The following is a 57,501-nucleotide window of genomic DNA, read 5'->3' as shown; positions in this document are numbered from 1 at the left end:
GGACCAGGACTGGCTCAAGCGCACCCAGCCGCTGGCGCTGGTCGCCGACACCGCGCTGCTCGCCGTCCCCAATGAATTCGCCAAGGGCGTGCTCGAGGGCCGGCTGGCGCCACTGATCGGGGAGGCCCTCAGCCATGAGTGCGGCCGCCCGATCCGGATCGCGATCACCGTGGACGACTCCTCCGAGGAGCCCGCGGCCCCGTCCGCGCCCGCCGCCCCCCAGCAGCACCAGCCGCCTCAGCAGCAGTCCCCGCACGCTCAGCAGTCGCACCAGCAGTCGCGTCAGTCGCCACAGCATGAGCAGTACGACAGCTACGAGCCCCGGCACGACAGTCGGCAGGGTTACGGGCACCAGGGCGACGATCTGCCGGGCGTCCGGCCCGCCTATCCGGACTACCAGCAGCACCGGCACGAGCCCGGCGGCTGGCCGCAGCACTCCCCCATGGCCGGCGGCCCCGGCCCGCGCGACGACTACGGCTGGCAGCAGCACCTGGGCGGCTACCCCGACCGCGATCCGTACGCCTCCCCGTCGTCCCATGTAGCGCAGCACCAGCAGCGGCAGAACGACTACCGCGGGCAGACGCCCGACCGCGGCGGGCCGTCACAGCACTCCGACGATCCACGCTCCCGCTACGAACAGCCGCGCCGCGATCTTTCCGAGCACCAGCCCGGCGGGCACAGCGGCCGCTCGGGCATTCCCGGCTCCGGCCCCGGCGCCGTCCTTCCGGCGCCCAGCGGCGCGCCCAGCCCGCTCGCGGCGCAGCCCGCGCCGGCGACCGGCCCCGGTGAGCCGACCGCGCGGCTGAACCCGAAGTACCTCTTCGACACCTTCGTCATCGGCGCCTCGAACCGCTTTGCGCACGCCGCCGCGGTCGCCGTCGCCGAGGCGCCGGCCAAGGCCTACAACCCCCTGTTCATCTACGGGGAGTCGGGGCTGGGCAAGACCCACCTGCTGCATGCGATCGGGCACTATGCACGGAGTCTGTATCCGGGCACCCGGGTGCGGTACGTGAGCTCGGAGGAGTTCACCAACGAGTTCATCAACTCCATCCGCGACGGCAAGGCGGACGCGTTCCGCAAGCGCTACCGCGACATGGACATCCTGCTGGTCGACGACATCCAGTTCCTGGCGAGCAAGGAGTCGACGCAGGAGGAGTTCTTCCACACCTTCAATACGCTGCACAACGCGAACAAGCAGATCGTGCTCTCCAGTGACCGGCCGCCCAAGCAGCTGGTCACCCTGGAGGACCGGCTGCGCAACCGCTTCGAGTGGGGTCTGATCACCGACGTCCAGCCGCCCGAGCTGGAGACCCGGATCGCGATCCTCCGCAAGAAGGCGGTGCAGGAGCAGCTGAATGCGCCGCCGGAGGTGCTGGAGTTCATCGCGTCCCGGATCTCGCGCAACATCCGTGAGCTGGAGGGCGCGCTGATCCGGGTCACCGCGTTCGCCTCGCTCAACCGGCAGCCGGTGGACCTGGGGCTGACCGAGATCGTGCTGAAGGATCTGATCCCCGGGGGCGAGGACGCCGCGCCGGAGATCACCGCGACCGCGATCATGGCCTCGACGGCCGACTACTTCGGGCTGACCATCGACGATCTGTGCGGCTCCTCGCGCAGTCGGGTGCTGGTGACCGCCCGCCAGATCGCCATGTATCTGTGCCGCGAGCTGACCGATCTCTCGCTGCCGAAGATCGGCGCGCAGTTCGGCGGCCGGGACCATACGACCGTGATGCACGCCGACCGCAAGATCCGCGCGCTGATGGCCGAGCGGCGCTCGATCTACAACCAGGTCACCGAGCTGACCAACCGCATCAAGAACGGCTGAGGCCGGCCCCACGGCCCGGCACTGGCCACCACAGGCCACCACGGGACGCCCAGGGCGCTCCGGGACCCGCTCCCGGAGCGCCCTTCGTCGTACCCGCCCTCCCGAGCCCGCCGCGAGCCGGTTCGGAGCCCGTTCCGAGCCGCTTCAGGGGTGCTTCAGGGGTGCTTCCGCCGCGGATCGATCCGCCCCGCCGCCGTCCCAAACCTGTGGAGCGCGCCGGCCGTGTTCGAATCCCGGCCCGGTCACGGCCTCTCTCCACAGATTGGGCAACAAATTTCCTTCCACATCCTGGGGAGGGGAAAGTTATCCCTGTGGGATCCACAGGACGATGAGCTGACGGAGCATCGGGGGAGGTCAGCCGCGTGTGGATTTGTGGCCAACCGCCCTCCACAGGATGTGGACAGAGAATTCGTCCACAGGGGAGGTACGGTCTTGTCCACCGGCCGCCCACAGGCAAGCCGCTGTTGTCCCCAGCTTCTCCACACCCCTGTCCACTGTTCGGCAACGCAACACCCGCTCTCACCGGGCCGAGTGAAAGCCGTCACACCAAGTTGGCTGGTTGGGCTGTGGGGAACCGGGGTAAAGCTGGGGATGGCACTGGGGAGAAGTAGCCGTCTCCTGTGCATCGGGTGTGCAGAACTTCTCGCGGTCCACAGCATCGCCGGCTTATCCACGGCCGCCGCCCACAGGAGCAGTGGACAAAAAATCCGTGTTGACCTGCGCAAAAGCAGTTGTCCACGGTTTCCACAGCCCCTACTACTACGACCACGGATATCTACCGGGGAACTCGTTCGGAAACGGGGCCTGTGCACAAGTTGGCCGCCGGGCGTCCGGCATCGGTCGATCCGACTTGACCCCGAGCCGCACCGACTGTCGGTGGCGTGCGTCAGACTGGTCTCCGGCAACTCAGCCGACGACGAAGGCCAGCAGGGCGAGAGCCAGCAACAGCAGGAGGCGGTTCCGGTGAAGATCCGGGTGGAGCGCGATGTACTCGCGGAGGCAGTGGCCTGGGCGGCCAAGAGCCTCCCGGCCCGTCCGCCGGTGCCCGTCCTCGCGGGCCTGCTGCTGAAGGCGGAGGACGGCGCGCTGAGCCTCTCCGGCTTCGACTACGAGGTCTCCGCACGGGTCTCGGTGGAGGCAGAGGTGGAGGAGGAGGGCACGGTCCTCGTCTCCGGCCGGCTGCTCGCCGACATCTGCCGCGCCCTCCCCAACCGCCCGGTGGAGATTTCCACCGACGGTGTACGGGTGACCGTCGTCTGCGGCTCCTCGCGGTTCACCCTCCACACCCTTCCGGTGGAGGAGTACCCGGCGCTGCCGGCCATGCCCACCGCCACCGGCACCGTCCCCGGTGAGGTCTTCGCCGCGGCTGCCGCCCAGGTCGCCATCGCCGCCGGCCGTGACGACACCCTCCCGGTGCTCACCGGCGTACGGATCGAGATCGAGGGCGACACGGTCACCCTGGCCTCCACCGACCGCTACCGCTTCGCCGTGCGTGAGTTCCTGTGGAAGCCGGAGAGCCCGGACGCCTCCGCGGTCGCGCTGGTCCCCGCCAAGACCCTGCTGGACACCGCCAAGTCGCTGAGCAGCGGCGACACGGTCACGCTCGCGCTGTCCGGCTCCGGGCAGGGCGAGGGCCTGATCGGTTTCGAGGGCGCCGGACGGCGGACGACGACGCGTCTGCTGGAAGGCGACCTGCCGAAGTACCGCACCCTCTTCCCGACCGAGTTCAACTCCGTCGCGGTGATCGAGACCGCCCCGTTCGTCGAGGCCGTCAAGCGTGTGGCGCTGGTGGCCGAGCGGAACACCCCGGTCCGGCTGAGCTTCGAGCAGGGTGTGCTGATCCTGGAGGCCGGCTCCAGCGATGATGCACAGGCTGTGGAGCGGGTGGACGCGGATCTGGACGGCGACGACATCTCGATCGCCTTCAACCCCGGCTTCCTCCTGGAGGGCCTGTCGGCCATCGACTCCCCGGTGGCGCAGCTGTCCTTCACGACCTCGACCAAGCCCGCGCTGCTGAGCGGCCGGCCGGCCAAGGACGCCGAGGCGGACGACGCGTACAAGTACCTGATCATGCCGGTGCGGCTGTCGGGCTGACGGCCGTGCGTGCGACCCGCGGCGCACAGCCGCCGTGGGTCGCGGTGCCCCTGGCCCCGCCCCGTGTGGCGACCGGCTGAAGGGCCCCTGATGAGCGGCTGAGCCCACAGGTGTGCACGGACCTGCGGGCGTAGGCTCGGACTCGGGTACGACAGCAACGACTACGTGCAAAGAGGGTCTCTGATGGAGCTCGGTCTCGTCGGTCTCGGCAAGATGGGCGGCAATATGCGCGAGCGCATTCGCCGCGCCGGCCACACCGTCATCGGATACGACCGCAACCCACACCTGGCGGATGTCAACAGCCTGCAGGGGCTTGTGGACAAGCTCAAGGGTCCGCGGGTGGTCTGGGTGATGGTGCCGGCCGGTGCCGCCACCCAGTCCACGATCGACGAGCTGGCCGAGCTGCTGTCGCCGGGCGACATCGTCGTCGACGGCGGCAACTCCCGCTGGACCGACGACGAGAAGCACGCCGAGGAGCTGAAGGCCAAGGGCATCGGCTTCGTCGACTGCGGTGTCTCCGGCGGCGTCTGGGGCCTGGAGAACGGCTATGCGCTGATGTACGGCGGCGAGAAGGACGATGTCGCCAAGGTGCAGCCGATCTTCGACGCCCTCAAGCCCGAGGGCGACTTCGGTGCGGTGCACGCGGGCAAGGTCGGCGCCGGCCACTTCGCCAAGATGGTCCACAACGGCATCGAGTACGCCATGATGCAGGCCTTCGCCGAGGGCTGGGAGCTGCTGGAGAAGGTCGACTCCGTCACGGACGTCCGCGAGATCTTCCGCTCGTGGCAGGAGGGCACTGTCATCCGTTCCTGGCTGCTCGACCTTGCCGTCAACGCCCTCGACGACGACGAGCACCTCGAGAAGCTGCGCGGCTTCGCCGCCGACTCCGGCGAGGGCCGCTGGACGGTCGAGGCCGCGATCGACAACGCCGTGCCGCTGCCCGCGATCACGGCCTCGCTCTTCGCCCGCTTCGGGTCCCGTCAGGACGACTCCCCGCAGATGAAGATGATCGCCGCGCTGCGCAACCAGTTCGGCGGCCACGCGGTCGAGAGCAAGAAGTAGCACCCAGCAGCAAGAAGCAGTACGAAACCGCAGCAACAGCCGGGGGAGGTCGGCGCTCAGTCATGCATGTCACGCATCTGTCCCTCGCCGACTTCCGCTCGTACGCCCGGGTCGAAGTTCCGCTCGAACCGGGCGTCACGGCTTTCGTGGGGCCCAACGGCCAGGGCAAGACCAATCTGGTCGAAGCGGTCGGCTATCTCGCCACGCTCGGCAGCCACCGGGTCTCCTCGGACGCGCCGCTGGTGCGGATGGGCGCCGAGCGAGCGGTCGTCCGGGCCGCGGTCGTCCAGGGTGAGCGGCAGCAGCTGATCGAGCTGGAGCTCAATCCGGGCAAGGCGAACCGCGCCAGGATCAACAGGTCCTCGCAGGTCAAGCCGCGGGACGTGCTGGGGATCTTGCGCACGGTGCTGTTCGCGCCGGAGGACCTGGCGCTGGTCAAGGGCGATCCGGGGGAGCGGCGGCGCTTCCTGGACGAGCTGATCACCGCGCGTTCGCCGCGGATGGGCGGGGTGCGGGCGGACTACGACCGTGTCCTCAAGCAGCGCAACACCCTGCTGAAGACCGCCGCGCTGGCCCGCCGGCACGGCGGCCGGCAGATGGACCTGTCGACGTTGGACGTCTGGGACCAGCATCTGGCGCGGGCCGGTGCCGAGCTGCTGGCGCAGCGGCTCGATCTGATCGCCGCGCTGCAGCCGCTCGCGGACAAGGCCTACGAACAGCTGGCGCCGGGCGGCGGACCGCTGGCGCTGGAGTACCGCGGTTCCGCGGGCGAGGCGATGGCCGCCGCCGGGACCCGCGAGGAGCTGTACGGCGTGCTGCTGGCCGCGCTCGGCGAGGCCCGTAAGCAGGAGATCGAGCGCGGGGTGACGCTGGTCGGCCCGCACCGCGACGACCTGGTGCTCAAGCTGGGCCAGCTGCCGGCGAAGGGCTACGCCAGCCACGGCGAGTCCTGGTCGTATGCGCTGGCGCTGCGGCTGGCGTCGTACGACCTGCTGCGCGCCGAGGGCAATGAGCCGGTCCTGGTCCTCGACGATGTCTTCGCCGAATTGGACGCGCGGCGCCGTGAGCGGCTGGCGGAGCTGGTGGCGCCGGGCGAGCAGGTGCTGGTGACGGCGGCGGTGGACGACGATGTGCCGGGGGTGCTGGCCGGGGCGCGCTACGCGGTGTCCGACGGCGCCGTGGAGAAGGTGACCCCGTGAGCGAGGAGCAGCCCGAGCGGCCCAAGGCCCCGGAGCTCTCCGGTGTGGATCTGGCCCGTCAGGCGCTGGTGGCCGCCAAGGAGCAGGCGCGGGCGCGGGGCGCGGCCGCGCAGCAGAAGAAGCAGGCCAGGCGCGGTGGGCTGCGGTCGGGCGCGCGGGCGGACGGCCGCGACCCGCTGCCGCTCGGTGCGGCGATCAACCGGCTGATCACGGAGCGCGGCTGGGAGACCCCGGCGGCGGTCGGCGGGGTGATGGGGCGCTGGCCGCAGCTGGTCGGGCCCGAGGTGGCGCAGCACTGCGAGCCGCAGAAGTACGACGAGGACGCCCGGGTGCTGACCGTGCAGTGCGATTCGACGGCGTGGGCGACGCAGCTGCGGCTGCTGGCCCCGACGCTGGTGGCACGCCTCAACGAGGACCTGGGCCACGGCACCGTAAAGGTGATCAAGGTGCTGGGCCCCGGCGGTCCCGCCCGGCGCTACGGAGCGCTGCGGGCACCGGGAAGCAAGGGCCCCGGCGACACCTACGGCTGAGCCCCGTGCCCCGTGGGTGACGTGCGACGGAACCCCTGCATACGGGTGAGGCGGGTGAGACTCCGCTCACGGTAGCCGCCGGTTGACAGCCGGAAGCGCTGAGTGCCCGTGTGAGCGTCCTGAGGCCCCTTCTCGGATATGGGGAGTCGGCGGACGCCAGTTCAGGGCGGCACATGACGACTCAGGTGCCTGCAAACCCCCATGAGTGTCGGCGCTACCGGTAGACTGGTGCCAATCCCGCCCACTCGCGGAACATGTCGAACGACGCAGCCGCTCCCGCCTGTCTTTCCTGGGGTGATCCCCACAGGCGCGGAAGGGCTCGTGCTGTGCCAGAAAGGGCGCTTCGTGGCCGACTCCGGCGACCTCAACGAGAACAACACGGCTTCTACAGAAGAGGGGGTTCCTGCCGGCGCCCTGGGCGACTCCTCGGTGGAGAAGTCGTACGACGCCAGTGCGATCACCGTCCTCGAAGGCCTGGACGCGGTCCGCAAGCGCCCCGGCATGTACATCGGCTCGACGGGCGAGCGCGGTCTGCACCACCTCGTGCAAGAGGTCGTCGACAACTCCGTCGACGAGGCGATGGCCGGCCATGCGGACACCATCGACGTGACGATCCTGCCGGACGGCGGCGTCCGCGTGGTCGACAACGGCCGCGGTATCCCCGTCGGCATCGTGCCGTCGGAGAACAAGCCGGCCGTCGAGGTCGTGATGACGGTGCTGCACGCGGGCGGCAAGTTCGGCGGCGGCGGCTACGCGGTCTCCGGTGGTCTGCACGGCGTGGGTGTGTCCGTCGTGAACGCGCTGTCGCAGCGGGTGGCGGTCGAGGTCCGCACGGACGGCTACCGCTGGACGCAGGAGTACAAGCTCGGCGTGCCGACCGCGCCGCTGGCCAAGCACGAGGCCACCGAGGACTCCGGCACGTCGGTGACGTTCTGGGCCGACGGCGACATCTTCGAGACCACCGAGTACAGCTTCGAGACGCTGTCCCGGCGCTTCCAGGAGATGGCGTTCCTCAACAAGGGTCTGACGATCGCGCTGACGGACGAGCGCCCGGACCATGTGGACGAGGAGGGCAAGCCCCTCGCGGTCCGCTACCACTACGAGGGCGGCATCGTCGACTTCGTGAAGTACCTGAACTCCCGCAAGGGTGAGCTGGTGCACCCCACGGTCATCGACGTGGAGGCCGAGGACAAGGAGCGGTTGCTCTCGGTCGAGCTGGCGATGCAGTGGAACACCCAGTACAGCGAGGGCGTCTACAGCTTCGCGAACACCATCCACACGCATGAGGGCGGTACGCACGAGGAGGGCTTCCGTGCGGCGCTGACGGGTCTGATCAACCGTTACGCACGCGACAAGAAGCTGCTGCGCGAGAAGGACGACAACCTCACCGGTGAGGACATCCGCGAGGGTCTGACGGCGATCATCTCGGTCAAGCTCGGCGAGCCGCAGTTCGAGGGCCAGACCAAGACGAAGCTGGGCAACACCGAGGCGAAGACCTTTGTGCAGAAGGTCGTCCACGAGCACCTCACGGACTGGCTGGACCGCAACCCCAACGAGGCCGCGGACATCGTCCGCAAGGGCATCCAGGCGGCGACGGCCCGGGTCGCGGCCCGTAAGGCGCGCGATCTGACCCGTCGTAAGGGACTGCTGGAGACCGCGTCGCTGCCGGGCAAGCTGAGCGACTGCCAGTCCAACGACCCGACCAAGTGCGAGATCTTCATCGTCGAGGGTGACTCCGCCGGCGGCTCGGCCAAGTCCGGCCGTAACCCGGAGTACCAGGCGATCCTGCCGATCCGAGGCAAGATCCTCAACGTCGAGAAGGCCCGGGTCGACAAGATCCTGCAGAACAACGAGGTCCAGGCGCTGATCTCGGCCTTCGGCACCGGAGTCCACGAGGACTTCGACATCGAGAAGCTCCGCTATCACAAGATCATCCTGATGGCGGACGCCGACGTCGACGGTCAGCACATCAACACCCTGCTGCTGACCTTCCTCTTCCGCTTCATGCGGCCGCTGGTCGAGGCCGGGCACGTCTACCTCTCCCGGCCGCCGCTCTACAAGATCAAGTGGGGCCGGGACGACTTCGAGTACGCCTACTCCGACCCGGAGCGGGACGCGCTGATCGAGCTCGGCAAGCGGAGCGGCAAGCGCATCAAGGACGACTCGGTCCAGCGCTTCAAGGGTCTCGGTGAGATGAACGCCGAGGAGCTGCGCATCACGACCATGGACACCGACCACCGTGTCCTGGGTCAGGTCTCGCTGGACGACGCGGCCCGCGCGGACGACCTGTTCTCGGTGCTGATGGGTGAGGACGTCGAGGCACGCCGCTCGTTCATCCAGCGCAACGCCAAGGACGTCCGCTTCCTCGACATCTGAGCCCTGTCGGCCCGTAACAGCCGCAGCTCGAAAGGACTTTGAACCACCATGGCCGACGAGAACACCCCCGTGACCCCGGACGGCGTGACCGCCGAGGGCACGCCCGCCGCCATCGAAGGCGTGGGCATGCGCGTCGAGCCCGTCGGGCTCGAGACGGAGATGCAGCGCTCCTACCTCGACTACGCGATGTCCGTCATCGTCTCGCGTGCGCTGCCCGACGTGCGCGACGGCCTCAAGCCGGTGCACCGCCGGGTGCTGTACGCGATGTACGACGGCGGCTACCGCCCCGAGAAGGGCTTCTACAAGTGCGCCCGCGTCGTCGGCGACGTCATGGGTACGTACCACCCGCACGGCGACTCCTCGATCTACGACGCCCTGGTCCGCCTGGCGCAGCCGTGGTCGATGCGGATGCCGCTGGTCGACTCCAACGGCAACTTCGGCTCCCCGGGCAACGACCCGGCGGCGGCCATGCGGTACACCGAGTGCAAGATGAAGTCGCTGTCCATGGAGATGCTCCGGGACATCGACGAGGAGACCGTCGACTTCCAGGACAACTACGACGGCCGTAACCAGGAGCCGACGGTCCTGCCGGCGCGCTTCCCCAACCTGCTGATCAACGGCTCGGCCGGTATCGCGGTCGGTATGGCCACCAACATCCCGCCGCACAACCTCCGCGAGGTCGCCGCCGGTGCCCAGTGGGCGCTGGAGCACCCCGAGGCCTCCCATGAGGAGCTGCTGGAGGCGCTGATCGAGCGGATCAAGGGCCCCGACTTCCCCACCGGCGCCCTGGTGGTCGGCCGCAAGGGCATCGAGGAGGCCTACCGCACCGGCCGCGGCTCGATCACGATGCGCGCGGTCGTGGCGGTCGAGGAGATCCAGAACCGCCAGTGCCTGGTGGTCACCGAGCTGCCCTACCAGGTCAACCCGGACAACCTCGCGCAGAAGATCGCCGACCTGGTCAAGGACGGCAAGGTCGGCGGCATCGCGGACGTCCGTGACGAGACCTCCTCGCGTACCGGCCAGCGCCTGGTCATCGTCCTCAAGCGGGACGCGGTCGCCAAGGTCGTCCTCAACAACCTCTACAAGCACACCGATCTGCAGACCAACTTCGGCGCCAACATGCTCGCGCTGGTCGACGGGGTGCCGCGCACGCTCTCGCTGGACGCGTTCATCCGCAACTGGGTCACGCACCAGGTCGAGGTCATCGTCCGCCGGACGAAGTTCCGGCTGCGCAAGGCCGAGGAGCGGGCGCACATCCTGCGCGGTCTGCTCAAGGCGCTGGACGCCATCGACGAGGTCATCGCGCTGATCCGGCGCAGTGAGACCGTCGAGGTGGCGCGCGAGGGCCTGATGGGCCTGCTGGAGATCGACGAGATCCAGGCGAACGCGATCCTGGAGATGCAGCTGCGCCGGCTGGCCGCCCTGGAGCGCCAGAAGATCACCGCCGAGCACGACGAGCTGCAGCGCAAGATCAGCGAGTACAACGCGATCCTGGCCTCCCCGGAGCGGCAGCGCCAGATCATCAGCGAGGAACTCGCCGCGATCGTCGAGAAGTTCGGCGACGACCGGCGCTCCAAGCTGGTGCCCTTCGAGGGCGACATGTCCATCGAGGACCTGATCGCCGAGGAGGACATCGTCGTCACGATCACCCGTGGCGGCTATGTGAAGCGCACCAAGACCGACGACTACCGCTCGCAGAAGCGCGGCGGCAAGGGCGTCCGGGGCACGAAGCTCAAGGAAGACGACATCGTCGACCACTTCTTCGTCTCCACGACCCACCACTGGCTGCTGTTCTTCACGAACAAGGGCCGGGTCTACCGCGCCAAGGCGTATGAGCTCCCCGACGCGGGGCGCGATGCCCGGGGTCAGCATGTGGCCAACCTCCTCGCCTTCCAGCCGGACGAGCAGATCGCGCAGATCCTGGCGATCCGCGACTACGAGGCCGCGCCGTATCTGGTGCTCGCCACCAAGGCCGGCCTGGTGAAGAAGACGCCGCTCAAGGACTACGACTCGCCCCGTTCCGGCGGTGTGATCGCGATCAACCTGCGCGAGCAGGAGGACGGCACGGACGACGAGCTGATCGGCGCCGAGCTGGTCTCGGACACCGACGATCTGCTGCTGATCAGCAAGAAGGCGCAGTCGATCCGGTTCACCGCGACCGACGACGCGCTGCGCCCGATGGGCCGGGCCACCTCCGGTGTGAAGGGCATGAGCTTCCGCGAGGGCGATGAACTGCTCTCGATGAACGTGGTCCGGGCCGGTACCTACGTCTTCACCGCGACGGACGGCGGCTACGCCAAGCGCACTCCGGTCGACGAGTACCGTGTCCAGGGCCGTGGCGGTCTGGGCATCAAGGCCGCCAAGATCGTGGAGGACCGGGGTTCCCTGGTCGGCGCGCTGGTCGTCGAGGGCACCGATGAGATCCTCGCGATCACGCTCGGCGGTGGCGTGATCCGTACGCGGGTCAACGGAGTGCGGGAGACCGGCCGTGACACCATGGGCGTCCAACTGATCAACCTGGGCAAGCGGGATGCCGTCGTCGGCATCGCACGGAACGCAGAGGCCGGCCGTGAGGCCGAAGAGGTCGACGGGGTCGAGGCGCCCGAGGAGACCGACGCGGCCGAGGGGATCGAGCCCACAGTGGCCGAGGGCGAGCAGCCCGCGGCGGAGTAGTACGAGGAGTAGGTCGTGAGTGGAGCCACGGGCGCTGCAGCGGGTGGATCGGGAGCCGGCAAGGACTCCTCGTCCGGACCCGTGACCGTGACGGACGACAGCGCCCGTGGCTCCGCCGTTTCTGACACCGGCCCCCGAGACGAGGGCTCTCACCAGGGGGGACCCGTGACCGATACCCGTCAGCCGCAACCGCAGCCCCAAGGGCGGCCGGAGAGCGGCTCCGCACAGCCGTACGAGCCTCCGCAGGCGTATGCCACCGGCGGCGGCCAGCAGGGCGGGCCCGCGGTGCGCCTGCCGCGTACAGGCGCCCGTACAGCCCCGCGGACCCGCAAGGCCCGGCTGCGGGTGGCCCGCGCCGATCCGTGGTCGGTGATGAAGGTCAGCTTCCTGCTCTCCATCGCGCTGGGCATCTGCACGGTCGTGGCCGTCGCGGTGCTGTGGATGGTCATGAACGCCATGGGCGTCTTCACCACGGTCGGCGGGACGATCAGTGACGCGACCGGCTCCGGCGACGGTTCCGGCTTCGATCTGCAGTCTTTCCTGTCGCTGCCGCGGGTGCTGCTGTTCACCTCGATCATCGCGGTGATCGATGTGGTGCTGGCGACCGCGCTGGCCACGCTCGGCGCCTTCATCTACAACCTGTCGGCGGGCTTCGTCGGCGGTGTCGAGCTCACCCTCGCCGAGGACGAGTGAGCCCGCGCGGACGGGTGTGCGGAAGGCTCCCGGATCCGATTTTGGGAACGCCTCTGAAGTGCGCTAATCTTTCGGTGCAGCGAACGCGCGGCTATAGCTCAGACGGTTAGAGCGCTTCCCTGATAAGGAAGAGGCCCCAGGTTCAAGTCCTGGTAGCCGCACTGCACAGTCGGCCCGGCCGGAGAATTCTCCGGCCGGGCCGACTCGTTGTACGCGGACGGAAGTTGGCTCGCGGCAGGCGCCGCGGGCGAGGTGTTGCCGACTGTGGGCTAGGTAACCGATCGGTATCAACCGGTGTGTATCATCGGCCGACATAGGTCCCCTACGTCAACGAAAGACGAGGTCGCGCGGTGAAGAAGCTTCTCCTGGTCGCACTGGCCGCCATCGGCGGGCTCCTCGTGTACCGCCAGATCCAGGCGGATCGCGCCGAGCAGGATCTGTGGACGGAGGCGACCGACTCCGTGCCCGCAGGTTCGGGTGTCTGAGACCCCACACGCACAGCACATTCGTACGGACCCCGACTGCCTCTGGGTGGTCGGGGTTTCGTGCATCCGGGGGCGGGCGGAGCGGTCTCCGGGGGCGGGGCCGACGGTGGCGCCGGGGCGGCCGAGGGTCGTTGCGGGACCGTGACGGCGACCCCCCCTTGGGTTTGCTAAAGCACACCATTAGCTTGCATAAGCAAAGATTCTGTCGGTGAAGTGACCAGCAGGGCGCAAGGGGGAGCAGGGCATGGCGCGACGATCACGCAGGGGGGTGCCGGCGTTGCTCGGGGGGCTGCTGCTGGCCCTGACCGCCGGGCCGCTGCAGGCCGGCGCGGCCGCACCGGCCAGGGGGCCGGCCGCCGAGGGCACCGGGATGGTGATGGTGCTCGACGCCTCCGGCTCGATGGCCGGCACGGACGGCTCCGGCGGCACCCGGATCGACGCCGCCCGTAAGGCCGTCGGTACGGTCGTCGACGCGATGCCCGACGGCTACCCCACCGGCCTGCGGGTCTACGGTGCCGACAAGCCCAAGGGGTGTGACGACACCCGGCTCGCCCGGCCGGTCGCCGCGCTTGACCGGGCGGGCCTCAAGAAGGCCGTGGCGGGCGTCCGGCCCCAGGGCGACACCCCTATCGGGCTCTCCCTGCGCAAGGCGGCCGCGGACCTTCCCCGGCCCGCCGCCGGCTCGCTCGGTACGCGCACGATCCTGCTGATATCCGACGGCGAGGACACCTGCCGGACGCCGCAGCCCTGCAAGGTCGCCGCCCAACTCGCCGCATCCGGCGTCGATCTGCACATCGACACCGTCGGCTTCCAGGTGGCGGGCAGGGCTCGTACACAGCTGGAGTGCATCGCCAAGGCGGGCAACGGTCAGTACTACGACGCCCCGGATGCCAAGGCGCTCGCCCGTCAGCTCCAGCGGGCCGGCCAACTCTCCGCGGACGGCTACCGTTTCAAGGGGAAGCAGGTCCGCGGCACGGCGACCCGGGGCGGGGCACCGGTCCTCGCCCCCGGCCAGTATCTGGATTCCCTCGGGCCCAACGAGGAGCGCTACTACGCCACCGACCTGGATGCCGCCTCGGCGGCCGATTTCTCGGCGACCGTGGTGCCCCCGTCCGGCGCGGCCGTCGGCCTGCTCGATTCGCTGCACACCCGGGTCGCGTACGGCAGCGACGGCGTCTGCGACTCCACCACCGCGCTGTTCGCCCAGCGGGAGGGCGCGGCACCGCTGACGTCGGGCGTCAGCCGGATTCCCACGCAGAGCGGCACCGGCAGCTGTGACAAGGCCGGGCGGTACTGGCTGGTCGTCGAGCGCAAGGCCGCCCGGGGCTCGGACGCCGCACGGTGGCCGCTGGAGCTGACGTTTCACGTGGAACATCCGCTGAAGAAGGGCGTCACGCCCGCACAGTCCGCACCGGAGTACGGCGCGGGCGGCAAGGGCGCCACGCTGCCCGCCACCGCCCCTGAGGACGTCACCGGCGGCACCGGCTTCAATGACGCCCGCACGCTGCACCAGGGCGTCTGGCGGGACAAGATCCTGCCGGCGCAGACCCTTTGGTACAAGGTGCGGGTCGGCTGGGGCCAGCAGCTGCGCTATGACGTGGAGTTCGCCAATGAGCCCAGGAGCAAGGGCTACCGCGCCGCTCCGTCCTACGGCGCCACCCAGGTCTACACACCGTTCCGTACACCGGTCGGCAACGGCACCGGTGAATTCAGCCCCCATGTGCCCTACAACGGCCGGCCTGCGTCGCTCAGCATGGGGACGGTCCCGGTCGCCTGGACCAACCGCTACGAGGCACACCCCAACGTCCGTCCCGTGCACCTCAACGGTGACTTCTACCTCGCGGTGACGCTGGGCGCCAGGGCCTCCCAGATCGCGGAGAATCCGCAGATCGGCGTGGTGCTGCGGCTCGCCGTGCTGGGCAAGGAGAGGGACGGTCCGCAGACCGGGGCGTCCGTGTCCGAGGCCTCCCGGAGGGAATCCGGGCCCTCGGCGGACGCCGCGCAGGACAGCGGTGGAGGATGGTCCACAGGACGTGTGGTGGCGGTCGCCGTCGGCGGGGTGGGCGTACTGCTGCTGGCCGGCCTGGCGCTGGCCTACGTACGGCCCCGCCGTCGGCCGGCCGCCGCCGACGGGGATGCGGATCCGAGGAGGGGTGGCTCGTGGTGACGGCGCGTACGACGCACAGGGGCATCGCCGTGCTGGCGACGCTCGCCGCGGCGGCGGTGCTGCCGGGGACGGTGGGCGTGGCCTCGGCCGACGCGGTCCCCGGCTACCGCACCGCGGACGGCGCCACGCAGATCGGGGGCACCCCCAGCAACGTCGACGCACCGCAGCTGAAGCCCGGACTGCACACCGACGCCATCAAGCGCGGCGAGCAGAAGTACTACGCCGTCACCCTCGACGACCGGACGAACGCGTACTTCTCGGCCGTCGCGGCGCCCCGGCCCGGCACCAAGGTCGAGGACTACGGCGACAAGCTCACCATCAACGTCCAGGACAGCAACGGCAATACCTGTGACACGGGAGCCAGTCCGTTCTTCCGCGGCGGTGGCATGGCCTATCCGATCGCCGACTACGCCACCCGCCGCATCGGCGCCGACCGCCCGGACTGCCAGAAGGCCGGCCCGTACTACCTGGTGCTCAAGAGGGAGGGCTCGGCGACCTCCGGGCCCGACACCTGGCCGATCGAGCTGGACTACCTCGAAGAGCCCCCGCTCAAGGGCAGCACGCCCGCCCGGCCCGGCCAGGGCACCTGGAGCACCGCGACGCCCGCACCGCGCACCGACCCCACCAAGCGCGCCGCCAAGGGAGGCACCGGCTTCAACGATGCCGGCTCGGTGGCCACGGGAGTCTGGACGGACCGGATCAGGCCCGGCGAGACCCGCTTCTACCGCGTCCCGGTGGACTGGGGCCAGCGCCTCAACCTCAGCGCGGAGCTGCCGAACGCCACCGGCAAAACCACCGGATTCGTCGGCAACGCCCTGGGGCTGGGCGTCTACAACCCGGCCCGCGGCGCGGTCGGCACCGCCACCTTCGTCCCCTACAGCGGCAAGCCCGCCGCCGCCAAGCAGTTCACCGCGCCGGTCGACTACGGCAACCGCTTCAACCCGGTCGATGCGGTCAGCGCGATGCGGTTCGCGGGCTGGTACTACCTCGCGGTCTCCCTGCACCCCGATGCCGCGCAGTACTTCCCCAAGGGCACGGACCTCACGCTCCGGGTGGACGTCCGGCTCCACCCCAAGGCCGGGCCCGGTTACACCAAGCCGGCCGGCACTTTCTCCGTCACGCCCGAGGACCGGGAGACGGCGCGCAAGGGGGAGACCGCGCAGGAGGCGGCGACGAGCGGCACGCTGATGACGGTGGCCTACGCCGGGATCGGCACCGGGGTGGTGCTGCTGGCGGGACTCGGGACGTGGACGCTGGTGGCCCGGCGGCAGGCGCCGCGTGCGGCCGGCGTGGCGGGGGCGTCCGGCGAGCCGCCGGCACGGCCCGCGCTTCCGGGGCAGTCGACCCGGACCACGCAACAGGGGCAGCGGGGCGCGCAGTTCGGGCCGCCACGGGGCTGGTAGCGGACGGACGGCCGGACCCGCACCGGCCCGTGGCGGTGTGTCAGGCGGTCAGCAGCGCCCAGACGCCGACCGCGATGCACAGCAGGGCCACGATCAGCACCGGGACCGCGACCTTCGCGGGTGGCCCCGGTCTCCGGTACGGGGCGGGGGGCGCCGCGGCCGGCGCGGCGACGGCTGCCCCGACCGGGGGCCGGCCGGGGACCGGCTGCGGACCCGCCGTATAGGGGCGGGTCGCGGAGTGCTCTGGGTGGACGGCGGCCGTCGGCTCGTACGCGGGGGCCGGCGGCGGCAGGGGCATGCCGGACGAGGCGCCCGCCCCGACGGGTCCCGCCGGGGCGGCCGGGACGCCATGGCCGGTGGACGCACCGCCGTGGCCGGTCGGCGTACCCACGTGTCCCGTGGCGGGGCCCACCTGTCCCGTGGAGGGACCCACCTGTCCCGTGGCGGGGCCCACCTGGCCCGTCGGCATGCTGCCGTGGCCCGTGGACGTCGCTCCGTGGCCCGTGGGCGCCGTGCCCGGCGGCGACGGCGGCACCGGCGTGGGAGCGGGCGCAGGAGTGGGCGTGGGCGAGGTGCTCGGCTCCGGCGGTGCCAGCTGGAAGCTGCCGGTGTCCGACATGGAGACGTGCCCGGTGGACGCGGTGCCTGTGGTGGCGCCGGCGGTCGCGGGTCCCTGGGCGCCCCCGGCGCCTCTCAGCGGCCCGTCCGGCCCGAAGCCGGCCGGCAGCGGGCCTATGTGGTCGAAGACCTCGACGATCTCGTCCTCGATCGTGAGGTCCGGCAGCAGCTCGACGGCCGAGAGGATGGCCTTGCGCGCCCCTGTGGCCGTCCTGAACCGGGCCTCCGGGTCGGGGTGCACCAGGGACGCCAGCACCTGCCACAGCGGCTCCGGCACGCCCTCGGGCGCGTTCGGGATGCCGCGCTCGGCGAAGACCTCGATCAGCGCCTCGGCGTCCGGCTTGACGCCGGTGATCAGATAGAGCGCGACCAGGCCGACCGCGAACAGGTCGGCGGGGAAGTCCGGTTCGGCGCCCAGCATTTGCTCCGGCGCGAAGTAACCGGGCGTGCCCACCACGTAGTTGGCCTCGGTGAGCCGTGGCTCGCCCTTGCGCATCGCGATACCGAAGTCCGACAGCCGCAGATGCGGACGGCCGGTACCGGTGGCCTCCAGCAGGATGTTCGCCGGCTTGATGTCACGGTGCACCACACCCTCCGCATGCACCGCGGTCAGCCCGGCCAGCAGCTGGTCCAGCAGGACGCACACGAACCGCGGCGGCAGCGGGCCGTAATCCCCGATCAGATGCGCCAGCGAGCCGCCGTTCACCAGATCCATGGTGAACAGCACCTTGTCGTCGTCCGCGGCCCAGCTCGCCGGGGCGAGCACATGCGGATGATCGATCCGCAGTGCCTGCTCGCGGACGAAGCGCAGCAGCGTGTGCGCATCGCTCTGTTGCAGCACCTTGGCGGCAACGTAACGGCGGCGCCGGGCGTCCCAGGCGCGCCAGACCGCGCCCACCCCGCCCCGACCGATCGGGTCGATCAGTTCGTACCGGCCGGCGAAGATCTCACCCATGGCGCCCCGTCCGCTTTCTGAACTCGCAAGGTCCCCTGTGGCTAACTCTGGTGCGCCTCGTAGTGAGCGACCGCGTCCGCGGTACGACCGGCGCCGTAAACCCGGAGAAACTCTGCCAGTTCGGGGTGAGCGGGGGCGAGGGTGTTCGCCGCATCGATGATGTCCCCGGCGTCGGAGACGGACCGCAGCAGCGACTGGATCTCGCGCACCACGCGCCGCACCGTGGTCGCCCCGGTCGAAGACGTCTGCTGCGCGGTGTTGTTCAGCACCGAGCCCCCCGCCGTCTTCTTGATCTCCTCCATGCGGTCGGTCGCCTCGGCGGCGCTGACGCTGCCGTCGGCGACCTGGCCGGCCAGATCCTGCAGCGCCTGTACCCGCTGGACCACGGCCGGGTTGCCTATCTTTGCGCGCTGCCCGCTCATCAGCTGGGACAGCATCGGGGCGGACAGACCGAGCACCGAGGCAAGCCGGGCCTGGTTGAGACCGAGATCGTCGATGAGACGGCGGAACAGCGCGCCCAGAGGTTCCCCGTACCAACTGCGCTGCAGCTCCCGGGCCCGCGCGGTGGCTTCCTGCTGTGCTGCGTCCATACCGTCTCCCCTGTTCTCCCCGGTCGCTTCGCTGCCGCGAATCTCGCGAAGCATCCTACGGAGAGCGACGGTGCGCGGCGATACCCGGTCGGGAAAGGGCCCGGACACCGGGTACCCTGGTGCGCGAAGGGGCCTTAGCTCAGTTGGTAGAGCGCTGTCTTTGCATGGCAGATGTCAGGGGTTCGACTCCCCTAGGCTCCACATATAAATGCCCTCTGAACTGCGGAAACGCGGTTTCGGAGGGCATTTTGGTGTGGATGGGGGCGTACGTGTGCACAGGCCGCGCCGGGGATCGTGGCCGCGGGGCGTGCTCAGTGGTCTTCCCCGGCCCGACCGCTGACGGCCGGTGGCACCGGCCGGCGCTCTCTGTGGCGTGCACCACGCCTTCCTCGCCGTACAGGGGCGTTCGTTTCACCGGGGCGGCAAGGACGTTCCGTCGAGGGCCTGTCCGGCAAGACGGGCGGCGCTCTTCAGGTGCTGGAGCATGAGCCGCACCGCGGGCACGGATTCGTAGGCGGGCAGGGTCAGGGCGACCACCTCCCGCTGGATGGTGGGCACGATCGGCACCAGGCGGACCGTCCCGGACGGCAGGGAGCTCAGCGCCAGCTCCGGTAGTACGGAGACGCCCATGCCCGCGCCGACCAGGCCGATCACTGTGGGGTAGTCATCGGTGGTCAGGTCCATCCGGGGGGTGAACCCGGTGCTCTCGCAGACCTTCACCACATGGCGGCGGCAGCTTGCGCAGCCGAGGATCCAGGTTTCGCCGGCCAGATCGGCGAGCTCCAGTTTCCCCGCGCCGGCGAGGTGATGGCCCTCGGGGAGCAGGCCGACAAGCCGGTCGGTCAGCAGGGGATGCGCGGCCAGACCGTCCCAGTCGGCGTCTTCCTCTCCCTCCGTGCCGGGGTCCTGCGGATGCGTGCCCGGGGCACCCGGAGCCGCGCCGGGGAGCTCCGGATACCGGAAGGCCAGCGCGATGTCGCAGTCGCCGTTGCGCAGCATGGCGATGGCGCGCGGCGGCGTGGCCTCGCTGAGCGTGACCTCCACCTCCGGTCGCTCGGCACGCAGGGCGGCCAGGGCGGGCGGGATCACCGTGGAGGTGCCGCTGAGGAAGGAGACGAGCCGTACGCAGCCCGCGTGCAGGCCAGCGATGGCGGCTATCTCCTCCTCGGCCGCGGACAGTCTGGCGAGAATGGAGGTGGCGTGCCGGGCGAGTACCTCGCCGGCTTCCGTGAGATGTGCGTCCCGCCCTGAACGGGCCAGAAGCGGCGTCCCCACGGATTTCTCAAGGGCTTTTATCTGCTGGCTGACTGCCGGTTGCGTGCATCTCAGCTCACGTGCTGCGGCGGTGAATGAACCGGCCTTCATCACGGCATGCAGTACACGAAGGTGGCGGGGCTCGATCACGCGGCGAGCATACGGAATTGCTGTGTTTCCGATCAACCCCCTCAGTCGCCCGGGGAAAGAGCGGAGGCGGCCCGGGAAGCCTTCCGCTCGGCGCCGGGCAGAACCGGATCATTCAAGTCCAGGCAAAGAGATGGGTGCGGAGAAATGGAGCAGGGAAATCCGGATGGGGTCGGCGGCCGTATGAAGTGGGGCAAGTCGGGCGAGGAATCGGCGACTTGTCCGTCGCGAAGGGGTTGAATGGGGCAGAGTGGACACAGTTTTCCGGCCTCCAAAATATCTTTTATGGATACCTAAAGGGCACCTTGGATTGCGGCTCCGATCATGGCCGTATAGAACTGCCCGCATGCCTGCCGAGATCGTCACAACGGTCCATGGCACTTTCGGAGAAATTCTCCAGGGGTATACCTTTGGTGCGCATGGGTTCGAGCATTTTCTTTTCACTGCCCCAGTTGAGGAGTTGAAAAGCCAAGCTCGGCTGTGCCCGCATGACGGCACGGCTAAGAAGCGGCTCGGTATCACTCCGAGCGATCGGGCCAAAGCCCTTTCCGCTTTTGAATTGCTGAGCGCCGAGTTGGGATACGGCGCAACCGACTGCACTATCGAGATCGATTCCAACATCCCGGTGGCGAAGGGCTATGCCAGCTCCACCGCGGACATCCTGGCCACCGCTCAGCTCTGCATACGCAGCCGCCACCCGGAGACCCCGGAGCCGGTCGTGCATGCGCTGGCGCTCTCCGTGGCCCGGCAGCTGGAGTACGGCGACTACCTCCTGCACCCCGGAGTCGCGGCCTGTGCCCAACGCTCCCACCGGCTCCTGACCGCCTACCGCACGGACCTGCGCTGGACCCTCGTCGGCGTCGACGAGGGCGGCTGGGTGCGCACCGAGGAGTTCCACCAGGAGAGCCCCGAGGACCTGGGCAAGGCGCGCGTCTACGCGGAGCTCTTCGCGCAGCTCGACACCGCCCTGCGGGCCGACGACTACGCGGCCGCGGCCGAAGTCGCCTCCCGCAGCGCCGAGTTGCACAATGACCGGCTGCCCAAGAAGTCCCTGGAGGACCTGCGGCGGATCCAGCGCGACCAGGGCGCCCTGGGCGTCTGCGTCGCGCACAGCGGAACCCTCGCGGGGCTCATCTTCTCCCGCCACCAGCCGGACCATGACCTGCGGGTCCGGGAATGCCGCTCGGAGCTGGAGTCCTGCGGATACAGCACCGAGACGTTCACCCTGAAAGAGGCCCAGCGTTGACGACCAGCACCACCAGCACGGCTCCGGATCCGGGAGCCGCTCCCGAGCCGGCCGCGCAGGCCGCGAGCCCGCCCCGTACCCGGTCCCAGGCCCACTACCAGGGCATGGTGCTGCTCGCCGTGTGCTGCCTGGCCCTGGGCGGGGTGTTCGTACGGATCAGCGAGATCGGCCCGGTCGCGACCGGCGCCTACCGCTCCCTCTTCGCCGTCCCGCTGCTGCTCGGGATGTCCGTCGCGCTGTCCCGGCGCGCGGCCCGGACGGCCAAGGACGGCCCGGGCCCGGGGACGAGCGCGGCCCCGGCCAAGCAGGCCAGGGTGACGCCGCGCGACCGCTTCCTGATCGTGCTCGGCGGGCTGTTCCTCGCGGCCGACCTGTGCCTGTGGAACATCTCGTTCCTCTACACCTCGCTGGCCGAGGCCAATCTCCTGGCCAACCTGGTGCCGTTCATCATCGCCCCGCTGATGTTCTTCCTCTTCAGGGACCACATTCCGTGGAAGCTGCTCTTCCCCGCGCTGCTGGCGCTCGGCGGCCTGTACATCCTCGTCATCCTGGGCACCGGCCTCGACCCGGAGCACCTGCGCGGTGATGTCCTCGCCCTGCTGACCGCCGTGTTCTACGCGCTGTTCCTCGTCGTGGCCAAGGGCCTGCGCGAGCGCTACGAGGCGACCCGCATCATGGCCACCCTGAGCCTGGCGTGCGCCGTGGCCTGCTTCGTCGTCGCCGCGGTCCTCGGCGAGCGCCTCTGGCCGACGACGGCCAAGGGCTGGCTGGTGCTGATCGCGCTCGCCGTGACCTCCCAGGTGCTCGGGCAGACCCTCATGGCGCACGCGGTGAAGTTCCTGCGGCTGCAACTCGCCGCCGTCTACGTGCTGCTCCAGCCCGTCGCCGCGGCCGTGTACGGCTTCGTCCTGTTCGGCCAGGAACTCAGCCTGATCCAGCTGGCGGGCATCGCCATCCTCCTCATCTCGATCTTCTGGGCCAAGAACCTTCTGGAGGGCCGCTCATGACCGTCACCGCCGCGCCCCCGGACCGCGTCGATCCCTACGCCGTCCTCGACGGGCTCAGCCAACTGACCACCCTCACCGCCGGCCGCCTCGGCGACAGCCGGCTCGTCCTGCGCGCCATCCACGGCAGCCCCGCCACCGAGACCAGCTTCAAGTCCATCCTCGGCCTCGGCCTGCTGCTGTTGGCCAGGGAGCGCGGCCTGCTCGCCGAGGGCCAGCCGGTGATCGAATCCACCTCCGGGTCGCTGGGCCTGGGCCTGGCCGCCGCGGGCCGCTTACTCGGCCATGAGATCCACCTGGTGTCCGACCCCGGCATCCCGGCCGTGACCCGGCGCAAGATCGAGCTGGCGGGCGGCGTGCTGCACCTCGTGCCCGAGCCGCACCCCGTACTCGGCTTCCAGCAGGCTCGGGACGACCTCCTCCAGCGGCTGCGGACGGAACACCCCGACTACTACTGGACCAACCAGAACGACAGCCCGCTCAACCCCGAGGTCTACACCCGCTGGGTGGTCCCCCACCTCGTGCGCACCCTGGACTTCGCGCGCATCGCTGCCGGGATCTTCTGCGTCGGCAGCGGCGGCCACTTCTCCGCGCTGTCCGCCATGCTGGCGGCCAAGGGCATCCGCTCCTACGTCGCCGACCGGCACGGCTCCATCACCTTCGGCGGCGACCCCGCCCCCAGCATCCTGCGGGGCACCGGCAATCAGAACCGCATACCGGCCGTCATCGACTCCGCCCGGGACCGCGTGACCGGCGTGTTCGAGGTCTCCGACGCCCAAGCCTGCGCCGGCGTACAGGAGTTGGCGGCCCGCGGGATCAGCGTGGGCGGCTCCTCCGGCGTCTGCTACATGGGGGCCCGCCGGCTCGCCGCCGCGCTGGGGCCGAACGCCGAAGGGGAGATCCTCACCTTCTTCGCCGACCGCGGCGAACTCTATGGCACCACGCTACTGAACTGGGGAGACCAGCAGTGATCGACGCCGCCCTGTGGAGCTCTTGCCCGCCCACCAAGCAGCTTTACCACCACGACCCTTACGCGACCACGGGCACCGCGACCGTCCTGCAGGTCAGCGACCGCTACGCGATCTTCGACCAGTCCGTCTTCTACGCCGAGTCCGGCGGGCAGGTCGCCGATCAGGGGACCGTCAACGGGCAGCGCGTCATCGACGTACAGAAGGCCGGTGGCCGCCCGTTCCAGCTGCCCAACGGTGAAGTCGCCACCATCGAGGCGGTGTTCTACCACGAGTTCGAGGAGCCCTGTGCCCTCACCGTGGGCGAGCAGGTCTCGATGGAGATCGACTGGGAGCGGCGGCTGCACCACATGCAGATGCACACCCTGGCGCACTTCCTCTTCCATGCGACCGGCGAATACCTTCAGTCCCAGGGCCTGACCCGGTCGACGCGCGGCTGCCACATCAGCGACAGCTCCGCCCGCTTCGACTTCAGCTGCGCGATCCCGACGGACGCTGTCCCCGGCATCCAGGAGCGCATCGTGGAGCTGCTGGCCGACTCCCCGGAGGCGAGAGTCGACCCGCTTCCCGGCACGCAGGACGTCTTCGTCTGGCGCTCGGGAGACCTGGAGATCCCCTGCGGCGGTACGCACGTCCGCCACCCCAAGGAGATCCAGGGCACGGTGACAGTGCGCCGCCGCACCAAGGGCAAGGGCGGTACCCGGCTCTACATCGAACTGGACCGGAATGCCGCATGACCTCCGAGCGGCGAGGGCGCAGGAGCCCGTCGTCCGCTCCGCTCGTACGGCCTCCCCGGTCGATCTGCCGGAGCGGCCGCGCTTCATCACCGACCTCGATGTGCTGCGCGCCCGTCGCACCCTGAAGTGGCAGATCGGGCCGGCCACCCCCGACCGCATCTGCCTCGGCGTCGCCGAAATGGACCTGTATCCACCGGAGTTCCTGCGCTCCGCTCTGGTCGAGGCCCTCGGCCTCGGCGAGACCGGATACGGCCTGCCCGAGGCGCAGGAGGCGGCGTGCGGGCGCTATCTGTCCGCCCACCATGACGCCGATGTCGCCGGTCTGCGCTGCACTACAGACGTGCTGACGGGGCTGCGCACCCTGATGCGGTCCGGTCTGGCCCCGGGAAGCCCCGTCATCGTCGAGACCCCGGTGTACGGCGATCTGTTCACGGTGGTCCGCGAGGCGGGCCTCGAACCGGTGGCCGTGCCCCTGCTCCGCACCGGGGCGCAGTGGCAGCACGACTGGGCGGCACTGGCCACCGCGGCCCGGGACGGCGCCCGGGGCTGGATCGTCTGCCAGCCGCACAACCCGGTCGGCCGGGCCTGGACCCTTCCGGAGATGTCGCAGGCCATCGCGGTGTGCCGGGAGCACGACCTGCTGTTGCTCGCCAATGAGGTGCACATACCGCTCGGGATGCCCGGCCGTGCGATGCCCTCGGCGTTCGCGGACGCCGCCGTACACGGGGTACGCGCCTTCGGCCTCACCTCCGCGTCGAAGGCGTTCAACGTCCCCGGGCTGAAGAGCGCCACCGTCTACGGCTCCGAACGCTCGGCGGCCGCCCTCGCCGACCTGCCGCAGAGCCTTCTGGGCCGCCCGGGCAGCCTCGGCGCCGTCGCCACCGCCGCCTGCTACGGGCCGGCGGGCGTCGCGTGGCTGCGCACCCTGCGCGAGGAACTCGCCGAGCGCGTCCGGCTCGTCCTCGACGAACTGGCGAGCCTGCCCGTGCGGGTCTCCGCGACCGCCCCCGAGGCCACGTACCTGGTGTGGGCCGAGGCCGACGGGGAACAGGACGCGCGCCGGTTCGCCGCGGCGCTCGACACGAGCGGCATACACGTCCTCGGCGGCGAGAGCTTCGGCGGGACGGCGTTCGACCGCTGCTTCCGCATCAACGCGGCAAGCCACCCGGCAGTCCTGCGGACGGCCTTCGCCCGGCTGCGGGCCGCGCTCCGCTGAGCGGGCGTACGTACGGGCCCGGCGGCATCCTGACCCTGGAGCTTGACCGAGGCCGTACGCGAGCGGGCCGTGTCCACCACCCCCGTGACGGGAGGGCGGACACGGCCCGGTGAGCCGTTGGCGGTCGGGTCAGGGCGTGTTGCCGCGTCCGCGTTCCTCGGCCTCGGCCTCGGCCTGCTTGGCCTGGACCTCGGGGTCGAGCGAGGCGCCCTCGCTGCCGTCGACCGCGCTCAGCCGACGGCGGTCGCTGACCTCCGTCGGCGCCGGCGGCTCGACCAGCCAGTCCGGGTTGGCCTGCTTGTCCCACCACTTCCAGGCGGCGATCGCACCGCCGACCAGGATGCCCAGCACGGTGAGGCGCTTGGCGGCCTTGCCGCACTTGGCCCGCCGGCTGTGCTTCTTCTGCAGCTTGGCGATCTCCTTGGCCGTCACCTGGCCGCGGAGTGCGGCGAGCGCGGCGGTGCCACGCGCGAGGGCCTCCTCGCGGACCGGCTCGGCAGCGGCGCGCGCGCTGGTCACGGCGTTCTCCAGCCGCGGTGCCGTGTAGTCGGCCGCCTGGCGGGCGGCCTTGCGGGTCCGGCGGGCCGCCCGGGTCGCCGCGGCGTCCACCTTGGGCGGCAGGGTGCCCCGGGCGTGCTCGAACCGGGGCTGCAGATGGGCGTCGTACTGCACGCGCGCCTGGTGGGCGGCCTCGGCCACCTTGGGAGCCGCTCGGGTACGAGCCTCGTGAGCGAAGTGCACGGCGGCGTCCTTGGCCGAACCGGCATACGGAGCCACCACCTCCGCGGCGTGCCGCACGCTGTCCCTGGCCGTACCGGTCGCGGCGCGCACGCTGTCCTTGCGGGTCACGGGATCCTCCTCCTCGGTGGCATGTCCGGGGCTAGGGGGGCTGGTCCCCCGTGTCTGCTGTATCGCCTGTCCACCCGTTTGAAGATCATGCCCGCTCAGACGTCATACGGCATGTGCGAGCGGGCATCCGGGTCATTGCGGACCTTCCGGAGCCTTGTTGACGACAATGCCACGGTTTGCCGCTTCAGGCGCAAGAAATCCGTACGAAGACCGTCAAGAGGTGGCGGTCGGATGACCGGGGAACGTGCAGCGCACGCCGCGGACGCGAGGAGTGGCGGGGCGACGGCGCACAGCGGCGCGCAGGGCATCGAAGGGTGCCGGGCGGACGCCGGCCCGGCGGCGGGAAAGAGTGGCGCGCGGCTCGACAGGGGTGAGGGTCGGGCGACGGGCGGGCCGGTCCATGCGAGGATCGTGAACCGTCAGTGCAGACTTATGGAAGGTAGATCGTGGCTGAGCAGCTCTACGCCACCCTGAAGACGAACCAGGGCGACATCGAGATTCGGCTTCTGCCGAACCATGCACCCAAGACGGTCAAGAACTTCGTCGAGCTCGCCAACGGCGAGCGGGAGTGGACCCACCCGGCGACGGGCAAGAAGTCCACGGACCGCCTGTACGACGGCACCGTCTTCCACCGGGTGATCAGTGGCTTCATGATCCAGGGCGGCGACCCGCTGGGCAACGGCACCGGTGGCCCCGGCTACGAGTTCGGGGACGAGTTCCACCCCGACCTGGCCTTCAACAAGCCGTACCTGCTGGCCATGGCCAACGCCGGCCCCGGCACCAACGGCTCGCAGTTCTTCGTAACCGTCGGCGCGACCGCCTGGCTGACCGGCAAGCACACCATCTTCGGTGAGGTCAGCAACGACGCGAGCAAGAAGGTCGTCGACGCGATCGCCGGCACCAAGACGAACCCGCGCACGGACCGTCCGGTCCAGGACGTCGTCATCGAGTCGGTGGTCATCGAGACCCGCTGAGCCGCGTCTTGTGCCCCGGCGTGAGCCGGGGAACCATTGCGCCCCGCCCGGTCGTACATCAGGCGGGGCGCGACGCTCGTCCGGAGCCGGGCGGGAGGGCGAGCGACGGGCGCCCGGACGGAGAAGAGGACGAGGGGATCGATGGACCAGGTGCCAGGCAGCCCACAGGAGCCGCGGGACGCGCAGGGCGATAACGGCCTGCCGGGCTGTTTCCGTCATCCGGACCGCCCGACCGGCATCCGCTGCGCCCGCTGTGACAAGCCGATATGCCCGGAGTGCATGATCAGCGCCTCGGTCGGCTTCCAGTGCCCGGACTGCGTACGCAGCGGCAGCGGCCGTGCGGCGCAGACGACGGCGCCGCGTACGATCGCGGGCGGCACGATCGCCGCCGACCCCCGGCTGATCACCAAGATCCTCCTGGGCCTCAACGTCGCCGTCTTCGTCGCCGTGATGGCGACCGGTGGTGCGCTGAGCCCGCTGGTCGACCGACTCGATCTGGTCGGCCTCGCCGCCGAACCGGGCGGGTACCACCTCGTCGGCGTCGCCGAGGGCGAGTGGTACCGCCTGCTGACCGCGATGTTCCTGCACCAGCAGGTCGCGCACATCGCGTTCAACATGCTCTCGCTGTGGTGGCTGGGCCCGCCCCTGGAGGCGGCGCTCGGCCGGGCGCGGTTCATCGCGCTCTATCTGCTCGCCGGCCTGGGCGGCAGTGCCCTCTCGTACTTCCTCGCCGCGCAGAACCAGCCCTCGCTCGGTGCCTCCGGCGCGATCTTCGGGCTGCTCGGTGCCACCGCCGTCCTGCTGCGCCGACTGCGGTACGACATGAAGCCGGTGCTGATCCTGCTCGGCCTCAACCTCGTCTTCACGTTCCTGTGGCCGAACATCGCCTGGCAGGCGCATGTGGGTGGCCTGGTGGTGGGCGCAGCGGTGGCGTTCGGGATGGTGCATGCGCCGCGCGACCGACGGACCCTGGTGCATGTCGCGACCTGCGCGGTGACGCTGCTCGCGATCGGCGCCGTGGTGTGGGTACGGACCCTTCAGCTCGTGGGCTGAGCAGTCCGTACCGCACGTTGTCCACAGTGCGTGGCCGATCTTGTGCATGCGGTGCGGAACTCTCGTTCCGCACCGCGCTGACCTGCGTTTCCCCAGTCGGGGCAGGGGGAGGCGTGGTCCGAAGGGGGGTGCCGCCGATCACACCGGCGTCAACCTCCCGAAGGTTATCCACAGATCTTCTGAAGTTTTCCCCGGCTGTGGATAACCGTGTGGATGGCCTTGGGCAGGGCTTGCGCTACTTCCACTGGGTGGATACGCCGAAGCCCACCGCGATGAAGCCGAAGCCGCAGACGATGTTCCAGTTGCCCATGGCCCCGATCGGCAGGCTGCCCTCGGACACATAGAACGTCACGATCCACACCAGCCCGATCAGGAACATCGCCAGCATCAACGGCGCCACCCAGCCACGGCCTGAGTTCATCTTCAGGTTGGTGGTCTTCGCCGGAGGCGGCGTGAAGTCGTCCTTCTTGCGGATCCGTGACTTCGGCACGAGGAACTCTCCTGTCGATGCGCTGCTCCCCCGCTCTCGTCCGTGCTCAAGCGGGTGGTGCCCCCATCCGCGGGGAGGTACGAGGTGTGCGCCGGGGCGCGGATGCGGTGGGGAGCGGATTCCTTTCCCGGGCGTCCGTTAGCGTAGTGCTTCCGCGGCGCCGTAAGGAGTAAGGGTACGTTGAGCAATTCCGCTGACTCCCCCGATCGCCCCGCTCGCTCCCGCCTGCGGCCTGTGCGCCTTCTCACTCTCGTCGTCTTCGCGCTCGCCGGGCTGCTGTTCTGGCTGAGCTTCGACACCGCGCGGGGCACGAATCTGCGCTCGGACGACTCGATGCTGCGGCTGTCCGACCTCATCCAGGAACGCAGCCACAAGAACGGCTCCCAGGACGAGATCAACGCCACGCTGCGCGGCGAGGTCGACTCCCTCGCGCAGCGCGACAACGGCAACTCCAAGGCCGAGGAGGCCAAGCTCAAGGCGCTGGAGAAGAACGCCGGGACCAAGCCGGTCAAGGGCCAGGGCGTGACGGTCACGCTCACCGACGCCCCGCCGAACGCCACCGCCAAGATCCCCGGTATCCCCGAGCCGCAGCCCAACGACCTGGTCATCCACCAGCAGGACCTGCAGGCCGTGGTGAACGCCTTGTGGCGGGGCGGCGCCAAGGGCATCAAGGTCATGGACCAGCGGCTGATCTCCACCAGCGCGGTGCGCTGCGTCGGCAACACCCTGATCCTCCAGGGCCGGGTCTACTCCCCGCCGTACAAGATCACCGCCGTGGGCAACCGGGAGGCGCTCATCAACGCGCTGACCGCCTCCCCCGCCATTCAGAACTACCTCCAGTACGTGAACGCCTACGGCCTGGGCTGGAAAGTCGACCAGCACGAGGCGGTGACTCTGCCCGGCTACTCCGGCACAGTGGATCTCCACTACGCACAGCCTGTGAAGCCGTAGCCGCGCCCCCCCGGGGCAGCGGGGAGGGGCGGGGCCGGATGACGCTGCGGGGCGGGACGACGGCGCGGTGGATCGTGCGGACGCTCAGCGAAATCTGTGTCACCGTGGGCGCGCTCATCGTGCTCTTCGTGGTCTATCTCCTCTTCTGGACCGGCGTACGGGCCGACAGCGCCATGGACGGCGAGATCGGCAGGCTCCAGGACCAGTGGTCCACGGGCTCGGTCCCCGCTCCCGGCCGCACCCCGGCACCAGACGACAGCCCCACGCCGGCCGCGCGGCCCCACGGCTACCCACCGGGCGCCTCCTTCGCCGTGATGTACATCCCGCGCTTCGGTGCCGACTGGGCCAAGCCCGTACTGGAAGGCACCGCGACCGACGTCCTCAAGCGCGGCCTGGGCCATTACGGCCGCACCGCGCACCTCGGCGCGCTCGGCAACTTCTCCGTCGCCGGGCACCGCCGCACCTACGGCGACCCGTTCAAGGACTTCCCACGGCTGCGTCCCGGCGACGCCGTGGTGCTCACCGACGGCACGACCTGGTTCACCTATCGCATCGACAACCGGCCCTACACGACGCTGCCCGGCGATATCGGCGTGATCGACCCTGTACCGCGGAAGTCCGGTTTCCGCGGTCCCGGGCGGTATCTCACGCTGACGACTTGCGAGCCGGAATGGGGCCACAGCCACCGGCTGATCGCCTGGGCACACCTGGATGCCACCCAACCCGCGGCGCAGGGAAGGCCATCGGCTTTGACCGGCTGACCCACCAGCGCCCGCCCTCGCCCCTTACTCTGGTGTCGCAAACGACATCGTCATCGGCATCGGCAAGGGGACGGCGACAGCATGTACGGCTGGATCTGGCGGCATCTGCCGGGCAACACGTGGGTGAAGGCGCTGATTTCCCTGGTGCTCGCGCTGGCGGTCGTCTTCGTACTCTTCCAGTACGTCTTTCCGTGGGCGGAGCCGCTGCTCCCCTTCAATGACGTCACTGTCGACCAAGGGATGGCAGCCGTCCGATGACCGCACGGATTCTCGTCGTCGACAACTACGACAGCTTCGTCTTCAACCTCGTCCAGTACCTCTACCAACTCGGTGCCGAGTGTGAGGTGCTGCGCAACGACGAGGTCGCCCCGCGGCACGCCCAGGACGGCTTCGACGGGGTGCTGCTGTCGCCCGGACCCGGCACTCCCGAGCAGGCCGGTGTCTGCGTCGACATGGTCCGGCACTGCGCGGAGACCGGCGTCCCGGTCTTCGGTGTCTGCCTGGGCATGCAGTCGATGGCGGTCGCCTACGGCGGTGTGGTGGACCGCGCCCCCGAGCTGCTGCACGGCAAGACCTCGCTCGTCGTCCACGAGGGCGCCGGCGTCTTCTCCGGGCTGCCCACGCCGTTCACCGCCACCCGCTACCACTCCCTGGCCGTCGAGCCGGACACCGTCCCCGACGACCTGCTCGTCACCTCCTGGACGGAGGCCGAGGACGTCCCCGGCGGACGGATCATCATGGGCCTGCGGCACCGCGAACTACCGGTCGAGGGCGTGCAGTTCCACCCCGAGTCGGTCCTGACGGAGTGGGGGCACCGGATGCTGGCCAACTGGCTCGTCGAATGCGGCGATGAGGGGGCGGTGGAGCGCTCGACGGGGCTGGCCCCGGTGGTCGGCAAGGCCGGCGCGTGACCGCCTTGCGCCCCGAGCGTGAAGGCAGTTCCCACGAGCCCTACGAGCCGGACCGGTCGTATGCGGAACAGGGCCCGTACGGGCCGCAGGAGCCCCCTGGGCAGGCCGATGCCTTCGAGGAGGCGGTGGGGCAGCTCAACGACCCTCTGAACGATCCGCTGCCGGGCCACGCGAGCCCGGCGCCCGCGAGCCCGGCGCCCGCGCCCCCTCCGTACGGCCAGCCGGGCCGCGGGCGTCGGCGGGGCAAACCGGCGGAGGAGGGCGTACCGCAAGGCTCTCCGTGGTTTCGCCCGCATCTGGAGCCGGACACCTCCCGGCCGGACCGGCAGCCGCACGGGCCTCAAACGGCCGCCCCGGGCCCGGGGTACGAGCCCGCCCCCCGCCGTGTCTCGCCCGGGCCGATAGCCCGGCCCTACGCCGCGCCGGCCCCGGTGTCCCCCGCCCCGGCTCCGGCCGCTGCATCCGCCCCCGCGCCCGGGCGGAACGACGACGAGACCATGGCCCTGCGGCAGGCCGAGAAGCCCGCCGGCGACCCCGTTTCACGTGAAACCGAGGCCGCGGTTTCACGTGAAACCGCGGCAGAGCCGGCGCCCATCGGCGGCAGGGCGGCCCGGCGCAAAGCCGCCCAGGAAGCCGCCAAGCGCGGTGGTCGACGGGGGCGCCACGGCGGGACGGCCGGCACCACCGCGGCCGCTGCGACGGCCGCTGACTCCGCCCCCGCTGCCCCCACGTCCCGGGTGGAGGCCCGGCGGGCCGCCCGAGCCGCCAAGGACAGCCCCAGCCTGATTGCCAGCCGCGCGCTGGGCGAAGTGTTCATCTCCCTCGGCGTGCTGATGCTGCTCTTCGTCACCTATCAGCTGTGGTGGACGAATGTCCGGGCCGAGGAGGAGGCGGGGGGCGCCGCCAACAACCTTCAGCACGAGTGGGACAAGGGCGGCGGCGAGAAGAAGAACCTCGCGGACGGTGAGCGCTTCGGGATCATGTACATCCCCAAGCTCGATGTGAAGGCGCCGATAGCCGAGGGCATCGACAAGCACAATGTGCTGGACCACGGCATGGTCGGTCACTACGACAAGAACAGCGGGATCAAGACGGCGATGCCCTGGGACAAGAAGGGCAACTTCGCGGTGGCCGCCCACCGCAACACCCACGGCGAGCCATTCCGCTACATCAACAAGCTCACCAAGGGCGACAAGATCGTCGTCGAGACGCAGAGCTCGTACTACACGTACGAGATGGAGAGCATCCTCCCGCAGACCTCGCCGAGCAACACCAGCGTGATCGGCCCCGTACCGCCCGGCTCGGGGTTCACCGGCCCCGGCCGCTACATCACCCTGACGACCTGCACCCCGGAGTTCACCAGTACCTTTCGGATGATCGTCTGGGGCAAGATGGTCGACGAGCGGCCGCGGAGCAAGGGCAAACCGGATGCGCTCACCGGCTGAGTGAACAAAAGAGGGGTGCTACGCGGTGACTGCCACCGGAAACGACCAGGAATGCGACCGGTCCGCGCCGCCACTCCCGCCGCGACGGGCGCGCAGAGCCGTCGCGTCCATCGTCAGCGTCCTCGGTGAGCTGCTGATCACGGCCGGGCTGATCCTGGGCCTGTTCGTCGCCTATTCGCTCTGGTGGACCAACGTCCTCGCCGACCGCGCCGCGCACCAGCAGGGCGACCAGGTGCGCAAGCACTGGGCGAGCAGCGGCCCCAAGGGGCCGGGGGAGCTCGACACCAAGGACGGCATCGGCTTTCTGCACGTACCGGCGATGGACAACGGCGAGGTGCTGGTCAAGAAGGGCACCGACTCCGACGTCCTCAACGAGGGCGTGGCCGGCTATTACACCAAGCCGGTCAAGTCGGGGCTGCCGAAGGACAAGAAGGGCAACTTCACCCTCGCCGCGCACCGCGACGGCCACGGCGCGAAGTTCCACAACATCGACAAGCTCAAGGACGGCGACCCGATCGTCTTCGAGACCAAGGACACCTGGTACGTCTACAAGGTCTTCGCGACGCTGCCGGAGACCTCGAAGTACAACGTGGACGTCCTCGACGAGGTCCCGAAGGAATCCGGCAAGCACAAGGCGGGCCGCTACATCACCCTCACGACCTGCACCCCGGTCTACACCTCGAACTATCGCTACATCGTCTGGGGCGAGCTGGTCCGCACCGAGAAGGTCAACGCGGACCGCACACCCCCGAAGGAGCTCGGCTAGCCGACCGGTGCGGGACCGGCCGGCCCCCGGCCCGGCCTGCGGACAACGGAAAGCCCCGGCACCCTTCCCAGGTGCCGGGGCTTCGTACTGCCTAGTCGTACGGCCGCTAGCCTCCGAACGGTCCGCCGAAGATGCCGCCGCCGCCGTCATTGCCGCCGTTACCGTTGCCGCCCCCGCCCCCGCCGCCGATGGTGGTCAGCGTGACGGTGGTGTTCGCGGGGTCGGACGGCGTCTGTGCCGCCGGGTCCTGAGTGACCACGCGGGCGTTGTCGTCCTGGGTACTGCCGCCGGCGAACTGGATGTTCTTGAAGCCGGCCTGCTGGAGCGTCTTCTTGGCGTCCTTCACGGTCTGGCCGACCACACTCGGCACCGGCGTCTGTGCGCCTGCCTTGCCGACCGTGAGGTTCACCGTGGAGTTGGCCTTGGCCTTGGTGTTGCCCTCCGGGCTCTGGGTGAGCACCTTGCCGACCTGGTTGGGGTCGGTGACTTCCTGCTCGGTCTTGGTGACCTGGAAGCCCTGGGACTTCAGCTGCTGCTCCGCCGCGGCGGCGTCCTGCCCCGTGACATCCGGGACGCCCACCTTCGGGCTCGCCTGGGCGATGGACAGCGTGATCTTGGTGTTCTTGGTCTTCTTGGAGTTCGCCTCCGGGTCCTGCTCCGCGACGGTACCGGGGTCGCGGTCGGAGACCACGGGCTTGCTCACGATGTTGGTGAAGCCCTTGTCCTGGAGATCCGAGCGTGCCTCGGACTCGGTGAGGCCCGTCACACTGGGAACCGAGATCTGCTCGCGGCCCGTGCACAGTGTGACGGTGACCGTGTCGTTCTTCTGGATCTCTCCGCCGGCCGCCGGATCCTGCTCGGTGACCTGGCCCTTCTTGACGTTGTCGCAGGCCTTGCGGCCGCCCTCGGAGACCTTGAAGCTGCCGTTCTGCCCGAACGCCTTGGCTTCCTTGAGGGTCTTGCCGACGAGGTTGGGTACCGGTGTCGTACCGCCCTTGTTGCCCTTGGTGAACATCGCCTGGGCGATGAAGATCGCACCGATCAGGACGAGGACGGCCGCCAGCACCAGCAGGATCGTCGAGGTGTTGCTCTTCTTCTGGCCGCCACCGCGCCGCCGGTCACCGCGGTCGTCGTAGCCGTAGCCCCCGTCGTCCGGGTTCATCGGCGGAAGCATGGAGGTCTGGCCGGCCGGATCCTGCGGACGCAACATCGTGGTCGGCTGGTCCTGGTTGAAGCCGGCCGCACCCATCGCGGAGGTCGCCGCGACCGGCTGGCCCTCCAGCGCCGCCTCGATGTCGGCGCGCATCTCGTCCGCCGACTGATAGCGGTAGTCCGGGTCCTTGACCAGCGCCTTCAGGACGATGGCGTCCATCTCCGGCGTGATCTCGGGGTCGAAGTTGCTCGGCTTCTGCGGCTCTTCACGGACATGCTGATAGGCCACCGCGACCGGTGAGTCGCCGACGAACGGCGGCCGGACGGTCAGCAGCTCGTAGAGCAGACAGCCGGTGGAGTACAGGTCGGAGCGGGCGTCGACCTGCTCGCCCTTGGCCTGCTCGGGAGAGAGGTACTGAGCCGTGCCGATGACGGCCGCGGTCTGCGTCATCGTCATCCCGGCGTCGCCCATGGCCCGGGCGATGCCGAAGTCCATGACCTTGACCTGGCCGGTGCGCGTCAGCATGACGTTGGCGGGCTTGATGTCGCGGTGGACGATGCCGGCCCGGTGGGAGTACTCCAGAGCCTGGAGGACACCGGTGGTCATCTCCAGCGAACGCTCGGGCAGCAGCTTTCTTCCGGAGTGCAGCAGCTCACGCAGGGTGGAGCCGTCGACGTACTCCATCACGATGTACGGGATCGAGACGCCGTCGACGTAGTCCTCGCCGGTGTCGTAGACCGCGACGATAGACGGATGGTTCAGCGAGGCGGCCGACTGGGCCTCACGGCGGAACCGGGCTTGGAAGGACGGGTCACGGGCGAGATCCACCCGTAGCGTCTTCACAGCTACGGTGCGGCCCAGGCGGGTGTCATGCGCGAGGTACACCTCGGCCATGCCACCGCGGCCGAGCACCGAGCCCAGCTCGTACCGGCCGCCGAGGCGACGCGGCTCTTCCATAAGCTTCTCCAGCCCTCTCCGTCAGTCCCGACCGCACCGGTGTGTGGTCCGGCGGTGTGCTGTCCGGGCATACCGTACCCGGCACGCCCTACCGGACCCGGCCGGAGCCGCAACCTGATACGAGACCGGTATTGGCATGATCCGCATCACTTCTGGCCTTCGAGTACTGCCTCCATCACGCGCTTTGCGACCGGAGCAGCGAGTTTGCCGCCGGCGATGTCGTCGCGGAGGGTGTCGGATCCCTCAATGACGACGGCGACCGCGACGGGGGTGCCCTTGTCGGTCTTCGCGTAGGAAATGAACCAGGCGTACGGGTTGTCCTTGTTGTTCTCGCCGTGCTGAGCGGTACCGGTCTTTCCGCCGACGGTGACGCCGGGGATCTGAGCGGCGGTTCCCGTGCCCTTCTGGACGACGGTCTCCATGATGCTCTGGACCTTCTGGGCGTTCTCCGGGCTGAGCGGCTGGCTCATCTCCTGCGGCGTGTGCTGCTGGACGACATTGAGGTTCTGCGCGACCAGCTGGTCGACCATGTACGGCTTCATCAGCTTGCCGCCGTTGGCGACCGCCGAGGCGACCATGGCCATCTGCAGCGGCGTGGCGCGGTTGGAGGCCTGGCCGATGCCCGCCTGGGCGTTCTGCGGCCGGTTGTCCGTGGGGTAGATCGACTCCGAGGCACGGACCGGGGTGTTGATCCCCGGGTTGTTGAAGCCGAACTTCTCCGCCTCGGCCTTCATCTTCTTGTTGCCGAGGTCGGCGCTGATCTTGCCGAACACGGTGTTGCAGGACCAGCGCAGCGCCTCCCGCAGGGTGGCGTCCTTGCAGGGGATGTTGCCCTCGTTCTTCAGCTCCAGGCCCGAGGTGTCGGGGAGCGTGTAGGGCAGCGGCGAGTTGGTCTTGGTGTCGACGTCGTTGTAGAGACCGTTCTCCAGGGCCGCCGAGGCCGTGACGACCTTGAAGGTGGAGCCGGGCGGGTAGGTCTGGCGCAGCGCCCGGTTGAGCATCGGCTCGTCGGGGTCGTTCTTCTTCTGCAGCGCGTTGTACGCCTCGGCGTCCTTGTTGCTCATCCCGGCGAAGGACGACGGGTCGTACGACGGGGTGCTGGCCAGCGCCAGGATCGCGCCGGTCTCCGGGTTGATCGCGGCGACCGCGCCCTTCTGGTTGCCGAGCCCGTCGAAGGCTGCCTTCTGGGCCTTGGCGTTGAGGGTGGTCACCACGTCGCCGCCCTTCTGCTTGCCGCCGGTGAACATGTCGACCGTGCGGCTGAAGAAGAGCCGGTCGTCGGTGCCGGTGAGGATGCCGTCGTTCAGCTTCTCCAGCTGGTTGGCGTCGAAGGCCTGCGAGGCGTAGCCGGTGACCGGCGCCCACATCTTGCCGTTCTTGTACGTGCGCTTGTACTTGAAGTCGCCGCTGTCGGTGGTCGTGGAGCCGGTGACCGCCTTGCCGTCGACGATGATGTTGCCGCGCGGCGTGCTGTAGCGCTCGATGGCGACCCGGCGGTTGTGCGGGTCGTTCTTGAGCTGGTCACCCTGGACGAACTGCACCCAGTTGACGCGGACCAGCAGGGCGAGGACGAGCAGGCCGCAGAAGATCGCGACCCGGCGCAGGGGCTTGTTCACGGGCGGACCACCTGGGTCATCTCGGCGTCGGTGGACGGGGCGGGGGCCGGCGCCGGGCGGCGCGCGGTGTCGCTGATCCGCAGCAGGATGGCGACGAGTGCCCAGTTGGCGATCACGGACGAGCCACCCTGGGCGAGGAACGGCATCGTCATACCCGTCAGCGGGATGAGGCCGGTCACCCCACCGGCGACGACGAAGACCTGCAGGGCGAAGGCGCCGGACAGGCCGATCGACAGCAGCTTGCCGAACGGGTCACGGGCGGCCAGCGCCGTCCGGATACCGCGCTCGATCAGCAGGCCGTAGAGCAGCAGGATGGCCATCAGGCCGGCGAGACCGACCTCCTCGCCGACGGTGGCGAGAATGTAGTCGCTCTTCGGCGCGATGCCCAGGATGAGGCGGGAGTAGCCCTGGCCCAGACCGGAGCCGAGGATGCCGCCGGACCCGAAGGAGTACATCGCCTGGGCGGTCTCGGTGACACCGCCGTTGGACAGCTCCAGCGGGTTGAGCCAGTTGTGGACACGCGTCTGGACGTGCGACTCGAACGTCGCCACCGCGACCGCGCCGCCCGCGCTGAGCAGCAGGCCGAACACGATCCAGCTGGTGCGCTCGGTCGCGACGTACAGCATCACGACGAACAGACCGAAGAAGAGCAGCGAGGTACCCAGGTCGGTCTCGAAGACCAGGATCATCAGGCTCAGCGCCCAGATGACGAGGATCGGGCCGAGGTCGCGGCCGCGCGGGAGGTAGAGCCCCATGAAGCGGCGGCTGGCCAGCGCCAGCGCGTCCCGCTTCACCATCAGATAACCGGCGAAGAAGATCGCGATGATGATCTTCGCGAACTCACCGGGCTGCAGCGAGCCGAGGCCCGGAATCGTGATCCAGATCTTCGCGCCGTTGACCCCGGGGAAGAAGACCGGCGCCACCAGCAGCACCAGCGCGACCACCATCGAGATGTAGGTGTAGCGCTGCAGGACGCGGTGGTCCTTGAGGAAGATCAGGAGGGCCAGGAAGAGCGCGACACCGAACGTCGACCACATCAGCTGGTTGGGCGCCATCGCCTTGCCCAGCGAGGGTTCCTGGTCCAGCCGCCAGATGAAGATCAGTCCCAGGCCGTTGAGCAGGGTGGCGATGGGCAGCATCAGCGGGTCGGCGTACGGCGCCCACTTGCGGACGACGAGATGGGCGACGCCCGCCAGCAGGCCGAGGCCCAGGCTGTAGCCCAGCACACCGGCCGGCACCGTACCTTCCTTGGCCAGGCCGACGTTGATGTACGCGAACACCGGGATCAGCACGGCGAAGACGAGCATCGCCAGCTCGGTGTTGCGGCGGCTCGGGGCCCCGATCGTGCCGATAGTGGTGGTGTTGGTGGTACTGCTGCTCATGAGATCTACGGCCCCCTACGCCCTCACTGCTGGGTGCTGCAATTCTTTTCCAGCTTCAGCTGTTCCTCGGAGGGGGCCTGGCTGGGAGTGGCTGTGGGAGACGGGGACACGGGCGCGGCGAGCGTGCCTGCCGTGCTGGTGCCGCTGTTCCTGTCCGTTCTGTCGGTGGATCCGGGCCGGGTGCTCGGGGAGGCGGACTTGGACGGCGTACCGGGCTTGGGCGACGTGCCCGTCCGGCCCTTGCTGGGGTGCCGCGCGGCCTCGCGCTCGGCGGCCTCCCGCTGTTCCTTGCTGCGGCAGGCGTTGGCCTGCCGGCTCAGCTCGGAGACCTTTTCGCCGCCCTGGGAGCGGTTGTCGACCGCGATCGTCTCCTTGACCTGGTTGCGCTGGTACAGCGGCAGGTACTTGAGTTCGATCTCGGGGTGGTCCTCGTCCACGCCGTTGAGCTTTATCCACGCGAGGTCCTGGCTGATGCCCCGGTAGAGCGCGACGTGGTCGTCCTTGCTGCCGACGAAGTACTGGGTCTGCGTCCAGCGGTAGCCCGTGTAGAGCCCGCCGCCGACGACCGCCAGCGCCAGCGCGATCAACAGGGACCGCTTGATCCACCGGCCGCGCGGACGGGGCTTGACGAAGTCCTCGTCCATGAACGCGCCGAACGAGCCCTGCGGCGGTCCGCCGACCTCCGGATCCCCGCTGCCGGGCGGCCCGAAGGCGCCACCGGGCGCCGGCTGCCCACCCGGCCGGCCGAGCTCGGCGGCCCGGGCGGCGGGCGTCTGCATCGTGCTCGGGTCGCTGAGCTGGTGCTGGTTCTCCGCGACGGCACCGACGACGACCGGGGTGTCGTTGAGCTGCCCGGCCATGGTGTCGTTGCCGTCCACGTCCAGGACGTCGGCGACGATGCAGGTGATGTTGTCGGGTCCGCCGCCGCGCAGGGCGAGCTGGATCAGCTCCTGCACCGTCTCGTGCGGTCCGTGGTAGCTGGCGAGGGTCTCTTCCAGCGTCTGGTGGCTGACGACCCCGGACAGCCCGTCCGAGCAGATCAGATACCGGTCGCCGGCCCGCACCTCGCGGATCGACAGATCGGGCTCGACATGATCGCCGCTGCCCAGCGCCCGCATCAGCAGTGACCGCTGCGGGTGGGTGGTGGCTTCCTCTTCGGTGATCCGGCCCTCGTCGACCAGCCGCTGCACCCAGGTGTGGTCCTGGGTGATCTGGGTCAGTACGCCGTCGCGCAGCAGATAGGCGCGCGAGTCGCCGACGTGCACCAGGCCGAGCCGCTGTCCGGTCCACAGCAGGGCGGTCAGGGTCGTGCCCATGCCCTCCAGCTGGGGATCCTCCTCGACCATCATCCGCAGCTGGTCATTGGCGCGCTGTACGGCCGTGCCCAGGGATGTGAGGAGGTCGGAGCCGGGGACGTCGTCGTCGAGCTGGACGAGGGTGGAGATCACCTCGGAGGAGGCGACCTCACCGGCGGCCTGGCCGCCCATGCCGTCGGCGATGGCGAGCAGCCGTGGCCCGGCATAGCCGGAGTCTTCGTTGCCCTCGCGGATCATGCCCTTGTGCGATCCGGCGGCGAAGCGCAGTGACAGACTCATGCGCACCTCACCCGTCGGCTCGGGGTACAGCCGGTCTCGTCGAGCCACACTGCCCACCCTCCGGTCGGGAGCACACCAGGGTCCGTCGAGTGGACCGCCGCGGCTCGCTCGCTCCGCTCGCTCATTGTCGTACTACTTCCGCAGCTCGATGACGGTCTTGCCGATGCGGATCGGGGCTCCCAGCGGAATCGGTGTCGGGGTCGTCAGTCGGGTCCGGTCCAGGTACGTGCCGTTGGTGGAACCGAGGTCCTCGACGATCCACTGGCCGTCACGGTCCGGGTAGATCCTGGCATGCCTGCTGGACGCGTAGTCGTCGTCCAGCACGATGGTGGAGTCGTGCGCACGGCCCAGGGAGATGGTCTGGCCTTGGAGGGCGACGGTGGTACCGGTCAGCGAGCCCTCGGAGACCACCAGCTTGGTGGGGGCTCCGCGGCGCTGGCGGTTGTTGCCGCGGCCGCCTTCCTGGCGGCGCTGCTGTTGCTGCGGCGGCGCGGCCGCCTGGCGCTGCGCACGTGCTTCCTGCCCGCCGCGCCGCGCGGCACCGCGCTGTGTGACGCGCGTGCCGAACAGATCGCTGCGGATGACCTGAACGGCCACGATGACGAACAGCCACAGTACGGCGAGGAAACCCAACCGCATGACCGTGAGGGTCAGCTCTGACATGCTCCCCGCTTCACCCTTCGGCTTGCCGGTAAACGATGGTGGTACTGCCCACGACAATCCGCGAGCCGTCGCGGAGATTAGCGCGAGTGGTGTGCTGCCCGTCCACCACGATGCCGTTCGTGGAGCCCAGATCCTGGATCATGGGGGGCGTTCCGACCCGGATCTCACAGTGACGCCGGGAGACACCCGGGTCGTCGATCCGTACGTCGGCGTCGGTGCTGCGGCCCAGCACGAGCGTAGGGCGCGAGATCTGGTGGCGGGTGCCGTTGATCTCGATCCAGCGCCGCGTCTGTGCGTGAGGCTGCGGTCCGGCACCGGTGGGTGCCGTACGGGGTGCGGGCTGTGCGCCGCCGGGAGGCGGGGACGAGGGCATGGGGGGCGCGCTGACGTGCCCGCCGCCGGGCTGCCCGCCGCGGGGCACCGCGGCGGCGCGCTGGGCGGCCGCCGGGCCCGCGGGCTCCTGGGACGAGCTGGAGGCGAGCGTGCGGCTGCGGACGCGGTACAGGCCGGTGTCGAGATCGTCGGCCTTCTCCAGATGGACCTTGATCGAGCCCATGAAGGTGTAGCGCTGCTGCTTCGCGTAGTCGCGGACCATGCTCGAGAGCTCGTCGCCGAGCTGCCCGCTGTAGGGGCTCAGCCGCTCGTAGTCAGGGGTGCTCAGCTCGACGATGAAGTCGTTGGGGACGACCGTGCGGTCGCGGTTCCAGATGGTGGCGTTGTTGTCGCACTCGCGCTGCAGGGCGCCGGCGATCTCAACGGGCTGTACCTCGGACTTGAACACCTTGGCGAAGGTGCCGTTGACGAGACCTTCGAGACGCTGCTCGAAACGCTTCAGTACTCCCACGGGGCACCTCCTTCCTCAGTCTTCGTCGGGGTCGTCCTGATCGAGTCGTCCTGATACTGCTTACTGATCGTATCCACGCGTAGGGAAATCGGCTGGTTCCCCTTTCCCGCCTTGAGGACGAGTGTCGCCCCTCACAGGGTTGCCCGGTGCTTGTCTGCTCCTTGTCCACTGCTCGTGCACTGCGATCGTAGATGTGCCCCGAAGACAGTGTCCCGCAACCGCCCACCGATCCGGCCGGGCGGGGGCCGGAGTCGGTCGTGGCACGGAGCCCGCCCTTCCGGCCGGCCCGGAGGCAGGCCGGTGCGCGCGCTCCGGTTACGGCTACCGCGAGTGTGACCCCTCGGGGTGCTGCTCGGCCAATGCCCGAGGCACGGCGGGGTCCCGCCCGGAGGTCCCCGCGGGGCAGGGACCGGGGGAAAGGCGTGTGAAGGCACCCCCGTCAGCGTGCTAATCTTCTGGATGTCGGCAGGCGCTCGCACAAGACCCGGACGGAACACCCCGGATCGCGTGAGAGGATCAACCGGCAGCACCCATGCGCGGGTGGCGGAATAGGCAGACGCGCTGGATTCAGGTTCCAGTGCCCGAAAGGGCGTGGGGGTTCAACTCCCCCCTCGCGCACAGATGAGACCCCCGGTCTCCGGAGAAATCCGGCGGCCGGGGGTCTTTCGTTGTCTTCGTCACGTTGTTGTCTGCGTCACGCGGTTGCTTGTGTCACGCGTACGGGATGTCCGCGATGCGGGCCGGCCGGCCCGTCGGCCGGGGCGTTGTGAGGCCTACGTCACAGAATTGATCTTGGGCGCATTCTGGTCGCTGTGGCTTGTTGGCATCGGTGGGGGCGGCGGGGGTGAACCGGTCTTCCAGGTACGGGAGTTGGGTGCCTGCGGGTATGGGGCCGGGGCGGGGTGTGGTCCGGTGCTCCCCGGGGCGGGCGTGTGGAGCGGAGTGAGCGAGGGTTCCGCGGAGGCGGAGGCGGGGGCAGAGGCGGGGGCGGGGCCGGGTGCGGCTGCGCGGGGGGTCCGCGGAGGCCGTGTCCGGCGGCCTCCGCGGTCTCCGCCCGGCCGCACCCAGGGCCCGTGTGCCGGGGCCGTCTCAGGCGGCGATGCGCTCGGCGAGGGCCTTGGCCTTGGCCTTCGCGTCCTCGTGTGCCTTGTCGCGGGAGGTTTCGTACAGCGGGACCAGCTCGGCCATCGCCGGGTTGTTGGGGGCCATGGTCAGCTCGGGGACGATGAAGTCGACATCCAGGCCCAGCCCGCCGCTCAGCACGGCCTCCAGGTAGTTCTGGACGTACTCGAAGGGCTCACGGGGCGTGCCCGGCGCGTAGGAACCGCCGCGGCTGGCGACGACGGTGACCGGGGTGCCCTTGGCGGACGGCTGCTCGCCCGAGGTGCGGCCCATGAGGATCACCTGGTCGAGCCACGCCTTGAGCGTGGAGGGGATCGTGAAGTTGTACATCGGTGCGCCGATGACGATCGCGTCGGCCTGCTCCAGCTCCTCGGCGAGCTCGACGCGCAGTGCGAAGGCTGCCTGCTGCTCGGGGGAGTGGGTGGCCGGGTCGGAGAAGCCGGCGGAGGCGCCGACCGCGTCGAGGTGCGGCAGCGGGTCGGCGGCCAGATCGCGGTGGATGACCGTGCCGTCGGGGTGCTGCTCCTCCCAGGCCTTGCGGAAGGCCGCGGTGACCGAGCGGGAGGCGGAGCCGCCCTCGGGGAAGACGGAGGAGTCGATGAGCAGAAGTGTGGCCATGGGGATCGGTCCTTCGGTTCGCGGCCGGGCGGTGCGCGACCATTGGTTGAATTCCGTACGTCACTATTAATAGCACAGGAGCTTACTTTTCTGCAGTAGCCAACCGGAGGGCGGTACTCTGGGTGTATGGCGGACCACGGCGAGGCGATGTGCAGGCAGGTCGACGGCGGCATGACGCGCGTCTTCGAGCTGTTCGGGAAGCGCTGGACGGGGCTGATCGTCGCCACTCTCATGCCGGGCCCGGTGCACTTCGCCGATCTGCGGCGGGCCATCCCCGGGATCAGCGAGCGGATGCTCTCCGACCGCCTGATGGAGCTGTCGGCGACCGGCCTGGTCGTGCGCGAGGTGGACGCGGGGCCGCCGCTGCGGGTCTCCTACCGGCTGACGGAGGCCGGTCTGGCGATGGAGCCCTCGCTCAAGGAACTGGCGCGGTGGGCGGAGACGTATCTCAGCGATGGCGGGCAGTGTCCGGAGCGGTTTCGGAAGTAGGCGGGGGTAAGGGGCGGGGGCCTCGAGCGCGGGCCGGGGTGGGGTGTGGCAGAGGTGGGGCTCGGTCCGCGGGTGCTTCGTCCCGTCGAGGGCTTCGTCCTGTCGTGACGTTTGTCGTGCCCGCTCTGTCGTGACCCCTGTGGTTATCCGTGGCGTTCCTGGGCGGCGTTGTAGCGCTGCAGGTACGTCGCGAAGTGGATGGGGCTGGCGTATCTGGGCGCGTTCGCCGACCCGGCGCCGCACCACCTGCCCGTCGCGGTCGTCGGGTCGGGCCGCAGTGCACAGCTGCTCGCCCAGTCGATCAACGACAAGGCGGACGGTGGCCTGGAGGTACGGACCGTCGGCGACCGGTCGGCGGCGGTTGACCTGCTCGAGCATCAGGAGATCTTCGGCGCGTATGTGGGCAACGCCCATGGTGAGAAGGGCGCTTCCGGTGGGGCGGGTACGGCAGCGGGCTCGGGGGCGCAGGGTGCTTCGCGCGGGGTGCGTACACCGGGTGGGGCGGATTCGGCGGGCGCGTCGATGGGGCGGCACGGCGTCGGCGGGACGGCGGGCCCGACGCAGCCGGCGCCCGAGCTGTTGGTGGCGACCGCCGGGTCCGGCACCAGCGCAACCGTCGTACAGAAGGTCTTCGCCCCGGTCGCGGCACAGCAGGGCGCCCCCCTGAAGGTCACGGACGTGGTGCCGACGGCCGGGGATGACCCGACAGGTCAGGGCATCTTCTTCCTGCTGGTCGCGATCAGTATCGGTTCCTACGCCTCGGTCGCGGTGATCGGCGGCGCCGGAGCCGTGCTGCCGCTCCGGCTGCGGGCGGTGCTGGCGCTCGGTACGTCCCTCGTGGTCGGCCTGATCGGCACTGCGTTCGCTGGTCCGGTCTTCCACCTCGTCGACCACGGCTTGGCGGGTCTGGCGGGCATGGCCTGGCTCTACTCCGCCGGCATTCTGCTGATCGGCACCGGTCTGCACACCTTCCTCCGGCGCTGGACCACGCTCGGTGTGATGGCCCTCTTCGTGATGCTCAACTTCACCTCCTCCGGCGGAATTTTCCGCCCCGAAATGCAGAACGGGTTCTTCGCCGCGCTGCACTCCTTCTGGAACGGTGCGGGCTTCGTGGAAGGCACCCGCAGCCATGTCTACTTCGACGGCTTCGGCCTGTCCGGACACGTCTGGACGCTGGTGTGGTGGCTGGTCGCCGGCCTGGTGACGGTCGGTGCGGCGGCGCTGGCCGAGAGGCGGCGGCGTACCGCGGAGGCGGAGGCGGCGGCCAGTGCCGCGGCGGTGGCGGCGGCTGTGGTGCGAGCGACGGTGCCGGAGCCGGTTCCGGCACCATCGGCGGAGCGGAGCGGTGGGGCGGCGGCCGGGGCGCGGCCGGACGACTGGCGGGCTGCGGTTGCGGCTGCGGAGAGGGGGGTGGAGGAGGAGATGGAGGAGTTTGTGGGGGTGTAGGGAGGGGGTGGTTGGTTGGCTTTATGGAGGTGTGGCCGACGTGTGGGCGTGTGCCTTCAGCGGTTTGTGGAGCGATGCCCGGTGGGTGTGGTGGGGCTGGGGTCGGTGGTTCTGAAGCGGTGGCAGGGGCGGGGTCGCCGACTCCGGCGAGGCGTCAGGGGCGTCGGCTCCGTGGTCCTGACGAGACGTCAGGGATGGGGTCCGGTGGTCCGAAGGGGCGTCAGGGGCCGAGGTCGATGGTTCCGAAGAGTTATCCACAGGCTCTGCTGGCTGTGCGGGGATCTCGGTAACGTCATTGCCGTCGGCGCGCCGGGACCGTCCGTCACTGGTCGGGCCCGGTGGTGGTGATGCGGAAAACAGGGACACAAGAACGCAGTTCGTGAAGGGGGAGGTGGCCACCGTGTCGCGTGTGCCGTATGTACCGGGGTTTGCGAAGGTCGATACCCAGGGGCCGTCGCCCAAGGCAGTCGGGAAGGCACTGCGGGAGCGGCTTCCCCGTGCCGGGCAAGCCGCACTGTCGACCGCGGCCGGGCGACCGGATGCGGTGGCAGCGGTCGAGGCGTCCAATGCAGGCCGGCTGGCCGAGCTGACGCCGATACGGGTCGGCCGGATGGTCGCGAGCCCCTTCGCCTTTCTCCGCGGCTCGGCAGGGCTGATGGCCTACGACCTGACGGCCGATCCCGTCACCGGCATAGGTGCGCAGATCTGTGGAGACGCGCACGCCGCCAACTTCGGGCTCTACGGCGACGCCCGGGGCGGCCTGGTCATCGATCTCAACGACTTCGACGAGACCCTGTACGGCCCGTGGGAGTGGGATGTGAAACGGCTCGCCACGTCGATGGTGCTGGCGGGCCGGGAGGCGGGCGCGAGCGAGGATGACTGCCGCAAGGCCGCCCAGGACGCCGCGGGCGCGTACCGGCGCACGATGCGGCTGTTGGCGAAGCTGCCGGTGACCGAGGCGTGGAACGCGATCGCCGACGAGGAACTGGTCTCGCACACCGATGCCCGGGATCTGCTGGGGACGCTGGAACGGGTCGCGGAGAAGGCGCGCAAGAACACCAGCGCGCGGTTCGCGGCGAAGGCCACGGAGCAGACGGCGGACGGCGGCTGCCGGTTCGTGGACGCGCAGCCGGTGCTGCGGCGGGTGCCGGATGAGGAAGCGGCAGCCGTGGCCTCGTCGCTCTCCAGCTATCTGGACACGCTTCCCGAGGACCGGCTGCCCTTGCTGGCCCGGTACGCGGTGCATGACGTGGCCTTCCGCGTGGTCGGCACGGGCAGCGTGGGCTTGCGGTCGTATGTGGTGCTGCTGTTGGACCACCGGGGCGAGCCGCTGGTCCTGCAGGTGAAGGAGGCACGTGGTTCGGTGCTGGCGCCGTATGTGGAGAAGGCCGGCTTCCCGATGCCGCCGGTGATACATGAGGGGCGCCGGGTGGTGCTCGGGCAGCGCCGGATGCAGGTGGTCAGCGACATCCTGCTGGGCTGGACGACGGTGCAGGACATGGCGGCGCCCGGCTCGGGCGGCGAGATATCGGGTACCGCCCGAAGGGACGGACTGCCTTTCCAGGTCCGCCAGTTCAGAAACCGTAAGGGCAGCGTGGACCCGGCGCAGCTGTCCGACGACCAGCTGGACGACTACGCCCGGATGACCGGCGCCCTCTTGGCCCGAGCCCACGCACACAGCGCCGACCCGCGCCTGGTGGCCGGCTACTGCGGCAAGAACGAAGAACTCGACGAGGCCATGGCGAACTTCGCGGTGGCCTACGCGGACCGCACGGAAGCCGACCACGCAGCGCTGGCCGCGGCGGTGAAAAGCGGCCGGATCGCGGCAGAGATGGGGGTGTGAGAACGGAGGGCTCGCGTGCTGGGGCTCGGGGGCTCGGGCTCGCGTGCTCGGGCTGGTTCGGGAGGCTGGGTGCTGGGTGCTGGGTGCTGGGTGCCGGGTGCCGGGTGCCGGATGCCGGGAGCCGGGAGCCGGGAGCCGGGAGCCGGAAGCCGGGGGGCTGGGCCGGACCGGGGAGTGCGGCTGGCTTCCAGAGTCGGCTTTCGGGGTCGTACGAGCGGTGGGGGCGGGCGACTGTCCGATACGTCTGGGCTTGCGGGGCTGCGGCCTGTCGTGAGCGGGGCTCGGGCCGCTGCCACCAGCGGACTGTTGAGCTGCATCGCTTTAGAGGCGGGGCAGAGTGCGAGCTGGGGGCCTGACTGAGGTCGGCTGCTGGCGCTGGGCGCTGGGCCTGGGTGCCGAGAGTCGCTTGCCGGATGCCGGATGCCGGATGCCGGCTGTCGGATGGTTGGTGGCTGATCTCGGCTGGCTGGTTGGTTGGCCTGTTGATCAGCCGCTCAGCCGCTCAGCTCATCGGTCGGTCGATTGAGGGGCGGGAGGGGTGGGGAGGGGGGAGGGGCCCAGTCAGGAAAGGATCGGACGACCGTGGAGGGCCCGGTCCGGCATGGGCCGTACGCTGGCCGGGTGACGAACTCGCACACGGAGAACGCGCAGGACGGCCAGCACCGACCCGACGTTTCGGGAACCCCGGACGCCCAGGCCGACCCGCAGGCACCGGACGCCCGCGGCGGCGGTCAGGGCGCCCAGCTCGGTTACGGCGGTGGCCCGGAAGATCAGGTCGCGGGCCCCGAGGGGGAGGGTATGGACCCCGGTGAGCCGGCTGGTCCGCCTGCCGGTCAAACCGGAGCAGGGGCCGAGACGCCCACCCGTTCGGCCGGGGCAGGAGCGGCGCCAGGCCCGGGCGAGAGTCAGGATGAGCCAAGAGCCGAGCAGGGCGGCGCGCAGGATCAGCAGGCGGCGCAGGACGAGGCGACCAAGAGGCTGGCGAAGGCAGTGCTGGCTGCTGAGCAGGCGCTGATCGAGTTCGAGATCGCGGTGGAGACCTTCCGGGTGGAGGTCGAGAACTTCTCCCGCCTGCACCACCAGCGGCTCGGCCCCATGTACGCGCGGCTGGATGAGCTGGACGCGCAGATCGCCGAGGCGGTGGCAGCGCGTACAGGCGCCGCCGAGGACATCCGTAAGGCACAGGAGGCCCGGGCCTCGGTGCTGCCGATGCCGGAGGTTGAAGAGCTGTTCCACGGCTGGATGGGGTCGGACGGGCTGTTTCCGGAGGCGCAGGCGATGCTCACCGAACAGTCGGTGCAGCCGCCGCAGAAGGTGCGGCCCAGCGAGGAGGCTCGCAAGGTCTACCGCGACCTGGTGCGCAAGGCCCACCCCGACCTGGCGCGTGACGACGCGGAGCGGGCGCGGCGGGATGCGTTCATCGTGCGGGTCAATGCCGCGTACGCGCGGGGTGACGAGGCGGTGCTGCGTGAGTTGGCGCGGGAGTGGGAGACCGGTCCTGCGCCGGCCGAGGAGCGGCTCAGCGAGAGCGAGGAGCTCTACGCCCGGCTGGAGTGGCTGGCCGAGCGCAAGGAACTGCTGGCTGCCGTGGCCGCCGAGCTGGAGGAGAGCGCGATCGGCGCGATGATCAAGATGGCGCCGGAGGACCCGGACGCGCTGCTGGAGGAGATCGCCGAGAAGCTGCTCGCCGATGTTTCAGAACGCGAGACCTACCTCGCGCAGCTGGTCGGGTAGCGTCGGGACCATGCAATTTGGTTCTGTGCCCACGGTCGATGTCGACGCGCTCACGTCGGAGGACTTCCTCCTGGATGTGCGCGAGGACGACGAGTGGGAAGCGGGGCACGCCGAGGGTGCGCTGCACATCCCGATGAGCGAATTCGTTGCCCGATACGGCGAGCTGACCGAGGCGGCTCCGGCGGACGGCAAGGTGCATGTGCTGTGCCGGGTCGGCGGGCGTTCGGCGCAGGTCGCCCAGTATCTGATCCAGCAGGGCGTCGACGCGGTCAACGTCGCGGGCGGCATGCAGGCCTGGGAAGCCGCTGGCCGTCCCGTCTCGGACGGCAAGGGCGGCTCGGGGACGATCGTCTAGCCGGGAGCCGGGAGCCGGGAGCCGGGAGCCGGGAGCCGGGAGCCGGGAGCCGGGAGCCGGGAGCCGGGAGCCGGGAGCCGGGAGCCGGGACGAGGAGCAGCCGCTGTCCAGGCCACTTGCATCCCGGCGCCGGCCTCTCTGAGACCGGCGCTGGTTTCACGTGAAACCCGGCACCTAGGTACCCGATGCCCCCGGTGCGTGTGTGGAGTCTCTCCTCAGCCCAGCGGGTGGGCCGCGAGCAGGTCGCCGAGGGCCTCCTCGTGGGCGGCGGCGGAGCCGAGGGAGAGCTCGAGCTGTTTGGCCCAGGCGTGGTAGCGGTGCAGCGGATAGTCGGTGTCGGCGCCGAAACCGCCGTGCAGATGCTGGGCGGTCTGAACGACGCGGCGGACGCCCTCGGAGGCCCAGATCTTGGCGACTGCGACATCCCCTGCGGGCGGTAGCGGGCCGGCCGCGTCGGTGGTGATGCGCCAGGCCGCCTGCCAGAGGGTGGCCTCCATGGCGCGCAGGTCGATGAAGCGGTCGGCGGCCTGGACGGCGACGGCTTGGAAGGTGGCCACCGGGAATCCGAACTGTTCGCGCTTGCTGGTGTAGTCGCTGGTCATGGCGAGGACACGCTCGCCGAGCCCCAGGGCGAGTGCACAGGTGCCGGTGGTCAGAACGTTGCGCAGCGACGCCCAAGCGGTGGCATCGCTGATCGTTTCCTGGGCGCGGATGCGTACGGAGTCCAGGCGGACCTCGGCGTGGCGCTCACCGCTGGTGGATATCTGGTCGTCAAGCGTGACGCCGGGGTGGGTGCGGGGGACGAGGGCAAGGACCGCATGGCCTTCGGGGGTGTGGGCGGGAAGCAGGATCCGGTCCGCCATCTGGGCCCAGGGGACGGCAGTTTGGGTGCCGTCGAGGATCCAGTCGGCGCCCTCCGGGCGGGCTTGCACGGCGCGTTCGGCCGGTTCGTGCCCGGTGCGGCCGCCGGCGGCAGCGGTCACGACGAGGTCCCCGGTGGCGATCCGGGGGAGGACCTCCGCCCGTAGCCCATCGGCTCCGTAACGCTGGATGGTGAGTGCGGCGGCGCCGCACTCCAGCAGCGGGACGCGTGCCAGGACTTTGGCCGATTCGCGGAGGACGAGGCAGAGCGCGATGGCGTCCAGGCCTGTGCCGCCGTGCTCGGGCGCGATCGGCAGGCTCAGCAGATCGGCGTCGGCCAGCTTGCGCCACAGCGCTCGGTCGAAGTCGTCGGCGACGGCACCGGGGGCGAGTGCGGGGCTGGGCACGCTGTCCGGGGCGACCCCGGAGAAGACGGCCTTCGCGGCTTCGGCGGCGGCCTGCTGCTCCTCGGTGAAGGTGAAGTCCACTGGTTTGTCCTCCCACGCGGCGCCTCGAACTGACGAAGCGTCAAGGTAGAACAGGTTGCAGGAATTGGGAATGGTGAATGCGGTGGCAGGGCATGGGAGTTGAGCTTCGGGCCGGGGCTCACTGGCACGCGAGGCAGACTTTGTTGATCCGCCGCCCGGTGCGGGGCGGCGTGCGGCGCGGCCAGCGGGTATCACGGTGGGGCACGAGGGCCTTTCTGATGGCTGGTGCAGATGTCGCAATCCACGCCGAGCCGGAAAGCCTCCCCCATTTCAAGATCCGTTAGCCGAGACCTGCCTCATCCGTCCACAACCACCCCCGCCGGAACGTCTAGCGGTCGAAGTCCAGCTCGACCTTCTCTGTGACCGGGTGGGACTGGCAGGCCAGGACGTACCCCGCGTCGACCTCGTCGGATTCCAGGGCGAAGTTGCGGTCCATACGGACCTCGCCCGTGACCAGGAAGGCGCGGCAGGTGCCGCAGACGCCGCCCTTGCAGGCGTAGGGGGCGTCGGCGCGGTTGCGCAGGACCGCTTCGAGCAGCGATTCGCTGTCGTGGACCGGCCAGGTGCCGGAGCGGCCGTCGAGGGTGGCGGTCACGGTGCTGTGTGCGGGGGTGGCGACGGCGGGGGGTGCCGCGGCGCCGTTGTCGACGTGGAAGATTTCTTCGTGGATGCGGGTGCGGGGCACCCCCAGGCCCCGAAGGGCGCGTTCGGCTCCCTGGACCAGGCCATAGGGGCCGCAGAGGTACCAGCCGTCGACGGAGTCGATCGTCAGCAGGGCGGGCAGGAGGGAGCGCAGCCGGGGCTCGTCCAGGCGGCCGGAGGGCAGGCCGGCTTGTTGTTCCTCGCGGGAGAGGGTGTGGATGAGCTGGAAGCGCTGGGGATAGCGGTCTTTGAGGTCGGCCACCTCCTCCAGGAACATCGTCGACGCCGCCGTGCGGTCGCTGCGGATGAGGCAGAAGTGGGCGTCCGGCTGCTGGGCGAGCAGGGTGGCGGCGATCGACAGCACGGGAGTGATGCCGCTGCCACCGACGATGCCGACGAAGTGGCCGGGGCGCGGGTCGAGGGTGAACCGGCCGGCCGGGGCCATGACCTCGACCGTGTCGCCGACCGCCAGTTCCTTGAGCGCGTATGTCGAGAAGGCGCCGTCCTCGACGAGGCGGATGCCCACGCGCAGCACCGGCTCGTCGGTGGCCGGGGTGCAGATGGAGTACGTGCGGCGGATCTCTTGGCCGTCGACCAGTCTGCGCAGAGCGATGTGCTGCCCGGGGGCGTGCCGGAAGGTGGTACGCAACTCGGGCGGGACCGTGAAGGTGACGGCCACCGCATCGTCCGTGAGCCGCTCGATCTCCCGGACCTGGAGCGGGTGGAACATCACAACTCCTTGAAGTGGTCGAAGGGTTCGCGGCAGGACTCACAGCGGCGCAGTGCCTTGCACGCAGTGGAGGAGAACCGGCTCAGCAGGGTGGTGTCGGTCGATCCGCAGTGCGGGCAGCGGAGAGTGAGGTCGACCGAGACCGGCCCGCCGGCCGGCCCCGTGGGGCGTGGGGGGGCGATGCCGAATTCGGCGAGCTTGCGGCGGCCCTCGGCGGTGATCGCGTCCGTGGTCCACGGGGGGCTGAGGACCGTGCGGACCGTGACCTCGGGGATGCCGTGGTCGTGCAGCACCCGCTCTATGTCGGCCGACATCGCCTCGATGGCGGGGCAGCCGGTGTAGGTGGGGGTGAGCAGCACCTCGACCCGGCCCGGCGCCGTCAGCTGCACACCGCGCAGTACGCCCAGTTCGGCGAGGCTGAGCACGGGCAGCTCGGGGTCGGGAACGGAGCCGGCCAGCGCCCGCAGTTCCTCTTCGAGGGCTGTGGTGGTCACCATGTCGCCCCTGGGTGGCTGCGGTGGAGGTGCTGCATCTCGGCGAGCATCCGTCCGAACGGTTCGGTGTGCAGGCCTTGGCGGCCCGCGCCGGCCGTCCAGGCGCCGTGCCGGGGGCCTTCGGGGACTGTGAGCGTCGCTTGCTCCAGGGTGCTGGTGATGCGTGCGGTCCAGCTGTCGTGCAGGCTCGGCCAGGGCACCGTCTCCAGGCCCTCCACCGGCTCGAACAGTTCGCCGGTGAAGCGCCAGAGGGCGTCCACCGCGCGTTGCATCCGGGTATGGCTCTCGTCGGTGCCGTCGCCCAGGCGCAGTGTCCACTGGTGGGCGTGGTCGCGGTGGTAGGCGACCTCCTTGACGGCCTTTCCGGCCAGTGGCGCCAACTCGCTTTCCGTGGAGGCGAGATGGTCGAAGAGCAGCTCCTGGTAGGTGGAGAAGTAGAGCTGGCGGGCGATGGTGTGGGCGAAGTCGCCGTTGGGCTGCTCGACGAGCTGGACGTTGCGGAACTGTCGCTCCTCGCGCAGATAGGCCAGCTCGTCCTCGTCGCCGGCCAGGGAGAGCAGTATGCGGGCCTGGCCGAGCAGATCCAGCGCGATATTGGCCAGTGCGACCTCCTCCTCCAGGACCGGGGCGTGGCCGGCCCACTCGCCCAGGCGGTGGGAGAGGATCAGGGCGTCGTCCCCGAGGGGCAGGGCCGGGGTGGCGGTGATGTTCATCAAAGGTGATGCACCCCGTCCGGGATCTCGTAGAAGGTCGGGTGACGGTAGGGCTTGTCGCCGGCCGGCTCGAAGAAGGCATCCTTCTCGTCGGGCGAGGAGGCAGTGATCTGCGCGGAGGGCACCACCCAGAGGGACACGCCTTCCGAGCGGCGGGTGTAGAGGTCCCGGGCGTTGCGCAGCGCCATCTCGGCGTCCGGCGCGTGCAGGCTTCCGGCATGGGTGTGCGAGAGGCCGCGGCGGCTGCGTACGAAGACTTCCCACAGGGGCCAGTCGCCGGGCCGGGGGGCGGTGCCCGCGGCGGCTGTGGGGGTCTCGGCGGGGCGTGGTGTGGTCATCGGCTGGCCTTCCCGTGCTTGGCCGCGTGTGCGGCGGCTGCGTCGCGCACCCAGGCACCTTCCTCGTGTGCCTGCCGCCGGCGGCTGATCCGCTGTTCGTTGCAGGGGCCGTTGCCCTTGAGGACCTCGCGGAACTCGGCCCAGTCGATCGGGCCGAATTCCCAGTGGCCGCGCTCGTCGTTCCACGTCAGATCCGGGTCGGGGAGGGTGAGCCCGAGGGCCTCTGCCTGGGGGACGCAGATGTCCACGAAGCGCTGGCGCAGCTCGTCGTTGGAGTGCCGTTTGATCTTCCAGGCCATGGACTGCGCGGAGTGCGACGACTCGTCGTCGGGCGGGCCGAACATCATCAGCGACGGCCACCACCAGCGGTTCACCGCGTCCTGCGCCATGGCGCGCTGGGCGTCGGTGCCGCGGCTGAGGGTCAGCAGGAGTTCGTAGCCCTGGCGCTGGTGGAAGGACTCCTCCTTGCAGACGCGGACCATCGCGCGGGCGTAGGGGCCGTACGAGCAGCGGCACAGGGGGACCTGGTTGGTGATCGCCGCGCCGTCCACGAGCCAGCCGATCGCTCCGACGTCGGCCCAGGTCAGGGTCGGGTAGTTGAAGATCGAGGAGTACTTCTGGCGGCCGGAGTGCAGCTTGTCGAGCAGCTCGTCGCGGCTGGTGCCCAGGGTCTCGGCGGCGCTGTAGAGATACAGGCCGTGGCCGGCCTCGTCCTGCACCTTCGCCATCAGGATCGCTTTGCGGCGCAGGGACGGCGCGCGGGTGATCCAGTTGGCCTCCGGCTGCATGCCGATGATCTCGGAGTGGGCGTGCTGCGCTATCTGCCGCACGAGAGTCGAGCGGTAGGCGTCCGGCATCCAGTCCCGCGGCTCGATGCGCTCGTCCGCGGCCACGGTGGCGTCGAATACGGCCTCGCGGGCCGTGTCTTCCGGCGCGATCGTCGTCATGTGGTGCCCCCTCGCTGCTCCCGACCGACCGATCGTTCGGTTCAATGGTGAGTGGGCGGCCCGCGGGTGTCAAGCCTGTGGATAACGCGGGTGAGGGTGTGCCCGGCGCGGCCGCGTAGGTACCGTTCCGGAGCGGAGTCGACCGCATGGATTCTGGGAACGGGGCGGGAATGCAGTCATACGGGGACGAATCGCGGCCATTGGCTGCGCTCTCGCTGCCCTCGCGGATCGTCATCGGTGTGGCGGCGTGTGCCCTCGCGGTCGTCGTCGCGATTCATCTCGCCATGATGTTTTTGCACGTCGCGCCGTCGAACACGCTCAGCCGGCAGCAGGGCGCGCTGATCAGCGACTATGTGTATCCCGAGTACGAACAGAACTGGAAGCTGTTCGCGCCCAACCCCCTCCAGCAGAACATCGCGGTCCAGGTCCGCGGGCAGCTGCGCACCGAGGACGGCGCCGTGCGGACCACCGGCTGGACCGATCTGACCGCCCGCGACGGCCGCGCCATCCTCCACAACCCGCTGCCCAGCCACACCCAGCAGAACCAGCTGCGCCGCGCCTGGGAACTCTTCAGCAGCAGCCACAACGCGCAGAACCGTCCGGTCGGCCCGCGCGGTGAGCTGTCCGAGCGCTACATCCGGCGGCTCGTTCTGCTGCGGATGGAGGGCGAGTGGACCAGGGGCGGCGGTCGCGTCGAGCAGATCCAGGTCCGCTCGCAGACGACCGCGGTCACCCCGCCGTCGTGGAGCTCCGAGAAGATCAGCGACAAGCCCGTGTTCCGCGTGCTGCCCTGGTGGCAGGTCACCGCAGACGACCTGCCCGAGGGGGCGAAGCACCAGTGACGTCACCGACGCCCCAGCAGCCTCAGCAGACGCCGGACGACCGGCAGCCGCCGCACCCCACGGAGCCGACCGACGTGCCTCAGCAAGCACAGGCACCACAGACGTCCCAGGCAGCCTCCCTCTATGAGGAGACCCGCATCGAGCGCGCCATAGGCCGCGGCTTCGGGCGCGTCACCGCACGGGCGCTGGCCCAGTACCAGACCGCCGTGATCCGGATCGGCTTCTCGGCGACCTGGCTGCTGTTCCTGCTGCGCGAATGGCCGCACCGCGCGGTGCTCTACGGGCCCGACAGCCCCTGGAACCTCGACATGGCGCGCCGGCTCCTGGCCGGCAACCACGCCTTCTCCGTGCTGCCCTGGTCCGACAGCCGCGGCTGGTTCGAGTGTGTCTACCTCCTGGCCGTCGTGTCCGCCGCGCTGCTGATGCTCGGCTGGCGCACCCGCACCATGTCGGTGCTCTTCATGGTGGGCGTGCTCTCGCTGCAGAACCGCAGCATCTTCATAGGGGACGGCGGCGACAACGTCATCCACCTGATGTCGATGTATCTCGTGCTGACCCGGTGCGGCCAGGTCTGGTCGCTGGACGCACGTCGCGCCAAGAGGGCCGCGGCCGGTACGCCCGCCTCCGGTGCGGACGAAGCCGCCGGCGCCCCCGCTGCCCCCCGTGACCTGCCCGGAGTCGCCCTGTGGGCCGTGCTCGGCCTCGCTCTGGCCGTCGCCCAGCTGAACGGCGGCTACGGCCTCACCTGGTTCGGGGACGGCCCGTTCCCGCACATCGGTTGGAGTCTGGTGCTGTGGGGGCTGTGGCTGACCCATGGCCTGTGGTGGGCGGTGCAGCAGTACGCCCCGGGCGAGCCGCGGATTGTCCTGGACACCCTCGCCAAGCTTGCCCACAACGGCGCACTGCTGGTGATCATGGTCGAGGTGTGCCTGATCTACGCCACAGCCGGCTGGTACAAGATCCAGGGGAACCGCTGGCAGGACGGCACCGCGGTCTACTACCCGATGCACCTGGACTACTTCTCCCCCTGGCCGGGGCTGTCCGAGCTACTCGGCAGCAACGGCGTGATGATCATGCTGATCACCTACGGCACGGTGATGGTGCAGGTCGCGTTCCCGTTCACGGTCTTCAACCGCCGGCTGAAGAATGTGCTGCTGGTCGTGATGATCTGCGAGCACCTCTCGATCGCGGTCCTGCTCGGACTGCCGTTCTTCTCGCTCGCGATGATCACTGCGGACGCGGTCTTCCTGCCGACGAATTTCCTCACCTGGCTCTCCGCGCGCGTCTCCGGCCTGCGGGAACGGCTGTTCCCGCGCGGCCCGAAGCTCGGGTCGGGCCTCGGTGCCGGGGGTGGTGAGCCGCCGGCCCGTACGGAGCAGGGCGGTGGTGGCCATACGCTCGTGGGGTGAGCAGCGAGAAAACCGCCCCCGCCGAGCCCCTCCAGTACGACGAGGGGTACGGGACCCAGATCGGCGTCGGACCGCACCCGGAGCCCTGGCCGCAGGACGACCGGCTCGACCCCGAGCTGCTCGCGCACGGCGACCGCCGCAACGTCGTGGATGAGTACCGCTACTGGAGGCGGGAGGCGATCGTCGCGGATCTCGACACGCGCCGCCATGACTTCCATGTGGCCGTCGAGAACTGGGGCCACGACTTCAACATCGGCTCGGTGGTACGGACCGCGAACGCCTTCCTGGCCAAGGAGATCCATATCGTCGGGCAGCGCCGCTGGAACCGCCGCGGCGCGATGGTGACCGACCGCTACCAGCACGTCCGCCACCACCCGGACACCGCGGATCTGACCGCCTGGGCGGCGGCCGAGGAGCTGCCGATCATCGGGATCGACAATCTCCCCGGCTCCGTGCCGCTGGAGACGACCGAGCTGCCGCGGCGTTGTGTGCTGCTCTTCGGCCAGGAGGGGCCGGGACTGACCGAGGAGGCACGCCGGCACGCCTCGCTGGTCTGCTCGATCGCGCAGTTCGGCTCGACCCGTTCGATCAACGCGGGGGCCGCGGCCGCCATCGCGATGCATGCCTGGATCGGCCGCCATGCGCGGATCGAGGGGCCACCGGCCCGCTGACCGGGAGGTGAGAGGCCCGGAAGAACGCCCCGGGCCCCCGTCCTGCCCCGGCAGCCGTCATGCCTGCCGCCGCACCTCCACCGTCCGGAAGCGGTTCGCCACAAAGG

General features: G+C 69.9%; 51 protein-coding genes and 3 tRNA genes (2 of these 54 running past the window's edge). 35 read left to right on the top strand and 19 right to left on the bottom strand.

Annotated elements, in window-relative coordinates; genetic code table 11:
- From dnaA to BKA18_RS18445, 12 genes are all read left to right on the top strand, one after another.
- Positions 1-1,825: the 3' portion of a chromosomal replication initiator protein DnaA gene (dnaA, locus tag BKA18_RS18500; RefSeq protein ID WP_488169141.1), read on the top strand. Its footprint begins 59 nt before the window's first position; 1,825 of the gene's 1,884 nt are visible here — the last part of the coding sequence; its start codon lies off the left edge, out of view; its stop codon occupies positions 1,823-1,825.
- Between the two features lie 963 nt (positions 1,826-2,788).
- Entirely contained in the window at positions 2,789-3,919 is a 1,131-nt protein-coding gene (gene dnaN, locus BKA18_RS18495) for a DNA polymerase III subunit beta (protein WP_147246159.1), read from the top strand.
- A 183-nt stretch (positions 3,920-4,102) separates the two neighbouring features.
- On the top strand, positions 4,103-4,981 hold the full coding sequence (gnd, locus tag BKA18_RS18490; RefSeq protein ID WP_366047918.1) for a phosphogluconate dehydrogenase (NAD(+)-dependent, decarboxylating): 879 nt from the start codon (positions 4,103-4,105) through the stop codon (positions 4,979-4,981).
- A gap of 62 nt (positions 4,982-5,043) precedes the next feature.
- Positions 5,044-6,180 carry a DNA replication/repair protein RecF gene (gene recF, locus BKA18_RS18485; protein ID WP_366047919.1) on the top strand — a complete coding sequence of 379 codons (1,137 nt, stop codon included), beginning with the start codon at positions 5,044-5,046 and terminating at the stop codon, positions 6,178-6,180.
- Positions 6,177-6,710: a DciA family protein gene (locus BKA18_RS18480; protein WP_006604429.1), complete on the top strand. Its 534-nt coding sequence runs from the start codon at positions 6,177-6,179 to the stop codon at positions 6,708-6,710. The genes recF and BKA18_RS18480 overlap by 4 nt, the downstream gene beginning before the upstream one ends.
- Before the next feature lie 345 nt (positions 6,711-7,055).
- Positions 7,056-9,086 carry a DNA topoisomerase (ATP-hydrolyzing) subunit B gene (gene gyrB, locus BKA18_RS18475; RefSeq protein ID WP_006604430.1) on the top strand — a complete coding sequence of 677 codons (2,031 nt, stop codon included), beginning with the start codon at positions 7,056-7,058 and terminating at the stop codon, positions 9,084-9,086.
- 48 nt (positions 9,087-9,134) lie between these two features.
- Positions 9,135-11,759 (top strand): DNA gyrase subunit A, encoded by a 2,625-nt coding sequence (gyrA, locus tag BKA18_RS18470; RefSeq protein ID WP_006604431.1) that lies wholly within the window; start codon positions 9,135-9,137, stop codon positions 11,757-11,759.
- Positions 11,760-11,774: 15 nt separating this feature from the next.
- Positions 11,775-12,452, top strand: coding sequence for a DUF3566 domain-containing protein (locus BKA18_RS18465; protein ID WP_366047920.1), 678 nt, complete (start codon positions 11,775-11,777; stop codon positions 12,450-12,452).
- Positions 12,453-12,539: 87 nt separating this feature from the next.
- Positions 12,540-12,613, top strand: a tRNA-Ile gene (locus tag BKA18_RS18460).
- Positions 12,614-12,802: 189 nt separating this feature from the next.
- Positions 12,803-12,937 (top strand): DLW-39 family protein, encoded by a 135-nt coding sequence (locus BKA18_RS18455; RefSeq protein ID WP_003958712.1) that lies wholly within the window; start codon positions 12,803-12,805, stop codon positions 12,935-12,937.
- 244 nt (positions 12,938-13,181) lie between these two features.
- A complete protein-coding gene (locus BKA18_RS18450) occupies positions 13,182-15,104 on the top strand; it encodes a vWA domain-containing protein (RefSeq protein ID WP_366047921.1) in 1,923 nt (640 codons plus the stop codon).
- Entirely contained in the window at positions 15,098-16,507 is a 1,410-nt protein-coding gene (locus BKA18_RS18445) for a hypothetical protein (RefSeq protein ID WP_366047922.1), read from the top strand. Before BKA18_RS18450 ends, BKA18_RS18445 begins: the two co-directional genes overlap by 7 nt.
- A 40-nt stretch (positions 16,508-16,547) precedes the next feature.
- Here the strand turns inward: BKA18_RS18445 and BKA18_RS18440 are convergent, their stop codons facing one another.
- Entirely contained in the window at positions 16,548-18,080 is a 1,533-nt protein-coding gene (locus tag BKA18_RS18440; RefSeq protein WP_366047923.1) for a serine/threonine-protein kinase, read from the bottom strand.
- A gap of 41 nt (positions 18,081-18,121) precedes the next feature.
- Positions 18,122-18,670, bottom strand: a complete 549-nt coding sequence (locus BKA18_RS18435) for a helix-turn-helix domain-containing protein (protein ID WP_006604436.1) — start codon at positions 18,668-18,670, stop codon at positions 18,122-18,124.
- 128 nt (positions 18,671-18,798) lie between these two features.
- On the opposite strand from BKA18_RS18435, the gene BKA18_RS18430 reads away from it, so the two are divergent.
- Positions 18,799-18,871 (top strand) — tRNA-Ala (locus tag BKA18_RS18430).
- 210 nt (positions 18,872-19,081) lie between these two features.
- Here the strand turns inward: BKA18_RS18430 and BKA18_RS18425 are convergent.
- Entirely contained in the window at positions 19,082-20,074 is a 993-nt protein-coding gene (locus BKA18_RS18425) for a LysR family transcriptional regulator (protein ID WP_366047924.1), read from the bottom strand.
- A 343-nt stretch (positions 20,075-20,417) separates the two neighbouring features.
- Here BKA18_RS18425 and BKA18_RS18420 point away from each other — a divergent pair, with 343 nt between their 5' ends.
- Genes BKA18_RS18420 through BKA18_RS18400 form a run of 5 tightly spaced genes read left to right on the top strand, consistent with a single transcriptional unit; the run spans position 20,418 to position 25,242 of the window.
- Positions 20,418-21,317 (top strand): GHMP family kinase ATP-binding protein, encoded by a 900-nt coding sequence (locus tag BKA18_RS18420; RefSeq protein WP_429638347.1) that lies wholly within the window; start codon positions 20,418-20,420, stop codon positions 21,315-21,317.
- Complete coding sequence (locus tag BKA18_RS18415; RefSeq protein WP_366047926.1) at positions 21,314-22,324, top strand: DMT family transporter; 1,011 nt, start codon at positions 21,314-21,316, stop codon at positions 22,322-22,324. Before BKA18_RS18420 ends, BKA18_RS18415 begins: the two co-directional genes overlap by 4 nt.
- Entirely contained in the window at positions 22,321-23,292 is a 972-nt protein-coding gene (locus BKA18_RS18410; protein ID WP_366047927.1) for a pyridoxal-phosphate dependent enzyme, read from the top strand. Before BKA18_RS18415 ends, BKA18_RS18410 begins: the two co-directional genes overlap by 4 nt.
- Positions 23,289-24,026 carry an alanine--tRNA ligase-related protein gene (locus tag BKA18_RS18405; protein ID WP_006604441.1) on the top strand — a complete coding sequence of 246 codons (738 nt, stop codon included), beginning with the start codon at positions 23,289-23,291 and terminating at the stop codon, positions 24,024-24,026. The genes BKA18_RS18410 and BKA18_RS18405 overlap by 4 nt, the downstream gene beginning before the upstream one ends.
- Complete coding sequence (locus tag BKA18_RS18400) at positions 24,016-25,242, top strand: aminotransferase class I/II-fold pyridoxal phosphate-dependent enzyme (RefSeq protein WP_366047928.1); 1,227 nt, start codon at positions 24,016-24,018, stop codon at positions 25,240-25,242. Before BKA18_RS18405 ends, BKA18_RS18400 begins: the two co-directional genes overlap by 11 nt.
- A 129-nt stretch (positions 25,243-25,371) precedes the next feature.
- Here BKA18_RS18400 and BKA18_RS18395 read toward each other — a convergent pair whose 3' ends face one another.
- The gene (locus BKA18_RS18395) at positions 25,372-26,091 is read right to left on the bottom strand and encodes a DUF5324 family protein (protein ID WP_366047929.1); all 720 of its coding nucleotides are present in this window, start codon (positions 26,089-26,091) and stop codon (positions 25,372-25,374) included.
- A 446-nt stretch (positions 26,092-26,537) separates the two neighbouring features.
- Here BKA18_RS18395 and BKA18_RS18390 point away from each other — a divergent pair, with 446 nt between their 5' ends.
- A complete protein-coding gene (locus BKA18_RS18390) occupies positions 26,538-27,065 on the top strand; it encodes a peptidylprolyl isomerase (protein WP_006604444.1) in 528 nt (175 codons plus the stop codon).
- 141 nt (positions 27,066-27,206) lie between these two features.
- Complete coding sequence (locus tag BKA18_RS18385) at positions 27,207-28,118, top strand: rhomboid family intramembrane serine protease (protein WP_366047930.1); 912 nt, start codon at positions 27,207-27,209, stop codon at positions 28,116-28,118.
- Positions 28,119-28,353: 235 nt separating this feature from the next.
- Here BKA18_RS18385 and crgA read toward each other — a convergent pair whose 3' ends face one another.
- Positions 28,354-28,608: a cell division protein CrgA gene (crgA, locus tag BKA18_RS18380; protein ID WP_006604446.1), complete on the bottom strand. Its 255-nt coding sequence runs from the start codon at positions 28,606-28,608 to the stop codon at positions 28,354-28,356.
- A 180-nt stretch (positions 28,609-28,788) separates the two neighbouring features.
- Here crgA and BKA18_RS18375 point away from each other — a divergent pair, with 180 nt between their 5' ends.
- From BKA18_RS18375 to BKA18_RS18350, 6 genes are all read left to right on the top strand, one after another.
- A complete protein-coding gene (locus tag BKA18_RS18375; protein ID WP_366047931.1) occupies positions 28,789-29,559 on the top strand; it encodes a DUF881 domain-containing protein in 771 nt (256 codons plus the stop codon).
- Between the two features lie 38 nt (positions 29,560-29,597).
- Positions 29,598-30,320, top strand: a complete 723-nt coding sequence (locus BKA18_RS18370; RefSeq protein WP_366047932.1) for a class E sortase — start codon at positions 29,598-29,600, stop codon at positions 30,318-30,320.
- Between the two features lie 81 nt (positions 30,321-30,401).
- Entirely contained in the window at positions 30,402-30,578 is a 177-nt protein-coding gene (locus tag BKA18_RS18365) for a hypothetical protein (protein WP_006604449.1), read from the top strand.
- Entirely contained in the window at positions 30,575-31,231 is a 657-nt protein-coding gene (locus tag BKA18_RS18360) for an aminodeoxychorismate/anthranilate synthase component II (protein ID WP_006604450.1), read from the top strand. Before BKA18_RS18365 ends, BKA18_RS18360 begins: the two co-directional genes overlap by 4 nt.
- The gene (locus BKA18_RS18355) at positions 31,228-32,676 is read left to right on the top strand and encodes a class E sortase (RefSeq protein WP_366047933.1); all 1,449 of its coding nucleotides are present in this window, start codon (positions 31,228-31,230) and stop codon (positions 32,674-32,676) included. The genes BKA18_RS18360 and BKA18_RS18355 overlap by 4 nt, the downstream gene beginning before the upstream one ends.
- A gap of 25 nt (positions 32,677-32,701) precedes the next feature.
- Entirely contained in the window at positions 32,702-33,442 is a 741-nt protein-coding gene (locus BKA18_RS18350; protein ID WP_366047934.1) for a class E sortase, read from the top strand.
- A gap of 106 nt (positions 33,443-33,548) precedes the next feature.
- Here BKA18_RS18350 and pknB read toward each other — a convergent pair whose 3' ends face one another.
- From pknB to BKA18_RS18320, 6 genes are all read right to left on the bottom strand, one after another.
- Positions 33,549-35,552, bottom strand: a complete 2,004-nt coding sequence (pknB, locus tag BKA18_RS18345) for a Stk1 family PASTA domain-containing Ser/Thr kinase (protein WP_366047935.1) — start codon at positions 35,550-35,552, stop codon at positions 33,549-33,551.
- Between the two features lie 146 nt (positions 35,553-35,698).
- Complete coding sequence (locus BKA18_RS18340) at positions 35,699-37,168, bottom strand: peptidoglycan D,D-transpeptidase FtsI family protein (RefSeq protein ID WP_006604454.1); 1,470 nt, start codon at positions 37,166-37,168, stop codon at positions 35,699-35,701.
- Entirely contained in the window at positions 37,165-38,550 is a 1,386-nt protein-coding gene (locus tag BKA18_RS18335; protein ID WP_366047936.1) for an FtsW/RodA/SpoVE family cell cycle protein, read from the bottom strand. Before BKA18_RS18335 ends, BKA18_RS18340 begins: the two co-directional genes overlap by 4 nt.
- 23 nt (positions 38,551-38,573) lie before the next feature.
- Complete coding sequence (locus tag BKA18_RS18330; RefSeq protein ID WP_366047937.1) at positions 38,574-40,145, bottom strand: PP2C family protein-serine/threonine phosphatase; 1,572 nt, start codon at positions 40,143-40,145, stop codon at positions 38,574-38,576.
- Between the two features lie 132 nt (positions 40,146-40,277).
- Positions 40,278-40,808, bottom strand: a complete 531-nt coding sequence (locus BKA18_RS18325) for an FHA domain-containing protein FhaB/FipA (protein ID WP_006604457.1) — start codon at positions 40,806-40,808, stop codon at positions 40,278-40,280.
- Positions 40,809-40,818: 10 nt separating this feature from the next.
- A complete protein-coding gene (locus BKA18_RS18320) occupies positions 40,819-41,652 on the bottom strand; it encodes an FHA domain-containing protein (RefSeq protein WP_366047938.1) in 834 nt (277 codons plus the stop codon).
- Between the two features lie 534 nt (positions 41,653-42,186).
- On the opposite strand from BKA18_RS18320, the gene BKA18_RS18315 reads away from it, so the two are divergent.
- A tRNA-Leu gene (locus BKA18_RS18315) sits at positions 42,187-42,270 on the top strand.
- Between the two features lie 471 nt (positions 42,271-42,741).
- On the opposite strand, the gene BKA18_RS18310 is transcribed toward BKA18_RS18315, so the two are convergent.
- Positions 42,742-43,392, bottom strand: coding sequence for an FMN-dependent NADH-azoreductase (locus BKA18_RS18310; protein WP_366047939.1), 651 nt, complete (start codon positions 43,390-43,392; stop codon positions 42,742-42,744).
- Between the two features lie 126 nt (positions 43,393-43,518).
- On the opposite strand from BKA18_RS18310, the gene BKA18_RS18305 reads away from it, so the two are divergent.
- The 5 genes from BKA18_RS18305 to BKA18_RS18285 all read left to right on the top strand — a co-directional run bounded on the left by BKA18_RS18305 (position 43,519) and on the right by BKA18_RS18285 (position 49,259).
- Complete coding sequence (locus BKA18_RS18305) at positions 43,519-43,881, top strand: winged helix-turn-helix transcriptional regulator (protein WP_006604460.1); 363 nt, start codon at positions 43,519-43,521, stop codon at positions 43,879-43,881.
- 198 nt (positions 43,882-44,079) lie between these two features.
- Positions 44,080-45,327 carry an ABC transporter permease gene (locus tag BKA18_RS18300; protein ID WP_366047940.1) on the top strand — a complete coding sequence of 416 codons (1,248 nt, stop codon included), beginning with the start codon at positions 44,080-44,082 and terminating at the stop codon, positions 45,325-45,327.
- A gap of 400 nt (positions 45,328-45,727) precedes the next feature.
- Positions 45,728-47,170 carry a DUF2252 domain-containing protein gene (locus tag BKA18_RS18295; RefSeq protein ID WP_429638346.1) on the top strand — a complete coding sequence of 481 codons (1,443 nt, stop codon included), beginning with the start codon at positions 45,728-45,730 and terminating at the stop codon, positions 47,168-47,170.
- A gap of 621 nt (positions 47,171-47,791) precedes the next feature.
- Positions 47,792-48,904: a J domain-containing protein gene (locus BKA18_RS18290; protein ID WP_366047942.1), complete on the top strand. Its 1,113-nt coding sequence runs from the start codon at positions 47,792-47,794 to the stop codon at positions 48,902-48,904.
- A 10-nt stretch (positions 48,905-48,914) separates the two neighbouring features.
- Complete coding sequence (locus BKA18_RS18285) at positions 48,915-49,259, top strand: rhodanese-like domain-containing protein (RefSeq protein ID WP_239013191.1); 345 nt, start codon at positions 48,915-48,917, stop codon at positions 49,257-49,259.
- Positions 49,260-49,474: 215 nt separating this feature from the next.
- Here BKA18_RS18285 and BKA18_RS18280 read toward each other — a convergent pair whose 3' ends face one another.
- The 6 genes from BKA18_RS18280 to paaA form a co-directional block, all read right to left on the bottom strand.
- On the bottom strand, positions 49,475-50,608 hold the full coding sequence (locus BKA18_RS18280; protein ID WP_366047943.1) for an acyl-CoA dehydrogenase family protein: 1,134 nt from the start codon (positions 50,606-50,608) through the stop codon (positions 49,475-49,477).
- 328 nt (positions 50,609-50,936) lie between these two features.
- Complete coding sequence (gene paaE, locus BKA18_RS18275; RefSeq protein WP_366047944.1) at positions 50,937-51,980, bottom strand: 1,2-phenylacetyl-CoA epoxidase subunit PaaE; 1,044 nt, start codon at positions 51,978-51,980, stop codon at positions 50,937-50,939.
- Positions 51,980-52,477, bottom strand: coding sequence for a 1,2-phenylacetyl-CoA epoxidase subunit PaaD (paaD, locus tag BKA18_RS18270; RefSeq protein WP_366047945.1), 498 nt, complete (start codon positions 52,475-52,477; stop codon positions 51,980-51,982). The genes paaE and paaD overlap by 1 nt, the downstream gene beginning before the upstream one ends.
- On the bottom strand, positions 52,471-53,187 hold the full coding sequence (gene paaC, locus BKA18_RS18265) for a 1,2-phenylacetyl-CoA epoxidase subunit PaaC (RefSeq protein WP_366047946.1): 717 nt from the start codon (positions 53,185-53,187) through the stop codon (positions 52,471-52,473). Before paaC ends, paaD begins: the two co-directional genes overlap by 7 nt.
- Positions 53,187-53,525, bottom strand: coding sequence for a 1,2-phenylacetyl-CoA epoxidase subunit PaaB (gene paaB / locus BKA18_RS18260; RefSeq protein WP_366047947.1), 339 nt, complete (start codon positions 53,523-53,525; stop codon positions 53,187-53,189). Before paaB ends, paaC begins: the two co-directional genes overlap by 1 nt.
- Complete coding sequence (gene paaA / locus BKA18_RS18255) at positions 53,522-54,472, bottom strand: 1,2-phenylacetyl-CoA epoxidase subunit PaaA (protein ID WP_366047948.1); 951 nt, start codon at positions 54,470-54,472, stop codon at positions 53,522-53,524. The genes paaB and paaA overlap by 4 nt, the downstream gene beginning before the upstream one ends.
- Positions 54,473-54,642: 170 nt before the next feature.
- Between paaA and BKA18_RS18250 the strand changes: the two genes are divergently transcribed.
- Genes BKA18_RS18250 through BKA18_RS18240 form a run of 3 tightly spaced genes read left to right on the top strand, consistent with a single transcriptional unit; the run spans position 54,643 to position 57,394 of the window.
- Positions 54,643-55,314 carry a DUF5819 family protein gene (locus BKA18_RS18250; RefSeq protein WP_040898868.1) on the top strand — a complete coding sequence of 224 codons (672 nt, stop codon included), beginning with the start codon at positions 54,643-54,645 and terminating at the stop codon, positions 55,312-55,314.
- Positions 55,311-56,723, top strand: a complete 1,413-nt coding sequence (locus BKA18_RS18245; protein ID WP_429638345.1) for an HTTM domain-containing protein — start codon at positions 55,311-55,313, stop codon at positions 56,721-56,723. The genes BKA18_RS18250 and BKA18_RS18245 overlap by 4 nt, the downstream gene beginning before the upstream one ends.
- On the top strand, positions 56,720-57,394 hold the full coding sequence (locus BKA18_RS18240; protein ID WP_006604475.1) for a TrmH family RNA methyltransferase: 675 nt from the start codon (positions 56,720-56,722) through the stop codon (positions 57,392-57,394). Before BKA18_RS18245 ends, BKA18_RS18240 begins: the two co-directional genes overlap by 4 nt.
- A gap of 57 nt (positions 57,395-57,451) precedes the next feature.
- Here the strand turns inward: BKA18_RS18240 and paaN are convergent, their stop codons facing one another.
- Positions 57,452-57,501 carry the end of a phenylacetic acid degradation protein PaaN gene (gene paaN, locus BKA18_RS18235; protein WP_366047950.1) on the bottom strand. 1,633 nt of this gene lie beyond the right edge of the window, so the window shows 50 of its 1,683 coding nt (coding positions 1,634-1,683); the start codon falls outside the window, past its right edge; its stop codon occupies positions 57,452-57,454.

Origin of the sequence: Streptomyces auratus (assembly GCF_050433025.1) — a bacterium.
GTDB classification, from domain to species: domain Bacteria; phylum Actinomycetota; class Actinomycetes; order Streptomycetales; family Streptomycetaceae; genus Streptomyces; species Streptomyces sioyaensis.
Note: the sequence above shows the minus strand (reverse complement) of the source record. Positions and strands in the feature narration are given on the sequence as shown.

Bases quoted from the DNA above. Each gene is read 5' to 3' on its own strand.
- gnd (WP_366047918.1), top strand. From the start codon at position 4,103: ATGGAGCTCGGTCTCGTCGGTCTCGGCAAGATGGGCGGCAATATGCGC.
- recF (WP_366047919.1), top strand. From the start codon at position 5,044: ATGCATGTCACGCATCTGTCCCTCGCCGACTTCCGCTCGTACGCCCGG.
- gyrA (WP_006604431.1), top strand. From the start codon at position 9,135: ATGGCCGACGAGAACACCCCCGTGACCCCGGACGGCGTGACCGCCGAG.
- BKA18_RS18450 (WP_366047921.1), top strand. From the start codon at position 13,182: ATGGCGCGACGATCACGCAGGGGGGTGCCGGCGTTGCTCGGGGGGCTG.
- BKA18_RS18440 (WP_366047923.1), bottom strand. From the start codon at position 18,080: ATGGGTGAGATCTTCGCCGGCCGGTACGAACTGATCGACCCGATCGGT.
- BKA18_RS18435 (WP_006604436.1), bottom strand. From the start codon at position 18,670: ATGGACGCAGCACAGCAGGAAGCCACCGCGCGGGCCCGGGAGCTGCAG.
- BKA18_RS18420 (WP_429638347.1), top strand. From the start codon at position 20,418: ATGCCTGCCGAGATCGTCACAACGGTCCATGGCACTTTCGGAGAAATT.
- BKA18_RS18410 (WP_366047927.1), top strand. From the start codon at position 22,321: ATGACCGTCACCGCCGCGCCCCCGGACCGCGTCGATCCCTACGCCGTC.
- BKA18_RS18400 (WP_366047928.1), top strand. From the start codon at position 24,016: ATGCCGCATGACCTCCGAGCGGCGAGGGCGCAGGAGCCCGTCGTCCGC.
- BKA18_RS18385 (WP_366047930.1), top strand. From the start codon at position 27,207: ATGGACCAGGTGCCAGGCAGCCCACAGGAGCCGCGGGACGCGCAGGGC.
- BKA18_RS18370 (WP_366047932.1), top strand. From the start codon at position 29,598: ATGACGCTGCGGGGCGGGACGACGGCGCGGTGGATCGTGCGGACGCTC.
- BKA18_RS18365 (WP_006604449.1), top strand. From the start codon at position 30,402: ATGTACGGCTGGATCTGGCGGCATCTGCCGGGCAACACGTGGGTGAAG.
- BKA18_RS18360 (WP_006604450.1), top strand. From the start codon at position 30,575: ATGACCGCACGGATTCTCGTCGTCGACAACTACGACAGCTTCGTCTTC.
- pknB (WP_366047935.1), bottom strand. From the start codon at position 35,552: ATGGAAGAGCCGCGTCGCCTCGGCGGCCGGTACGAGCTGGGCTCGGTG.
- BKA18_RS18335 (WP_366047936.1), bottom strand. From the start codon at position 38,550: ATGAGCAGCAGTACCACCAACACCACCACTATCGGCACGATCGGGGCC.
- BKA18_RS18330 (WP_366047937.1), bottom strand. From the start codon at position 40,145: ATGAGTCTGTCACTGCGCTTCGCCGCCGGATCGCACAAGGGCATGATC.
- BKA18_RS18325 (WP_006604457.1), bottom strand. From the start codon at position 40,808: ATGTCAGAGCTGACCCTCACGGTCATGCGGTTGGGTTTCCTCGCCGTA.
- BKA18_RS18310 (WP_366047939.1), bottom strand. From the start codon at position 43,392: ATGGCCACACTTCTGCTCATCGACTCCTCCGTCTTCCCCGAGGGCGGC.
- BKA18_RS18305 (WP_006604460.1), top strand. From the start codon at position 43,519: ATGGCGGACCACGGCGAGGCGATGTGCAGGCAGGTCGACGGCGGCATG.
- BKA18_RS18300 (WP_366047940.1), top strand. From the start codon at position 44,080: ATGGGGCTGGCGTATCTGGGCGCGTTCGCCGACCCGGCGCCGCACCAC.
- BKA18_RS18285 (WP_239013191.1), top strand. From the start codon at position 48,915: ATGCAATTTGGTTCTGTGCCCACGGTCGATGTCGACGCGCTCACGTCG.
- paaE (WP_366047944.1), bottom strand. From the start codon at position 51,980: ATGTTCCACCCGCTCCAGGTCCGGGAGATCGAGCGGCTCACGGACGAT.
- paaD (WP_366047945.1), bottom strand. From the start codon at position 52,477: ATGGTGACCACCACAGCCCTCGAAGAGGAACTGCGGGCGCTGGCCGGC.
- paaC (WP_366047946.1), bottom strand. From the start codon at position 53,187: ATGAACATCACCGCCACCCCGGCCCTGCCCCTCGGGGACGACGCCCTG.
- paaB (WP_366047947.1), bottom strand. From the start codon at position 53,525: ATGACCACACCACGCCCCGCCGAGACCCCCACAGCCGCCGCGGGCACC.
- paaA (WP_366047948.1), bottom strand. From the start codon at position 54,472: ATGACGACGATCGCGCCGGAAGACACGGCCCGCGAGGCCGTATTCGAC.
- BKA18_RS18250 (WP_040898868.1), top strand. From the start codon at position 54,643: ATGCAGTCATACGGGGACGAATCGCGGCCATTGGCTGCGCTCTCGCTG.